This window comes from Stenotrophomonas sp. STEN054 (assembly GCF_056854535.1).
This window is the reverse complement of sequence record NZ_JBXFWG010000010.1, coordinates 1-55,947: the sequence shown is the minus strand read 5'-3', so window position 1 is coordinate 55,947 and position 55,947 is coordinate 1. Positions and strand designations below refer to the sequence as shown.

Sequence of the window (55,947 nt, the reverse complement as noted above, 5' to 3'; positions counted from 1 at the left end):
CCGCAGCTACCAGGTGGCGCCGCAGGTGTGGGACGGCCTGCACTGGCTGCGCGGCACGCTGGGCATCGAGGAGATCGTGGCGCCGTGGCCGGCCATGACCGGCGGTGCCTCGGTGCAGCGGTGGGGCCTGCAGTTCACCCTGTTTCCGTATATCGAGGGGCAGTCCGGTTTCGAAGCGCCGTTGAGTGCGGCGCAATGGCAGCGTCTGGGTGAAATTCTCCGTCGGCTGCACACGGCTCAGCTGCCGGAGGCGCTTGCCGAAGGACTGCCGCGGCAATCGTTGTCCTGTGCGGCACTGGATAAGGTAGGGCACTGGCTGCAGGAACCGGCGACGTTGCCCGCCGCACAGGATCGCTGGGGGCGTGCCTTCCACGCGGTGTGGGTGCGACAGCGCGTGCGCATCACTGCGCTGCACCGGCGTGCGCTGGCGCTGCAGCTGGCGCTGGCGCTGGCGCAGGCCGAGGGTGAGCCGCTGCTGCGTCCCTGCCATACCGATCTGCACGCGGGGAACTTGTTGATGGGTCACGACGGGGCGCTGCACCTGATCGACTGGGACGGTCTGTCACTGGCGCCGCGCGAGCGCGACCTGATGTTCGTCGGGGCAGCGGTGGGTGGTCGCTGGGGGCGCGAGCGCCCGCAGGGGTTTGCCGAGGGGTATGGCGATGACCTGGGCGATGCGCAGTGGATCGCGTGGTATCGGCATGTGCGCGTCCTGGAGGATCTGGTGGCGTTCCAGCAGATGTTGATGGGCGTGGAGGGCGGTTACCGGCCGCCGCAGCAGCGTCGGCAGGCGCTGCATCATCTGGGGGAGTTGTTTGCTCCGGGGAATGTTTTCTGCGCGGCGGAAAGGGCTTACAGCGCGGTATAGGGTTTTCGGCAGGGCTGCGCCCTGCACCTGCCGAGGCCAGAGCAACGTCAACGTCAGAAGCCAGAGCGGCATTCCGTGGATGGCGGGGCACTGTGGGTTTGCGGGGACGGCGTGGATACGTCCATGTAGCCTTGGTCGCCGCTTGCTCGTGTGCGCTGTCCTGCGCACACGGCAAGACCGGGGTTGGGCGTCCTGCCCAACCCGCCCGAGGCATGCCTCGGGCCCATGCAGCTCACACCACGCACACCCACAGTGCCCCGCCACCCACGGAATGCCGCTCTGGCTTTGGCTGTTGCTGTTGCTTGAAGCTTCTGCAGGTGCAGGGCTGTATGCCCTGCCGAACAACCCTTACTCGGCCGGCTTGGCGGCCGCCGTCGCTGCCACGCTCGCGGCCCGCCGTGCCAACACTGCCTCGCGGTGCGCGATATACGCATTCGCCGCCAGGATGATGCCGGCACCGATCAGCGTCCATCGGTCCACGCTTTCGTCAAACAGCAGCCAGCCACACAGCGTCACCAGCGGCAGCTGCAGGAAACTGATCGGGGTCAGGGCCGATACCTCGCCCAGGCGCAAGGCGCGCGTCCACAGCAGCTGGCCGACCGTGCCCATCACGCCCGTCGCCACCAGCCATACCCAGGCCATGCCGGTGGGCCAGACCCACACGAATACCGCCGGGACCAGCGACAGCGGCACCCAGAACACGTAGGTGTAGAGCACTACCGTGTCGGCGCTGTCCACGCGGGTCAGCTGCTTGATCTGGATCGCCACCAGCGAACTGAGCAGGGCCGCGGCCACGGCGATCAGGCTGCCGGCGGAAAAGCCTGCCGTGCCCGGCCGCACGATCACCAGCACGCCGATGAAACCCACCACTACCGCCGCCCAGCGCCGCACGCGCACGGTTTCGCCCAGCCACAGCACTGCGGCAATGGTGACGAACAGCGGTGTGGAGTAGGACAGCGACACCGCCTGCGCGAGGGGCAGGTGGCCGAGGGCCCAGAACGCGCAGAGCATCGAGCCCAGGCCGATCGCGCTGCGCACGAAGTAGCGCGGCAGCTGCAGGGTCTTCAGCGGCGCACGGCCTGGGCGCAGCAGCATCGGCAGTAGTGCCAGCAGGCCGAACACGTTGCGGAAGAACGCGACTTCCTGGGTCGGCGCGTAGCGCGTTGCATAGCGGATGGCGATGGCCATCAGGCCGAACGCCATCGTGCTGGCGAGCATCAGCAGTGCCGCCCGCGCCGGAGTGGCGAGCGCGGGTCGTGCCGTGGCGTTCACCACTGGGCGCCGAGCAGGCGCGGCTCCGGTTCGATCGGTACGCCGAATTTCTCCAGCACTGACGCGGAGATGCGCCGCGCCAGGTCCAGCAGTTCGGCGCCGCTGGCGTTGCCGTGGTTGACCAGCACCAAGGCATGGCTGGGGGCTACGCCGGCGTCGCCTTCACGGAAACCCTTCCAGCCGCAGGACTCGATCATCCACGCCGCCGAGACCTTGCGCCGGTCATCGCGCTCGGCCGGGAACACCGGCAGTTCGGGGAAGTGCTGCAGCAGCACGTCCACCTGTTCCAGCGGCAGCACCGGGTTCTTGAAGAAGCTGCCGGCGTTGCCCAGCACGTCCGGGTCGGGCAGCTTGCGGCGGCGGATGGTGATGACCGCGTTGGCCACGTCCACCGCGCTGGGCAGCTCCACGCCCTGTGCCTGCAGCTCCTCGCGGATGCCGGCGTAGTCCATGCGCAGATCGTGCAGCAGCGGCAGTCTCAGTTCGATGGCGGTGATCAGGTAGCGGTCGGGCTGCTGCTTGAACACGCTGTCGCGGTAACCGAAGCCACACTGTTCGTTGTCCATGCGCACCCAGGCCTGCTCCTGGCAGTCCCAGGCCTCGACGGTCTGGATGAACTCACCCACCTGCGCGCCATAGGCGCCGATGTTCTGGATCGGCGCCGCACCGGCAGTGCCGGGAATCAGCGCGAGGTTCTCCAGGCCGGACAGGCCTTCCTGCAGCGAGAACATCACCAGGCCGTGCCAGGACACGCCGGCGCCGGCGCGGATCACCGCGTGGTCGGCACGGTGTTCGAGGAAGCTGATGTCGCGGTTGCCGAACACCAGCACGGTGCCCGGCAGGTCATCGGCGATGAGCACGTTGCTGCCGCTGCCCAGCACCAGCAGCGGGCCGTTGGCCACGCTGGGCAGGGCCAGCACGTCCGGCAGCAGGGCAGGGTCGTGCAGTTCCAGCAGCTGCGCCGCGTTGGCGCGCACGTGGAAGGTGTTCAGCGCCTGAAGCGGGGCGTTTTCGGTAAGGGTCCAGCGCAGCGGTGCGGCGGAAGTGTCGTGGCCGTCCATGGGCGCGCTCACAGCGGTGCCACCGCGCCACGGCTGGGCGCTTCGCGGCGGCGACGGATCGCCTCCACGCATTCGGCCACCAGCGACGGGCCACGGTAGATCAGGCCGCTGTAGCACTGCACCAGGGCGGCGCCGGCGGCCATCTTGGCCACTGCGTCGGCACCGGAGAGGATGCCACCCACGCCGACCAGGGGCACCGATTCGGGCAGGCGCGCGCGCAGGCGACGCAGCACCAGGGTCGACTGGTCCAGCACCGGCGCACCGGACAGGCCGCCCGCCTCGTTGGCCAGCGGATCGCCAGCGACGCGGCTGCGATCGATGGTGGTGTTGGTGGCGATCACGCCGTCCACCTGCAGTTCGCCCAGCACGCGCGCGGCGGCGTCGATGTCGCGCTCACTCAGGTCAGGCGCCACCTTCACCAGCATCGGCACGCGGCGGCCATGCTGCGCAGCCAGGGCTTCCTGGCGGTCACGCAGCTGGCTGACCAGCTGGCGCAGCGCGGTCTCTTCCTGCAGCTCGCGAAGGCCGGCGGTGTTGGGCGAGGAGATGTTGACGGTGATGTAGTCGGCCAGCGGGTAGACCTTGTCCAGGCAGGCGATGTAGTCATCGACCGCCTGCTCGTTGGGGGTGTCCTTGTTCTTGCCGATGTTGATGCCGAGCAGCCCGCGACGGTTGCGCGCGCGCTCGACGTTGCGCACCAGCGCATCGACACCGGCATTGTTGAAGCCCATGCGGTTGATGATGGCCTGGTGCGCCGGCAGCCGGAACAGGCGCGGCTTCGGGTTGCCCTCCTGCGGCCGCGGGGTGATGGTGCCGATCTCGACGAAGCCGAAGCCCAGTGCGAACAAGGCATCGATGTGCTCGCCGTTCTTGTCCAGACCGGCGGCCAGGCCGACCGGATTGGGGAAGGTCAGCCCGAACACGGTGCTCGGCATCGGCGCGATGCGTGCGGCCAGCAGCGGCGTGGTGCCGGTGCGGTAGGCCGTGTCCAGTGCGGACAGGCCGAGGCCGTGGGCGCGCTCGGCGTCGAGCGAGAACAGGAAGGGGCGGGCAAGCGAATACATGCGTCGGTTCAGTCCAGCGTGCCGAGGAAGGCTCGGGTTCGATATTCAAAGGCGACCTGTCCGTCCACCGCGTGGGCGTTGAACAGGTCCTGCAGCGCCGCCAGCATCGGCGCATGGCGCTCGTGCCCGGGTTGCGGTGCGTAGGAGGAAGACAGCAGGCGCCCGCGCAGGGCGTCGAAGTCCAGGTGCTGCACGTTGGGCAGCTCGATCATGCCGCGCAGGCCGTGGCCGAACCAAGCCTGCATGGTGGCATCGTCCTGGTAGCGCTCGGCCACCGCGGTGTAGTCGGTGCCGTAGTCCAGCAGCAGCTGCTCGTAGCCGACCAGGAACGGGCTGGCATCGAGCAGGCGCGAATTCCAGTAGATCAGGGCCAGTCCGCCCGGGTGCAGGATGCGCTGCCACTCGGCACGCACGGCCACGGTGTCGAACCAGTGGAAGGCCTGCGCGGCGCTGACCAGATCGACGCTGGCATCGGCCAGCCCGGTCGCCTCGGCGTGGCCATCGACGGCGCGGAACAGCGGAAACTGCGGTGCCAGCCACTGCTCGGCGGCCGCGCGCATGGCTGCATTGGGCTCAACCGCCACCAGCGGATGGCCGGCGGCCAGGAACGGGCGGCTGGAAATGCCGGTGCCCGCACCGATGTCGGCGACGAGCGCCGCGGTGGGCACGGCCATCGGCCCATGCAGCCAGTCCATCAGCGCAGCGGGATAGTCCGGGCGGTAGCGCACGTAATCGGCGACCCGGCTGCTGAAGCGTTCAGTGCTGTCCGACGCGCTCATGGCGGTCAGTTCGACAGCGTGGCCAGCCAGGCCAGACCGCCGAAGAACAGGACGATGACCAGCAGGCCCAGGCCCAGCATGATCACGTTCAACCAGCCCAGGATGAGGCCGGTCAGGGCCAGCCCGTCGCCTTCCAGCTCGGCGGGGCGACGGCGGATCTCGCTGCGGGCCATGTGCCCGGTGATGATGGCCACGATACTGGCCACGAAGGGCAGCACGGTCCAGCTGGCGATGCCCAGCACCAGGCTGAGGACGGCCAGGCCGCTTGTCTGTCGGGGTGCCACGCTCATGGGGATCCTCCTTGGCAGTGCGCACATGATAGTGCCTGCGGGCCGGCAAGCCCATGGGCGAGACAGCAGCGGTAGCGCCGGGCCATGCCCGGCGAGCGCGGCGCGCGACCCGGGTTCAGCCCATCAACACCTGGCCACCATCCACGTTGAGCACGTGGCCGGTGATCCAGCGCGCCAGCGGCGAGCACAGGAACAGCGCGGCGTCGGCGATCTCGCGCGGGTGGCCGAAGCGACCAAACGGGATCCGCGCCAGGGTGGCCTGGTACAGCGCGGGATCCTCCACGCGGCGTCGGGCCCACAGCCCATCGGCAAACTCGATCGAGCCCGGCGCGATGGCATTGACCCGGATGCGCTCCTTGGCCAGGGCCAGGGCCTGCGAGGTGGTGTAGTGGGACAGCGCAGCCTTCGCTGCCGCATACGGCGCGCCACCGGGGCGGGGCTGCTGGGCGGCGATCGAGGACAGGTTGAGGATGCAGGCATCATCCGAGGCCCGCAGCCAAGGCAGGGCCAGGCGGGAGGCGCGTACGGCCGCCATCAGGTCGATCTGCAGGCTGGCCGCCCAGCCGTCCTCGTCGTCGGCCATGCCGTAGCCGGTGGCGTTGTTGACCAGTACGTCGATGCCGCCAAGCGCATCGGCGGCGGCCTGCAGCCAGCCGCCGATCTGCTCGATCTCGGCCAGGTCGGCCGCGACAACATGCACGGGCGTGCCCTGTGTCTCGGCGTCGGCCTCCAGTGCCTGCAGCCCGGGCAGGCCGCGGGCGCAGACCGAGACCCGTGCCCCGGCGCCGGCGAAAGCCAGCGCCAGTTCACGGCCGATGCCCTTGCTGCCGCCGGCGATAGCCACGCGGCGGCCGTTGAAGTCAATCACCTGTAGAGCCGAGCCATGCTCGGCTGCACTTCCTGCAGTGTTCATGGCCCGTCCTGCCGAGCATGGCTCGGCACTACAAAAACAGCATTACAGATCGAACTTGATGCCCTGGGCCAGCGGCAGCGAATCCGAGTAGTTGATGGTGTTGGTCTGGCGGCGCATGTAGACCTTCCACGCATCCGAACCCGACTCACGACCACCGCCGGTGTCCTTCTCGCCACCGAAGGCGCCGCCGATCTCCGCACCGGACGTGCCGATGTTGATGTTGGCGATGCCGCAGTCGCTGCCGGCGGCCGACAGGAACCTCTCGGCGGTTTTCAGGTTCTGGGTGAAGATCGAGGACGACAGGCCCTGCGGCACGCCGTTCTGCATGTCGATGGCTTCATCGAGGCTGTCGTACGGCATGACGTACAGGATCGGCGCGAAGGTTTCGTGCTGGACCACCGCGTCGCTGTTCTTCAGGCCCGAGACAATGGCCGGCAGTACGAAGTTGCCTGCACGATCGATGCGGGTGCCGCCGGTTTCGATGGTGCCGCCGGCGGCCTTGGCCTGGGCGATGGCATCGAGGAACTGCTGCACGGCACCGTCGCTGTTCAGCGGGCCCATCAGGTTGGCGGCATCGGTCGGATCACCGATCTTGCCTTCCACCTGCTTGTAGGCCTTGACCAGGGTGGCCAGCACGTCGGCGTAGATCGAGCGGTGCACGATCAGGCGGCGGGTGGTGGTGCAGCGCTGGCCGGCGGTACCGACGGCGCCAAACACGATGCCCGGCACGGCCAGCTTCAGGTCGGCGGTCTCGTCGAGGATGATGGCGTTGTTGCCACCCAGCTCCAGCAGGCAGCGGCCCAGGCGGCGGGCGACCTTCTCATTGACCGTGCGGCCGACCTGGGTCGAGCCGGTGAAGCTGATCAGCGGCACGCGGCGGTCATCGACCATCTTTTCCGACAGAGCGGTGCCGGCGTCGTTGACCAGGAAGAAGATGTCCGGGAAACCGGCTTCGCGCAGCGCTTCATTGCAGATGCGCATGGAGGCGATGGCGGTCAGCGGGGTCTTGTTGGACGGCTTCCAGATGCAGACGTCACCGCAGATGGCGGCCAGGAAGGCATTCCAGCTCCACACCGCGACCGGGAAGTTGAAGGCCGAGATGATGCCGACCAGGCCCAGCGGGTGGTACTGCTCGTACATGCGGTGGCCGGGGCGCTCCGAATGCATGGTGTAGCCGTACAGCATGCGGCTCTGGCCCACGGCGAAATCGGCGATGTCGATCATCTCCTGTACTTCACCGTCGCCTTCGGGCTTGCTCTTGCCCATTTCCAGGGCGACCAGCGAACCCAGGGCGTCCTTGTGCTTGCGCAGCGCTTCGCCGCACAGGCGCACGGCTTCGCCGCGGCGCGGGGCCGGGGTGGTGCGCCAGACCTTGAAGGCTTCCTGGGCACGGGCGATGACCGTTTCGTAGTCAGCCTCGGTGGTGGCGCGGACCTGCGCGATCGGCTCGCCGGTGGTCGGGTTGACCGGGGTGATCAGCTCACCACCGGTAGCGCTCGACCATTCCCCGTTGCCCAGGTAGGTGCCAGCGTTGATCGCGTCCAGACCAAGGGACTTGAGCAGCTCGGAAGACATGCAGACTCCTGTGTTTCGTTACGTAGTTGGTGCCGCCGCGGGCAGGTGGGGGATGCGGCGGACTGAACCGGCGATGGTAGCAGAGGGATGTGGCCGGGCTTGGTGCAGTGCGGGGTGGGCGCCGGATGCTTGACGTGGCCGCGTCACGATTTGCAGTGCACGCGCAGTGAGGAGAAAGTGATGAAAATCAGCACGCTACGGCTCGCCAGGCCCGGCGGGCGCGTCAAAGAAGTGCCATGCGGCGACTATCTTTTGTGACGGACTTCAGACACAATCGAGACAAAGTCAATCAGAACACAATCAAATGCGCGCACCGGCTGGGGAGAACGGTGCTGAAGGGCCGACGGATCGTGTCTCCGTCTGCGGAACCGCTTAAGGAGAAATTTTGTGCTACATGGATCCGTAGAAGATCTTTCCAGCCACCCCGCCCGCGCCCGCCGCCGGGTCGAAGCCCGCGCCGCACTTGAACTGGCGCTGCGACTGGGTGATGCGGCGGTCGTCCCGCTCACCGCGGTTCTGTCCCACCTCGTTTTCTATGGTTCGGGCGTGCCGGATAAGTCGCAGCGGGTAGTGTTCGGCGCTGTCCTGCTCAGTGCGATGGTCTGCTTCATGATCGGGCCGGTGTACCGGGCCTGGCGTGGCCGCGGCCTCGTGGTGGATCTGTGGGTGCTGCTGCTGGCATGGTCCTGCAGTTTCGGGTTGTTCTCCTTCTATGCGGTCCTGGTCGACATGGCCGGGGCCGTTCCCACGCGCTGGCTGCTGACTTGGTATGTGTCTGGTCTGATCGGCATGGTCGGCGTGCGCGTTCTGCTGCGGGTGCAGCTGCACCGCCTGCGTTCGCGCGGCCTGGATCGCGAGCGCGTGCTGCTGGTCGGCCTGCGTTCGTCGGGGCTGAAGCTGCACCGCCTGCTGCGCGGCAAGCCTGAGCTGGGCAAGGAAGTGGTCGGCTACTTCTCCGCCAAGGGCGATCTTGCGATGCGCCGCGGCGGCGATGCACCCCGTTGCCTGGGGGCGCTGGCTGACCTGCCGCGCTACATGGACAAGCATCGTGGCGAATTCGATCAGCTGTGGGTGTCGATGACCCCGGGCGACGCCGGTGACATGAAGGCGATGCTGAAGCAGATCGAGCGCTTCCCGGTACCGGTGCGGCTGATTCCGGATACCACGGGCTGGGGCACCCTGAATCCGGGTGTGCACCAGGTTGGCAACGTGCCGATGATTGGTGTGCGGCAGGGTGTGGCGGATCACAACTTCCGGCTCGTCAAGCGCATTGAGGACATACTGGTGGCGGGCCTGGCGGTGATCGTGCTGGCGCCCGTGTTTGCGGTGCTCGCCGTTGGCGTGAAGCTCAGTTCGCCTGGCCCGGTGCTGTTCCGCCAGCGCCGCCACGGTCTGGGGGGCAAGGAGTTCTCGATGCTGAAGTTCCGCTCGATGCGGGTTCATGCGGAGGGTTCTTCGGACAAGATCACGCAGGCCACCCGCAACGATCCGCGCGTCACCCGTTTTGGCGCCTTCCTGCGCCGCAGCAGCCTGGACGAGCTGCCGCAGTTCTTCAACGTGCTGGGCGGCAGCATGTCGGTGGTTGGGCCGCGGCCGCATGCCGTGCAGCACAACAACCACTATGAGCGCCTGATCGACCGCTACATGCACCGCCATTACGTGAAGCCGGGCATCACCGGTTGGGCACAGGTGCATGGACTGCGGGGCGAGACTCCCGAACTGCGTTCGATGAAGAAACGCGTGCAGTACGACATCGATTACATCCGCCGCTGGAGCCCGACGCTGGATGTGCGCATCATCGTGATGACGGCATTCAAGGTGCTGGGCCAGAAATCGGCATACTAGGCACCGAGGCTGTTGCCGGCGTTGCGTCGGCCCCGCCCGCGTGGAAGCGCCCGGTCTGCAGCAGCGGCCGGGCGCTGCGTTTCATGTACCGAAAAACTGATGGAAGCCGTAGTCCGTGTTCAAGAATATTCTGGTTGTGTGTGTCGGCAACATCTGCCGTAGTCCGTCGGCTGAAGTGATGCTGCGTGAAGCAGTGCAGGGCAAGGGCATCACGGTGTCCTCGGCCGGTCTGGGGGCCCTGGTCAACCATGGTGTCGACGCCACCGCACAGGCGCTGTTGGTCGAGCATGGCCTTGATGGCAGCGGCCATCGTGCGCGGCAGATCGACCGCAGCATCCTGGGTGCTTCGGATCTGGTGCTGGTGATGGAGCGCAAGCACGTCCATCGCATCATCGAGATTGCGCCGGAGGCATCGGGCAAGACCTTCCTGCTGGGGAAATGGCAGTCCGATCGCGAGATTCCTGATCCCTATCGCCAGCAGCGTGCTGCGTTCGAGCACGTCTACACGCTGATGGATGAGGGCGTTAAGAGCTGGGTGCGTTACCTCTAAGCGCCCGCGACCTGCCAGGGACAAGACAGATGAAAGGCCGGGGGCGGTAAGCTCCCGGCCTTTTTTATCAATCGCCGACGGTACGCAGGTTGTCGTAGAAGAAGCGCTCGTCGCGGTCGCCGGTCATGCCGTACAGGCCGTACTTGCGCCCGAGCATCGCGCCGCCGTCGCGGATCAGCGGATTCCAGTTGAACGCGGCACGACCGCGGGTAGAGCGCGGCAGGAAGCCATCGAGCGGAATGCTGAAGTAGATGCCCTTGTCGAAGCTGCCTTCGCCGAAGTCGCGCGCCGAGACATTGGTCTTGGTCGCATAGGCACCCATGGTCACGCCGTTGTCGAACACGCGGGCCAGGTCCAGCGTCGCGCCCTTGTCGCCTGCGAGGTACTGGCCGACCGAAAGCGAGCCGATGATGCGCTCACGGGCATCGAATGCGTAGTAGAACGTGGCATGGCCGGTCGTGATGCGGTAATCGCGCAGGCCGAAGTGCTGGTCGTAGTCGCGCTGCTGCACCCGGTTGAGGTTCGCGCCCACCGCCCAGCGCTCGCCGCTGGGACGGTACAGCAGCTCGCCGCCGACGCCGGCATACATCCACTCGAGGTAGCCCGCATAGGCAATGCCATACAGGTCCGGCGCCAGTCGCCCCGCGATGTTGGCCTGCAGGTTGGGCAGCATGACGTCGGAAGTGGTCAGGTACTGGCGGATGTCCGTACGCACGCGCGGCAGGCGGCTCGGGGCGTTGTACTTGAACTTGTGGTAGTTGTTGGTGACGTCGGCACTGACGGTGCCGGTCAGCCAGATGTTGTCGCGCACGAAGACACTGCCCGTGTAATTGGCGGCCACCTGGTAGAGGATGAATCCGTCGGGACCGCCGAGGTTCTGCCGGTAGCCGATGTTGAAACCCCCGCCGAACGGGCTGCGCTTGGGAGTGTAAAGCGTCTCCCGTGCACGCGAGTCAGGCGCCTGCAATTCCGTGCTCCGGCGCAGGACGTCTTCGCTGACGGTGCCGTCCAGGTAGCCCGCGAACGCTTCCCGGTTGATCGACAGGTCGGCGATCGGCATGCCTACGCGGGTGGTGCGCAGGGTGAACCAGTCGTAGTCGTCGCCGGTTGCATTGGCAAGAATGCGCGTGGCACGCCCCAGGCCCTTGGCGGCGTGCAGATAGCGGGTCTGGTAGCCATCGATGTACAGCTCGTCGCCGCGGCGGGAGATGCGCTCGACACGGAAGCCGGCATTGCGCTGCAGTTCGGCGCTGACCGTTGCCCAGTCGGTGCTGGTGGCAGTTGCGGCACCGGCACCGGCACCGGCACCGGAGGCGTCGCTGCTGGCGACGGCTGCGCGCTGGTCGGCGACGACGGCCGCGGGCAGCATTCGCTGCGGCGGCGGGTCGAACGGCTTCGGCGCCGCAGGTGTATTGCCCGGGTTGCCGCGCAGGGTCAGCGAGAACATCGCTGCGTCACCGCGCTCCCAGGCGGCGGTCAGCTCGACATTACGGCTCGGGACATAGACCAGGCCCACGTTGATGGGCGTGCGCTGGCGCAGGTTGTTGTTGCGGGGCTCGCGACGGTAGTCGTTGCCGTCGTACTCGACCTTGAGCAGCAGCTCGTCCATCGGCGTCTGGTAGGTGATGCCACCGAAGATGCCGACCGGGCCCTTGAACATGTTGCTGAGGCCGAACTTGCCGGCCTGAGAGATGATGCTGGTGCCGATTGGACGCCGATCCTTGAATCGATCATCGATCAGGCCGAGCGGATTGGAGAAGTCGCCACGGTTGCCGATGTAGCCTGTGGCCAGGCCGATCGACGCATCGATGGGACCGAAATTCTTGTTGGCTACCAGGTACTCACTAGAGAAGAAGCCGGTGCCGCCGAGGTCTCGCACGCCGAAGGCCACTTCCGGCAGCATGCGGGACTCTTCCCACAGCCGCAGCTTGAAGTCGATCGACTTGTCCTTGTAGTGCTGATTGCCGGCGTAGCTGCGCCCGTAATACAGGTTGTTGACGTTGATATAGCGGAACGAGGCCTCCAACCATGGGAACGGCTGCATCGTCAGGTTGTAGCGCGCGTACGGCGAGTTGTAGGACGCTGTGAAGCTCAGGTCGCCATCGTCCGCCATTCGCGCGGTCGGTGTCTGCAGCAGGCCGATACCGCCCCACTCGTTGGCGGTGGGCGGCGGCGCTTCCTGGGCATGCAGTGCGCAGGACAGCGACAGGGCGAGCGCGCTCAGCGCGAAACGGGCGGGGCGCGCCAGACGCGCGCGCGTGCAGGGCTGGGTCATCACGGGCTGACAGGCTGGGTGGCGATGAACGCGGCGAAGTCGCTGTTGAACAGCGGATCGAGGCGCTTGAGGAGCGGGGCGCGCAGCGGGACGAACAGCGTGCCGCCGGCGGCAATGGCCTGGGGATCGGCGCGGTTCCACAGAGCGATGCCCAGCCGCTGGACCCGGCCGTCGGGCTGGACCACGAAGATGTCGTTGCGGTCGGCGAGGGCGCTGGGCCGGCAGTCACGCAGGTAGTCGCGTGCATCTCGCTGCGGGACGTGGGGCAGGACGCAGGCTTGCCCGACCGCGCCCATCACGGTGATCGTGCGCGGCTGCTGCGGGAAGCGCAGCGTATCGCCGTTGGCGAGCACCGGATTGTTTGCGGGCTGGACCTGGATCAGGCGCGCGGAACTGGCGATGGGCATGCGCCCGGTGGCCGGATGTGCGTCGAGCCACGCCTGCAGCGTCCGCGCCAAGGCCGAGAGCTGTGTGTCGCTGGCCTCTGCCAGCTGCCCGGCACCGTACTGCAGGCCGGCGCGAAGACGCACCTGGTCTTCCATGGCCTGCGGGCGCTCGAAGCTGGTGCCCAGCAGGTACGCGTCAGCGCGTGGACGGGCCAGCAGCAGGGCATCGGCGAGGCGCGCGTTGACCGGCAGCTCACGCATGCCAGCCGACTCGGCCGCGCCTTCGATGCGCACCTCGGTCGCCTGGACGGCGCTGGCTGCAAACAACGCGGCGATGATCACCGGGCCGGAAAGTCGAAACGTCATGGCTCAGTCCTTGGCCGGGCGATAGGGTTTGAGCTGGGTCAGCTCCGCGACACGGCCGGGCGCCAGATGCTGGCGGCTCTTCCAGATGAAGCCGGTGGCCGGATCGGCCCAATAGACGTTGCGGCCGTGCATGCCGCCCTGCAGTTGTTCGTCGTAACGCTGCAGGGTGCGGCGCGTGCCGAGGATGTTCACCTCCTCCAGTGCGCCACGGCTCAGCGTGCCGGTCACAGCCACGTCGACCTGGTACGCAGGGATCCAGTCATAGCGGCGCTGTACCTTCACCGGCGTGGTCACGCTGCGCAGGTCGTCGAACGGCGACGGGCCGTTGATGCGCGCGCGCCACTGCTGCCCCAGCCCGCTGCCTCCCAGCAGCAGGCCGTGGCGGTCCAGCTCGAACACAGCGTGTGAGCCAGCAAGCCATTGCTGGCGGCCGCCATCGATGTAGCCCAGCACGGCTACGGCGACGATATCGGGCGTATCCACCTGCATCTGTGGGAAACGGTTGCTGGCCACGCCCTCGGCGGTGGCCTGCGCCGGGCGATGGGTGATCAGCCGGAAGGTTTCTGCCGTGGACCGGCTGCCAGTGGTGCAGCCGGTGAACAGCAGGGCGGCGACGACGGCGGGAAGCAACGCGGCAAGCGCGCAGTGTGCCGGCCGCTGGCTGGCCGCGTCCATGCGCGCCATATCAGTTGTCCCTGACTTCGGTTCCGGTACGCGCTGCGTTGTACAGGATGCTGGTAAACGGCAGCAGCTGGTTCACGAAGCGGTTCCAGCGGCTGACGCCGGCGGCACCGACGAACACCACGTCGCCCGGCTGCAGGAGGAACTGGCTGCCGGCGGCGAATGCGGTGGGCGAGCGCGCCTCCAGCTGGTAGACCATGGACGGCTCCTGCAGCAGGTCGGTGCTGCCGCGGATGACGTACACGGCGTTGCCGTTGGCGGTCTGCTGCAGGAGGCCGCGTGCACGGCCCAGTGCCTGGTTCAGCGAGACATCGCCGGTGCGGAAGCTGTAGGCGCCCGGCAGGTTCACCTCGCCCACCACGAAGATCTCCTTGCGATCCAGGTAGGGCACGAAGATGGAGTCTCCATCCTTGAGGAACAGCTGGCGGCCGCCGAACTGGCGGGCCAGGGATTCCAGGTTGATGGTGTAGGTGGTGCCATCACGGCTGAGCTGGATGCCCGACAGGTCGGCCTGGGCACTGTTCAGTCCCGCCTGGCTGATGGCGTCGGCCAGGGTCAGTGGCGAGGTGCCCAGTGCGATGGGCGAGGACCGCTCGGCGGCGCCGGTCACCCAGACGCGCTGGCTGCCGTAGGTCAGCACGGACACGTCCACCTGCGGCGATTCCACGTACTGGGCCAGGCGGCGGCTGATCTCCTCGCGGATTTCCACCGGCGACTTGCCCGAGGCCTTGACCTTGCCGATATAGGGGTAGAACAACGTGCCATCGCTCTGCACCAGGCGGCCTGCGAGGGCGCCTGCCTGCTGTGAGCCTGCCGGCACGGTCAGCTCCGGGTGATCCCAGACGGTGACATAGAGAATGTCGCCGATGCCGACCTTGTAGGGTTCCGGCTGGTAGTCGAACAGTGCGTTCGGCAGCGATTTCTGCCCCCGCGCTGCATTCTCCTGGGCGATCAGCTTCGGAGTGATGGTGACGATTTCCAGCTGGCCATCGCCGCTATGGCGGTCAATGGCAACGTCGCCGCGGCGCAGGTGCTGGCCCGGTGCGAGCGCGCAGCTGGATAGAGCCAGCGCAGTGAGTGCGGCGGCAAGAAGGCGAGGGGTGGTGTTGGTCATGAGGGTGAAATTCTGGCAGGCATAAAAAACCCCCGCCGGGTCGCGCCCGGCGAGGGCCTGTGTGGTACGCAGAGCGCCGATCAGCCGCCGGTGCCGCCCGTACCGCCGGTGCCGCCCGTGCCGCCCGTGCCACCGGTTCCGCCGGTGCCAGGGCCGCCCGGACCCGGGCCGCCGGGATCGGTGCCGCCGCCGCCATCGTTGCTGCCACTGGTGCTGTCACCGCCGACGCTGTACGCAACAGCAGCCGCAGCCACGGTGAGCACGGTCGCACCTACCACGGTAGCGGTCGACACGCCTGCAGCTTCTGCGCCAGCGACTTCCGAGGAGGACTCCGCGCCGGCAACAGCCTGCGCTTCCTGCGCGAAACTCATCATCGGGGAGGCGGAAAAGGCCGCCAGGGCCACAACTGCGATCGTCTTCTTGAACATGGGGAGGCCTGCTCCGTCAGGGAAAATTCCACCTGTATGTTCGGTGTATGAACCTTGACTGTCAAGGTTTGTGGGGCAGCCCATCAATGCTGGTCGCCGACTGTCGAGGTGGAACTGCGGAGGTCGTCACGTTCGAGCGCCCGTTCGCGGCCAGATAGCGCTTTGGCGGTGGCCTTGACGACGTCATGGGTGTGGAGGTCTGCCAGCAGTGCCGGGGCGGCAACAGCTGCCGCGATGGCCAGCAGTACGGCATGGGCGCGCACGGCCGGGTTCTTTCCAGGCAGGTGCAAGCCGCGTAACACCCACAGCGATGCGGCAAAGCCGATCCCGAGCCCGATGATGATCTCGGAAAGGGAATGTGCCCGCAGCGGTACCCTCGACCAGGCGATCGCCATCGCGAGCACGGCGCCGGCCATCGCCCAGGCCCCAGGGTGCCGATTGCGGCCGCTGGCGAGCAGCCAGAAGACCACCGGATAAAGCGTGCTGGACATCGCGGCATGACCGGAAATGCCGGTGAAATCCAGCAACTTCACGCCCAGGCCCCAACCCATGAAGGCGATCTTGCTGGCCAGTGTGACGCTGGCGACAACGGCGATGGCCGCTGCCCATCGCCACAGCAGTGGGCGGAATGTGGCGGGCAGGAACAATGCCAGAATCAAGGCGAGCGGGAGCAGGGCGCGGCTGTCGCCGAGGGCCGACAGGCTCTCCCAGAGAGTCATCATGTGGCGAAGGTCGGATGATGGTGGGGTGGGGGCGGACAGGATAGCGACGTTGGCACCCGTGTCGTCGGTATGTGGCTTGGTCCATTCAGCCAGACGCGGTATCCTTCCCAGCTGCCAATGGCCCCGTAGCTCAGCTGGATAGAGCGTCCCCCTCCTAAGGGGAAGGTCGCCCGTTCGAATCGGGCCGGGGTCACCACGCGCTTGGCGCACTCCTCCGCAGTGCCGCGCTCATTCCCCCGCATTCATCCGCATCGCATTGCCAGAAATGCGTATCACCCTGCAGAACGGCAAGCCCGTTTGCCCTTACGGTGATCCTGCAGCACAGGTTGACCGTCATTTCCACGGCATCAGCCTGGCCGCAACCCTGCCGGCCGGAGTATCCCGTGGACCTGTTGCTCGCCGTTGGTGAGGTAGCTCTGGTGGCCGCCTGCCTGCTGGGGCTGGTCCATGTCGCAGACCGGGCCTGGCGCCGTCGTAAGCGATGATGTGGGTGGGTTGAGCGGCGTCTTCCAGCCGGAATGAATTCGCGCTATCGTCCGCAAATCGTGATGACCATCACACTTGGGGCGCCCATGCAAGCTCGTCGTTTTCGATATGCGTACAGGAAAGTGCGGGAATGGCATGTGGGCTCGGTCCGCGCCGGTTGGTTGGCGCTGCGCTACGGCCTGACCGGTGACACCGGGCGATTCAATTCGCACGGGGGCTGGCGGGTCAGTCGTCTGCGGGTGGACCGCGACGCGGATTCCTGAATGCATCGAGTCGCATGTGGCGGCCATGCACGCGCACTCCACATGCAGAACGCGAAGCTCGTTCCATCCCTGTTATCACGATGGAGCAAGCGATGAACAACCCCGGCACCCGTAAGCCCTCCTGGCGCCAGAGCAAAGGGCTTTGGATTGTCATCGGCGTGGCCTTGGCCATCTTCGTGGTGACGCTGTTCATGCGCTGGTAAAGGCGTCGAGCCGCCGGGCATGGCCCGGCGCTACCAAATGAGGGTGGTTCCGCCAAAAGTAGATCCACGCCATGCGTGGATGAGGGTTTCCACAGTGCGGACCAACGGTCCGCACCTACCAAACGGCGGTGATGACTCAGTCCTGCTTCAACAGCTCCACCAGCTGGCGCAGCCGATAAGGCTTGGGCAGGAACTCAACCTGGTCGGGCAGCGGCGGCAGCTGCGAGCGCGCATACCCTGAAGACAGGATCATCCGAGCATGCGGCTGGTCGCGGGCCACGTGCTCGCTCAGCTCGATGCCGGACATGCCGTTGGGCATGCTGACGTCGCTGAACACCACGTCGAACTGCTGGCCGCCCTGCATCAGGGCGACGGCTTCGTGGCCGTCCGACGTGGTTGCCACATCGATGCCGAAATCGCGCAGCGCCAGGCCGATCATCTCGCGGAGATCGGACTGGTCCTCCACCATCAATACGCGGAGCGGGTCATCAGTCATGGGCAAGGTCCTCCATTGCGGGTAGCAGCAGGCTGACCGTGGTGCCGACACCGGGCGTGGTGGACACATCAACGAACCCGCCGCTCTGGGTAGTGAAACCGAACACCTGGCTGAGGCCCAGGCCGCTGCCTTTGCCGATGTCCTTGGTCGTAAAGAAGGGCTCGGTGGCCCGTTCAGCGATGTCCGGGGCCATGCCGTGGCCCTCGTCGCAGACGCTTAGTGTCACATATCGACGCTGCAGCGCGGTGTCCGCGTCTGGATCCAGCCGATGCTCAAGCGCGGTGGCCACCAGCACGCGACCACCGTCCAGCGTGGCGTCGGCAGCATTGGCGACCAGGTTGGCAAGCGCAGTCTGCAGCTGCAGCGGGTCGGTGCTGAGCAGGGGCAGGCCCGGCGCCAGAGCTGCTTCCACAGTGACCCCGGGCGGGCAGGCGCTGCGCAGGCCGGGCAGCCACTCGCTGATCTGCTGGTTGATGTCCAGTGTCTCGCGGATCAGGGTCTGGCCGGTGCTGAAGGCCAGCAGCTGCCGGGTCAGCAGGGCGCCGCGGTCGGTGGCAGCTTGCGCGGTGGTCAGCAGTTCGGCAGCGCGGGCATCGCTGCCCAGGCGCATCGACAGCAGGTCCAGCGCGTTGCCGACCGTGGTCAGCAGATTGTTGAACTCGTGCGACAGGCCGCGGCTCAGTCGGCCCACGGTCTCGAACTGCTGGGTCTGGCGCAGGGCGCGCTGGGCATCGCGCAGCAGGCGCTGGGCCTGCCAGTGCTCGGTGATGTCGCGGGTGATCTTGACGAAGCCCAGCAGCTCGCCGTTCTCGCGTACCGCCTCGATGACGATGCTGGCCCTGAAGGACGAGCCATCGCGGCGCACCCGCCAGCCTTCACTGGCTACGTGCCCGTTCTGCGCGGCCAGGTGCAGCAGGCGCTGCGGCTCGCCGGCCTCGCGTTCATCGGCCAGGTAAAAGCGGCCGAAGTGGGTGCCGATGACTTCGTCGGCACAATAGCCCTTGATGCGTTCGGCGCCCGGGTTCCAGCTGCAGACGATGCCTTGGGGGTCGAGCAGGTACAGGGCATGGTCGCGAACGCTGTCGATCAGCAATCGCAATTGTCGGGACGTGTCCGTCAGCACGGAAGGCGTAGAGGCAAGAGCGTCCACCTGGAAATCAGTAATACCCCTGTAGGGGCTGAGACCGTAGGCAGGCCAGTGTGAAGAGTGTGTGCACACATCGCGTGTGCCAATGGTCGTATGCGGCTGAATGCGACACGGGGTAGCATAACCGCCTCTTTCTGCCCGGGAACCTTCCTGATGCGTGCTGGTGCAACAACGCGCGACCGCTGGATCTGGACGACGGCAGCGCTGCTGCTGGCGGCGACCGTTGCCCTGGAACTTGTCGTGCCGCTGGGCTATGCGGTGTGGCTGACCTATTTCATGGCCGTTGGCGTCACCATTTTCCAGCGGAGCGCGCGGGTTCCTTTCGTCGTAGCGCTGGTGGCGTGCGTCCTGTTGGCGGTGGGCTACAACGTGGCGCCTGCCAGTTCCAACTCGTCCTTCTCCTTCATCAACCGCACCATCGGTGGCGTGGCCTTCCTGATGATTGCCGGCATCGTATCGCGCGCGGTACATGCCCGACGCGAGGCACTGCGTGCGCTGTGGCTGCAGGAAGCGGAGAACGCCGTGTCGGCATGCCTGCGTGGCGACCTGGGGCCAGAGCAGATTGCCGATGCGTCGATGGCGTGTCTGGCCACGCAGCTGCGCGCGGATGTGGGTGCCTTGTACCGCATCGAAGGCGGTCGTCTGCATCTGACGGGCGGCGTTGCCGTGCCCAGTGGTGTCCCCGCGTCGGTGACACTGCAGGAAGGCCTTCTGGGCCAGACGGCGCGTGACCAGCAGATCCGTCATCTGCCGGGTGACGATGAGCGGGCTCTGCAGTTGCAGTCCAGCTTCGGGCTGGTGCAGGTGCGTGAACGCATTCTTGCGCCCATCAGCAGCGATGGCACGGTGGTGGGCGTGGTTGAGCTGGGCCGCTCCCAGGCCGCTGGGCAGCAGGGGCTGGATGCCGAGTTGCTGCAGCGCTGCGGCGACACGCTGGGCATGGCGTTGCGCGCTTCGATGCTGCGCGCGCAGCTGGTCGTGCTGCTGGAGGAATCGCAGCGGCAGGGCGAAGAGTTGCAGGCCCAGCAGGAAGAACTGCGCGTAGCCAACGAAGAGCTCGAGGAGCAGAGCCGCAGCCTGATGCAGTCGCAGGCCAACCTGGAGCAGCAGCAGGTCGAGCTGGAACAGAGCAACGTGCAGCTGGAAGAGCGCACTCACGAGCTGGAAGCGCAGAAGCAGGCGCTGCTGGTGGCGCAGGGGCAGCTGGTGCGCAACAGCAACGAGCTGGCGGCAACCTCGCGGTACAAGTCCGAGTTCCTGGCCAACATGTCGCACGAGCTGCGCACGCCGCTGAACAGCTCGCTGATCCTTGCCAAGCTGCTGGCCGACAACAAGGACGGCACGCTGACCGAGGAACAGGTCAAGTACGCCCGCGCGATCCTGTCGTCCAACAACGACCTGCTGGCGCTGATCAACGACATCCTCGATCTGTCGCGCATCGAAGCCGGGCATGTGGAGCTGGCCGACGAAGTGGTGGTGGTCGACAGCGTGCTGAAGCGCCTTCGTGAGACGTTCGAGCCGATGGCCCGGCAGAAGGGCCTTGCCCTGCAGATCGAGGCCGATGCGCTTGCGCCGACCCAGCTGGTGGCTGATAACCAGCGCATGCAGCAGATCCTGAAGAACCTGCTGGCCAATGCCGTGAAGTTCACCGAGCACGGCAAGGTCAGCCTGCACGTGCGTGCGGGTGGCAATGGTCGCATCCGCTTCGAAGTCTGCGATTCGGGCATCGGCATCGCCCGTGACCAGCTGCAGGTGATCTTCGAGGCGTTCCGCCAGGCCGATGGCAGCACCCGCCGCCGCTACGGTGGCACCGGCCTGGGCCTGTCGATCTCGCGCGACCTGGCCGTGCGCATGGGCGGCGATATCCAGGTGGACAGCGAGCCGGGTCGCGGCAGCTGCTTCATCCTGGAACTGCCGCTGCAGGGCGCACCGGCCAGCGACGTGCCGGCCGAGCCGGCCGCGATGGCGCCGGCGCCGATGGCGTCAGTGCAGAATGTGGCCGCTGCCGCACCATTGGCGATGGCTGCCGCACCCCCCGTGGTCGGCACCGCCGTTGCCGATGATCGCAGCCGCCGCCAGCGTGCCGGGCGCCTCATCCTCGCAGTGGAAGACGATGCCAGCTTCGCTGAGGCACTGGTGTCGCTGGCCCATGAACTTGATTTCGACTGCGTGGTAGCGACGACCGCCGAAGAGGCGCTGACCCTGGCCAGCGAGCTGCGGCCGAACGGCATCCTGCTCGATATCGGCCTGCCGGACGTGTCGGGCCTGAGCGTGCTCGAACGCCTCAAGCGCAACCCGGAAACCCGCCATATCCCCGTGCACGTGGTCTCGGGCATGGACCGCAGCCAGGTGGCACGCGAGCTGGGCGCGATCGGCTATGCGGTGAAGCCGGCGACCCGTGAACGTCTGGTCGCAGCCATCGAGCAGCTGGAGCAGACCAGCCAGCGTGATGTGCGCCGCCTGCTGATCGTCGAGGACGACAGCGACCTGCGCCGCAACCTGGAGCTGCTGCTGGGCCGCGACCAGCTGCAGATCGTGGCGGTGGGTACCCTGGCCGCTGCTGTGGAGCAGCTGAGCACGGTGACCTTCGACTGCATGGTGATGGACCTGTCGCTGCCCGACGGCAGTGGCTACGATCTGCTGGAACACATGGCCGGCAACGATGAGGTCGGCTTCCCGCCGGTGATCGTCTACACCGGCCGCGCGCTCAGCCGCGAGGAAGAGCAGCGCCTGCGCCGTTATTCCAAGAGCATCATCATCAAGGGCGCCCGCTCGCCCGAGCGCCTGCTCGATGAGGTTACCCTGTTCCTGCACAGTGTCGAGGCCAGCCTGCCCAGCGACCAGCAGCGCCTGCTGCGCGAGGCCCGCCGCCGCGACACCGTACTCGATGGCCGCACCGTGCTGCTGGCCGAGGACGATGTGCGCAACATCTTCGCCCTGTCCAGCGTGCTCGAGCCGCTGGGCGTCACGCTGGAGATCGCACGCAATGGCCAGGAAGCAGTGGATCGCCTGGCCCAGCGCGAGGTCGACCTGGTGCTGATGGACATCATGATGCCGGAGAAGGATGGCCTGACCGCGATGCGTGAGATCCGTGCGCAGCGTCACCTGCAGGACCTGCCGATCATCGCGCTGACCGCCAAGGCCATGCCCGATGACCGCGAACGCTGCCTGCAGGCCGGTGCCAACGACTACATCGCCAAGCCCATCGATGTCGACAAGCTGGTCTCGCTGTGCCGGGTCTGGTGCTCGCGCCAATGAACGAACAGGCGTTGTTCGACCTGGAGTTGAAGGTGCTGCTGGAAGCGCTGTACCAGCGCTACCATTACGACTTCCGCAGCTACGCGGTGTCCTCGCTGCGGCGGCGCATCCGCCAGGCCATGCAGCGCTATGACTGCGAGCGCCTGGTCGACCTGCAGCACCGGTTGCTGCACGAGCCGGATCTGTTCGCCCAGGCGATGCAGTTCTTCACCGTGCAGGTCTCGGAAATGTTCCGTGACCCGGCCTATTTCAAGCAGCTGCGCGAGCAGGTGGTGCCGGTGCTGCGCACCTATCCGTCGGTGAAGCTGTGGGTGGCTGGCTGCAGTACCGGTGAAGAGGTGTGGTCGCTGGCCATCCTGCTGCACGAGGAAGGGCTGCTGGAGCGCAGCATTGTCTACGCGACCGATATCAACCCGGCCGCGCTGGCCACCGCAGAAGCGGGTGCCTACAGCATCGACCGCCTGGCCCAGTTCAGCCGCAATTACCTGGCTGCCGGCGGTACCGGTTCGCTGTCCGATTACTACGCCACCGCCTACGACGGTGCGGTGTTTGATCGCCAGCTGCGCCGCAACGTAGTGTTTGCCGACCACAGTCTGGCCACCGACACGGTGTTCTCTGAAGTGCATCTGGTCTCGTGCCGCAACGTGCTGATCTATTTCAACCGCGACCTGCAGGACCGTGCCGTGGGCCTGTTCCGTGAGGCGCTGGTGCACCGCGGCTTCCTGGGTCTGGGCAGCAAGGAATCACTGCAGTTCGGCCAGCACCACGACGCGTTCGAAACCTGTTCGCGCGAACATCGGCTGTACCGGAAGGTCGTCTGATGGGAGCTGCGCGCCCGCATCTGCTGGTCATCGGCGCTTCGGCCGGTGGCGTGGCCGCGCTGCAGGTGCTGCTCGGCGCGCTGCCGGCGGGCCTGCCGGTGCCGGTGCTGGTGGTGCTGCATCTGCCGCGCGACCGCAGCAGCCGTATCGCCGAAGTGCTCTCGCCGTACTGCGCGCTGCAGCTGCGCGAGGCCGAGGACAAGCAGCCGCTGCAGGCGGGGACGGTGACTTTCGCGGCACCCGATTACCACCTGCTGGTGGAAGATGCGAAGACCATCGCGCTGTCGATGGACGAGCCGGTGCTGTTCTCGCGCCCGGCCATTGACCCGTTGTTTGAATCTGCCGCGGCCATATTCGGTCCGCAGCTGCTGGCGGTGCTGCTGACCGGCGCCAGCAGTGACGGCAGCGAAGGTGTGGCCGCAGTGCGTGCCGCCGGTGGCCGCGCCTGGTTGCAATGCCCCGAGGAGGCCGAGGCATCGATGATGCCAGCTTCCGCCCTGCAGCACGCCGGCGCTGATGCCGTGCTGCCTCTTGAACTGATGTGCCGCCGCTTGAAGGAGTTGTTCGCATGAACCTGCTGCCACCGGACCCTGCGCAGTCGCAGACCCCGGTCAACCTGCTGATCGTCGATGACGTGCCGCAGAACCTGGTGGCCATGCAGGCGCTGCTGCGCCGCGAGGGCGTCAATCTGCTGTTGGCCGACTCGGGCGCGCAGGCGCTGGAGCTGCTGCTTGAGCATGAAGTGGCGCTGGCTCTGCTGGACGTGCACATGCCGGAGATCGATGGCTTCACCCTGGCCGAGCTGATGCGCGGTTCGCAGCGCAGCCGGGATGTGCCGATCATCTTCCTGACCGCCTCGCCGGATGACCCGGTGCGCGCGTTCAAGGGCTACGAAAGCGGCGCGGTCGATTTCCTGCACAAGCCGGTGGCGCCGCAGGTGATCCTGAGCAAGGTCAATGTGTTCATCGAGCTGTACCAGCAGCGCCAGCTGCTGAAGGCGCGCAACGAGGCGCTGGAGCGCGCGTTGAAGTTGAACGAGACCATGGCGGCCGTGCTCACCCATGATCTGCGCACGCCGCTGTCGGCCATCCTGCTGTGCGCCGACAAGCTGTCTCTGGAACTGCCGCCGGGCAATACCAGTGCGCAGCAGACCCTGCAGCACCTGGAAGCGAGCACCGTGCGTATGGCGCGCATGGTCGAGCAGCTGCTGGATTTCTCGCGCATCCGCAGCGGCGGACTGCGCCTGGAGGCCAATGCCTGCGACATGGAAGAACTGGCGCGTGCGGTGATCGCCGAAGCCGCCAGCGCGCACGGCAGCGATCGCATCGCCTTGGAAGCCAGTGGTGATGCCACGCTGCACGGCGACATGGATCGCCTGGGGCAGGTGGTGGCCAACCTGGTGGGCAACGCGATCACCCATGGGGGCAAGGACGTGGTGCGGGTTGCCGTTGATGGCAGCGATTCGCGCGTGGTGACCCTGCGCGTGCGCAATGTCGGGCACATCGAGGAGGCACTGCTGCCGCGCCTGTTCGAGCCGTTCAAGGCCAGCTTCCACCAGAGCAAGGGTCTGGGCCTTGGCCTGTACATCGTCGATCAGTTCGTGGCCGCCCACGGGGGACGGCTGAGTGCGCGCAACGAGCAGGGGCAGGTGGTGTTCGAGGCGGTGCTGCCACGCCGCGGCGACGCGCGCATCGGCCGTTAACTGAATTCTTCAGGAAGCGCGCGGGTGAACTGAGACGGGCTCGTCCGTAGCTGCTACCGTGGCCGCTCACGTTGCCAAGGAAGATTCATGCCACTACGCGCCATTGCCTACGTCAGCCAGGCCCGGCCGGACCTTTCCGCCGAACGCCTGCAGACGTTGGTGGACGATGCCATCCGGTTCAACCGGATGGCTGGGGTGACGGGCGTGTTGTTGCACGATGAGCAGCGTTTCCTGCAGTACATCGAAGGGCCGCCCGATGGCATCGGTTCGGTGTACGAGCGCATTCTGCAGGCCGGCAGCCATGTGGACATCGTCGAACTGGCGCGCGGGCGGTTGGGCCAGCGCCAGTTTCCGTACTGGTCGATGCGCGCGTTGCCGGTCGATGCGCTGAAGCTGCGCCAGCTCACCAGCAGTGACTGGTCCGGTTTCTCGCGCACGGTGGAGGGCGATGATGCCGAACCCACCGCAGTGGATCTTCTGAGCGCCCTCGTGCGCCCGATGCTCAGCGCCGGGTAAAGTCGAGCTTCACCCCGCTGTCACCGTTGCCGGGTTCCCATCGGGCTTCCTGGGGAAGGGAGCACGGCATGAATCGGATGAAGTGGCAGGGCAGGGCGGCGCTGGCGCTGGCGCTGGCAGCGGCGGTCGCGCCGGCATGGGCCTGCACGCGCGCGGTCTACCTGGGTGACAACGGAGATGTGATCACCGCCCGGTCGATGGACTGGAAGGTCGACGTTGCCACCAACCTGTATGTCCTGCCGCGCGGCATCGAACGTACCGGCCAGGCCGGACCGAAGTCGGCGAAGTGGACCGCGCGCTACGGCAGCGTGGTGGCCACCGGCTACGACGTGTCCACCACCGACGGCATGAACGAGAAGGGCCTGGTGGCCAACCTGCTGTGGCTGGTCGAATCGGAGTATCCGCAGCAGCGTGGTACCAAGCCGGGGCTGGCCATCTCGCTGTGGGCGCAGTACGTGCTGGACAATTTCGGCAGCGTGGCCGAGGCCGTGGCTGCACTGGAGCGCGAGCCGTTCGCCATCGTCACCGACAAGGTGCCCGGTGAGGACCGCCAGGCGACCCTGCATCTTTCGCTGTCCGACGCCACCGGCGACAGCGCCATCATCGAGTACATCGGCGGCCGCCAGGTCATCCATCACGACCGCCGCTACCAGGTGATGACCAATTCGCCGATCTTCGATCAGCAGCTGGCGCTCAATGCGTACTGGAAGAGCATCGGGGGCACGGTGATGCTGCCGGGCACCAACCGCTCGGCCGATCGCTTCGCGCGCGCCTCGTTCTACATCAATGCCATTCCCAAGGCCGAAGACCCGGTGGAGGCGCTGGCCAGTGTGTTCAGCGTCATCCGCAACGTGTCGGTGCCGTTTGGCATCACTACGCCGGGCGAGCCGAACATCTCGTCCACGCGCTGGCGCACGGTGGCCGATCACAAGCGTCGGCTGTACTTCTTCGAATCGGCACTGACGCCCAATACGTTCTGGGTCGATCTGAACAAGGTCGATTTCGGCGGGCAGGTGCTCAAGCTCGACCTGGGCCGGGACCAGCGCAACACCTTCTCCGGTGATGCGCTGTCCCAGTTCGTGCCGAGCAAGCCGTTCGCGTTTCTCGGTACCGACGGCTAGGGCGCGCGATTGTCGTCCTTCGGATAGACCGCGAGGATGTCGCAGCCTGGGCGGGCGAAGCTGGGGGTGTAGGTGCGGCCGTCCCCCTCGATGCCGGAGGGCATCAGCACGATGCGGTCGCGGGCGTTGCCGCAGATCAGGCCGTTCTGCAGGCCAGACTGGAAATCCACGTCGGTGGCGCCGGCCAGGATCGAACAGCTGCTGGCCAGTTCCACGTGGTAATAGCGATGGCCACCATTGCGGCGTGGGTTGGTTTCCACCACCACACCTTCCGGGCTTTCACTCCAGCCGCGTACGTTGCGGGTGGCGAAGCACACGGCGGACGAGGTCTGGAAGGTGTGCGGGGTGTCGCCGCTGCGGCCTCCCCGTTTCTTCGCGCTCACGGTCACGCCAGGCAGGGTGGCCGCGTACTGGCGGCTGCTTTCGCGGGCGATGGTGGCGAAACTGCGGCCGTCGATCGGCGTGACCGCGCTGACCGCGCAGCTTCGGCCGTCAACCACCACCCGTTCGCCTGGCTGACCACAGGCCCAGCCCTGCGGGGCCTCCAGCGTGAGGGTGTCGGCTTCGTTGACGCCTGGGCAGGCGGCGGCGAAATCAAGGCGGAACGCGCGGCCCTGGCCATCGGCGACGGCGATGGCGCCGGGCGTGTCCTGCTCCACCTGCTGCACATCGCGCGCGTCCAGGCAGTCCGGCGCCGGCGGCGTACGCGCTTCCTGCGCGTGAAGCGGGGTCACGACGGCGCTGGCGAGGGCCAGGGCGAGCAGCAGCGGTCGGATATTCATCGTGCAATCCTTGCGGGGTGAACATCGTCCGAACATAGCATGCGGTTTTGCCCGCCTTGATGACTGCATTGCAGGCCGGACTGTGCACGCGCACACTGCCGCGATGGGCGCCATCTTCCACCTGCGGCACTACGGCCAGTCAACGGGCCTGGACCGCCACGACTACGCACAGTGGGTGCTGCCGCTGCAGGGCGAGCTGCAGTTCGAGCTGGAAGGGCGCGGCGGCCGCCTGGATCTGTTGCAGGGGGCGTTCGTTGCCGCCGGCGAGGCGCATGACCAGGTGGCACATGGGCCGAACGGTTTCGTGATCGTCGATTGCGGCCCGGGCGTGCTCGATGACCTGACCCAGGAACACCTCAGTCGCCAGCGCTGGCTGCACCTGCCGCTGTCACTGCGCCAGCGCCTGGCTCAGGCGCGGGCAGGTGGCTGCATGCCGGAACTGCTGCCTGACCTGCTGCGGGCGTTTGCCCCTGCGGGCAGTGGCGCGCGGCTGCAGGCCCTGTGTGCGGCCGTGCAGGCCGAACCTGGACAGGCGTGGCCGGTGGCGCGCATGGCGGCCCATGTGGGCGTCAGCGAAAGCCGACTGCATGCCTTGTTCCAGGGCGAATTCGGGGTCAGTCCGCAGGCGTGGCTCAGCGCCGGCCGGCTGCGCTGGGCCAAGCATGCGCTGCTGACCACTGCAGTGCCGATCAGCGATATCGCGCTGGCGGCGGGGTACTCCGAGCAGAGCGCACTGACCCGTGCGCTGCGCCGCGAGACGGGCCTGACCCCGAGCGCCTGGCGGCGCGGTAAAGGGTCACTGTAGAGCCGAGCCCATGCTCGGCTGATTTTTGCCGTCGTGGTGACATGCAGCCGAGCATGGGCTCGGCTCTACACGTATGAAGTGCCGGGGGCAGGGCAGTAGCCTCGGTCAAGACGCCGCGCCCATCGCCGCCTACACTGCGCGGCCTGTTCTCTCCCCCCGAAGCACCTGATATGCGCAACAACCCGATGGCTCTGGGCATCGCCAATGGCGTTGCCGCTGGCGCGCTGTGGGGCGTGGTCTTTCTCGCGCCTGCCGTGCTGCATTCCTTCAACGCATTGCAGCTGTCCGCCGGCCGCTACCTGGTCTACGGCCTGACCGCGCTGATCCTGCTGCTGCCGCGCTGGAAGCGCCTGACGCCGCAGCTCGGGCGTGCGGAGTGGATGGGCCTGCTGTGGCTCAGCCTGGCCGGCAACCTGGTGTATTTCCTGCTGCTGGCGACGGCTGTGCAGTGGGCCGGTGGCGCGGCGGCCTCGCTCATCGTCGGCCTGATCCCGGTGGTGGTGACTCTGGTCGGCGTGCGCGAGAAGGGCGCGGTACCGTTGAAGCAACTGTTGCCCGCGCTGGGGCTGTGCGTGCTGGGCGTGGCCCTGGTTGGCTGGGAATCGCTGATGTCCGAGCACCTGGGCACGCCGTGGCGGCAGCGCCTGATCGGCCTGCTGTGTGCCTTTGGCGCGCTGTTCTCGTGGGCGCTGTACTCGGTGGGCAACAGCCGCTGGCTGGCCCGGCGTGCCGATCTGTCCAGCCATGACTGGTCGCTGCTGACCGGCGTGACCACCGGCGGCCTGTCGCTGCTGCTGGTGCCGATGGCCTTCATCGGCCAGACCGCCGGCCACACCCCCGCGCAGTGGAGCCTGTTCTGGGTGATCAGCGCCGGCGTCGCGGTCATCGCCTCGATCATCGGCAACGCGTTCTGGAATCGTGCCAGCCGCCTGCTGCCGTTGACCCTGACCGGGCAGATGATCGTGTTCGAAACGCTGTTCGCGCTGCTCTACGCCTTCACCTGGCAATGGCGTTGGCCGACCCTGCTGGAGGCGCTGGCGATCGTGTTCCTTGTGACAGGCGTGCTGCTGTGTGCCCACGCGCACCGCGCTCCGCGTGCAATCGCCGAACATGCCGGCTGATTGCTGGCCTCAAGCGCTCCGATGTCCGCTTTGTCTCAATTGCAACCAAATGGCTGCACGTTGGGCGATGATCGAAACAAACGATTTTTGCATCGCAGCACTTGACAGGCCCCCGGCGCACGGTGTTTTCTGTCCCCCATGGTCTTCGATGCCGCCCTCGCCAGCCTGATTGCTCCCGCTACCGCGGGCGGCTCGACTGCGCCTGTCGCCATCACCACCATTATTACCACCACCGCCACCACTGCCCTGGTGCGGCCCGTCGTCTTCGTGTAACTCCCGAAAACAACGGCCCCGCACCATCCAGGTGGCGGGGAAACCCACCACCTGCATGTGACGGGGCCTCCTACCGAGGTCTGCATGTCTTCCCACGCCCCCGCCCATCCCGCTGCACCGGCCGACCTGGCCGCACCGTCCACCGTCGTGCACAAGTTCGGCGGCACCTCGGTGGCCAACGCTGAAAGATACCGCCATGTGGCCGGCCTGCTGCGGGCCCGTCCCGAGCCGCTTCAGGTCACTGTCGTGTCGGCGATGAAGGGCGTGACAGATGCGCTGATCGAGCTGGCCCAGCTGGCGGCACGCGGCGATGCAGGCTGGCGCGAGGCCTGGCATGCCCTGCGTGCGCGCCATCGCGGCGCGGCCGTGGCCCTGCTCGGCGAGCAGGTGGGCGAGACCGTGGAATGGATCGACGTGCGCTTCGATCACCTGGCCGAAGTGCTCGGCGCGCTGGCGGTGATCGGTGAGCTGCCGCGCGAGGTGCTGGACCGCGTGCAGGGGCTGGGCGAAGTGTTTTCGGCGCAGCTGCTGGGCATGCACCTGCAGGCACTCGGCGAGGAGTGCGCGGTGCTGGATGCGCGTGATGTGCTGGTGGTCGGCCATGGCGAACTGGGCGTGGACGTGGACTGGGAGGCCAGCGCCGACCGCCTGGCGAAATGGCGCCTGCAGCACCCGCAGTCGCGCGTGGTCGCCACCGGTTTCGTCGCCCGCGATCGCGAGGACCGCATCACCACGCTGGGTCGCAACGGCAGCGACTACTCCGGGGCGATCTTCGCAGCGCTGTTCAACGCCGATGAACTGCATATCTGGACCGACGTCGATGGCGTGCTGTCGGCCGATCCGCGGCTGGTGCCGGAGGCCGTGCAGCTGGAGGCGCTCAGCTACGACGAAGCCTGTGAGCTGGCGTATTTCGGCGCCAAGGTCGTGCATCCGCAGACGATGTCGCCGGCCATCCGCCTGGGCCTGCCGATCTTCATCCGCAACACGTTCCATCCGGTGCACCCGGGCACGCGCATCAGTGCCGAACGCTCGCCGCGCGGGCCGGTGAAGGGCCTGACCCTGAGCCCCGACCTGGCCCTGCTGAATCTGGAAGGCACGGGCCTGATGGGTGTGCCGGGCACCGCCGAACGCGTGTTCTCGGCCCTGCGCCAGGCGCAGGTGTCGGTGGTGATGATCTCGCAGGGGTCTTCCGAACACTCGATCTGCTGCGTGGTGAAGGCCGGCGAGGCTGCGCGTGGTCGCGAGGCCCTGCTGCATGCCTTCGCCCACGAACTGGCGGTGGGCCAGGTGCAGCGCGTGCAGGTCGGCGAGGGCGTCAGCGTGCTGGCCGCGGTGGGTGACGGCATGGCCGGCCAGCCGGGCGTGGCCGCACGCCTGTTCGAGGCGCTGGGCCGTGCCCAGGTGAACATCCTGGCGATCGCGCAGGGCTCGTCCGAGCGCAACATCTCGGTGGCTGTGGCCAGCGCCGACGCAACGCGCGCCCTGCGTGCCGCACATGCCGGCTTCTGGCTCTCGCCGCAGACTTTCGCGGTGGGCGTGATCGGGCCGGGCAATGTCGGCGCGGCGTTGCTGGACCAGCTGCTGGCCGCGCGCCCGCAGCTGCTGGCCAAGGCCAACGTCGACCTGCGCCTGCGTGCGCTGGCCTCGCGCTCGCGCATGCGCCTGGAAGCCGATGTCCTGCACGCCGACTGGCGGCAGGCGCTGCACGACGATGGCCAGGCCAGCAACCTGGACGCCTTCACCGAACATCTGCTGGCCGCACACCTGCCGCATGCGGTGGTGATCGACTGCAGTGGCAGCGCCGAAGTGGCTGAGCGCTACGAGGGCTGGCTGGCCGCCGGCATCCATGTGGTCACCCCGAACAAACAGGCGGGTTCGGGGCCGCTGTCGCGCTATCAGCGCATCCATGCCGCTGCCGCCGCCAGTGGCGCGCGGTTCCGTTACGAGGCCACGGTGGGCGCCGGTCTGCCGGTGATCACCACGCTGCGCGACCTGGTCGATACCGGCGATGAAGTGCTGGCGGTGGAGGGCATCTTCTCCGGCACGCTGGCCTGGCTGTTCAACCGTTTCGATGGCAGCCAGCCGTTCTCCGAGCTGGTGGCGCAGGCGCGTTCGATGGGCTACACCGAGCCGGACCCGCGCGATGATCTGTCCGGCGTGGACGTGGCGCGCAAGCTGGTGATCCTCGCCCGTGAGGCCGGTCACGCGCTCAGCCTGGAACAGGTGCATGTGGAAAGCCTGGTGCCGGCGCTGCTGCGCGATGGCAGCGTGGACGGCTTCATGGCCCGCCTGGGCGAATCCGATGCCAGCCTGCTGCAGCGCCTGGAAGAGGCCCGGGCGCGCGGCGCGGTGCTGCGCTATGTCGCCCGGTTGGATGCCGATGGTGCATCGGTGGGCCTGCAGGAACTGCCGGGCGACCACGCCTTCGCCAACCTGCGCTTGACCGACAACGTGGTGCAGTTCCGCACGCGCCGCTACTGCGACAACCCGCTGGTGGTGCAGGGCCCGGGTGCCGGGCCGGAAGTCACCGCTGCCGGCGTGTTCGCCGACCTGCTGCGCGTGGCCGCCGGCGAAGGAGCGCGGCTGTGATTGCACGCGCATTCGCGCCCGCGTCCGTGGCCAACGTGGCCGTGGGCTTCGACATTCTTGGCCATGCCATTGCCGGCATCGGCGATACCGTGACCGTGCGACGCGTCGACGAGCCGACCGTGCGCATCGACGCCATCCGCGGCAGCGCCGTCGAGCTGCCACTGGATGCGCCGGGCAACACGGCCGGGGCAGCGCTGATCTCGCTGCGCGAGGGCCTGGGCCTTCCGTATGGCTTCGCCGTCGAGATCGACAAGGGCATTCCGTTCGGTTCGGGCATGGGCGGTTCGGCCGCCTCGTGCGTGGCCGCGCTGGTGGCCGCCAATGCGCTGCTCGATGCACCGCTGCCGCGCGAAGCGTTGTATCCGCACGCGCTGGATGGTGAGGCAGTGGCCAGTGGCGGGCGCCACGGCGACAATGTTGGGCCGCTGCTGTTGGGTGGACTGGCGCTGTGCACGGCTGATCGCCTGCTGCCGATCCCGGTGCCGGCCAGCTGGCACAGCCTGCTGGTGCATCCGCACGCGGTGCTGGAGACCCGGCGCGCGCGTGCGGCACTGCAGGGCAGCTATGCGCTGGGCGAATTCGTCGCGCAGAGCGCCAACCTTGCCCTGGTGCTCAGCGGCTGCCATCGCAGTGATGCGGCCCTGGTACGTGCCGGCCTGCGCGACGTGCTGGTGGAGCCGCGCCGCGCCGCGCTGATCGCCGGCTTTGACGCTGCACGCGATGCCGCGCTGGCAGCCAACGCGATGGGTGCGGGCATTTCCGGTGCCGGCCCGAGTGTGTTTGCCTGGTTTGAAGATGCAGACCAGGCCCATGCCGCTGCGGCGCCCGTGCGCGCGGCGTTTGCCGCCGCGGGTTTCGACAGCGAAGCCTGGGTCTCGCCGCTGGACGCTGCTGGAGCGCGACTGTGCTGAATCCTTCCCCCTTGCTGGATACCTCGCTCATGCAATTCGTTTCGACCCGAGGCCATGCGCCCGCCGTTGGCCTGAGTGCCGCCATCGCTGCCGGCCTGGCGCCGGACGGCGGCCTGTATGTGCCCGACGGGGTGCCCGCGCCGCGCGAACTGCAGGCCGGTGCCACACTCGCCGAGACCGCTGCCGATCTGCTGGCGCCTTTCTTCGAGGGTGATCCGCTGCAGGACGCACTGCCGGAGATCTGCCGCGAGGCTTTCGATTTCCCGGTGCCGCTGCGTCCGCTGGGCCGCGACGGCGATCATGTGCTGGAGCTGTTCCATGGCCCGACCGCCGCGTTCAAGGACATCGGCGCGCGCTTCCTCGCCGGCACGCTGTCGCGCCTGCAGGCGGGCAAGGATCGCGACCTGACGATTGTCGTGGCGACTTCCGGCGATACCGGTGCCGCGGTGGCAGCGGCCTTCCATCGCCAGCCCGGCGTGCGCGTGGTGGTGCTGTATCCCGATGGCCGAGTTTCGCCGCGGCAGGCACACCAGCTGGGCTGCTTCGGCGACAATATCCAGGCGTTGCGCGTGGCCGGCTCGTTCGATGACTGCCAGGCGATGGTCAAGCAGGCACTGGCCGACACCAATCTGCAGGCGCAGGTGCCGCTGAGTTCAGCCAACAGCATCAGCCTGGGCCGGCTGCTCCCGCAGATGAGCTACTACGCGCATGCGGCGCTGACCCATCACGCGCGCACGCGGCGCCGCCTCAACCTTGTGGTGCCGACAGGCAACCTGGGCAATGCGATGGCGGCCGTGCTGGCGCGTGCGCTGGGTGTGCCGACTGGCCAGATCGTATTGGCCACCAATGCCAATGCGGTGCTGCCGGCCTACTTCAACGGCGGCGACTACCAGCCGCAGGCCAGTGTGGCCACCGTGGCCAACGCGATGGATGTGGGCGCGCCGAGCAACTTCGAGCGCCTGCGCTGGCTGTATGCCGATGACGATGGCGAACTGCGTGCCGCCTTCCGTGCGTTCGCGGTGGATGACGTGGCCATCCGCGCGACCATCGCCACTGCGCATGCCAGCAGCGGCGAGCTGTTCTGTCCGCACACCGCCACCGCGGTGAAAGTGCTGCAGGACCTGCGTGCGCGCGGCGCCAAGGGCGACTGGGCGGTGGTGTCGACCGCGCACCCGGCCAAGTTCGAGGCGGTAGTGGAACCGTTGACCGGTGAAACCGTGGCGGTGCCGCCGGCACTGGACGCGCTGCTGCAGCGGCCGGCGCATGCCGAGCCGCTGGCCGCCGATTACGCGGCGTTGCGCGAGGTGTTGCTGCGTCGGTAGCGCCGGGCCATGCCCGGCAGTGCAGCGGCAAAACGGTAGCGCCGGGTCATACCCGGCGAGCGCAGCGGAGTCAGGCCAGCCCTTCGCCGGCCAGCGTGCGCAGCCCATCCTCGTCGAGGAGCTCCACCACGTTCAGATGGGGCAGGGCGATCAGGCCCTGCTGGCGCAGCTTGGTGAAGGTGCGGCTGACGGTTTCCATGGTCAGGCCGAGGTGATCGGCGATGTCGCCGCGGCCCATCGGCAGCGACACGCGCAGGCCATCGCCGCCCAGCCTGGCCTCGCGTGCGGCCAGGCGCAGCAGGAAGTCAGCCAGCTTTTCGGCCGGTTGCAGGCGGGCCAGCGCCAGCGCGGCGTCCTGGGCGGCATCCAGTTCCTGGCAGGCGCGCTGCAGCAGCTTGCGTTCAAGGTGCGGGAAGCGGCCACGCAGCGCCTTCATCTGCGGCAGGGCTACGCGGCAGACGCGGCTGTCAGCGATGGCTTCGATATCGTGGCGGTGGTGGTCGCTGCCACTCAGGCCGAGGTAATCACCCGGCAGCACGAACCCGTTGATCTGGCGACGGCCGTCGGCCAGCGTGCGCACCAAGCGCAACGCACCCGCAGTCAATGTAAAGACATGCTGGCGCTCTTCGCCGGTGCGGGCCAGGGTGCTGCCCAGGCCCACCTGCTGCGATACGGTCACCTGTTCGAGCGCCTGCACTTCATCGGGCGACAGCGCCGAGCAGACCGCCAGGTGGCGGACCGAGCAGTGCAGGCAGTCCAGCGTGGTGCAGGACGGCGCGGCGTCGTCGTGGGCGGCGGACGGAGCGCCTGAAGGCCGGGACATGGTGCGGAGGCGTATCACGGGCGGGGGAGGGCTTTATGATACTTCATGCGGCCTTATGGCCCCTGATCGGCGGCTGAGCCATGCGGGGCGGTAGAATGTCGCCCCCTCCCACGTTCCCGTTCCTGCAGGAGTTCCGCCCGTGATCAAGCCCCGTACCCCGCCCGGCACCCTTGAACTGTTGCCGCGCGAGCAGATTGCGTTCCAGCGCATGCTGGACGTCATCCGCCGCAACTACGAGCGCTTCGGGTTCCTGCCGGTGGAAACGCCGGTGTTCGAGCTGTCCGACGTCCTGCTGACCAAGTCCGGTGGCGAGACCGAGCGCCAGGTGTACTTCGTGCAGTCCACCGGCGCGCTGGCCAATGCCGCCGAATCGGGCGACCGCTCGCTGCCGGAGATGGCACTGCGTTTCGACCTGACCGTGCCGCTGGCCCGCTACGTGGCCGAGCACGAGCACGAGCTGACCTTCCCGTTCCGCCGCTACCAGATGCAGCGCGTGTACCGAGGTGAGCGTGCCCAGCGTGGCCGCTTCCGCGAGTTCTACCAGTGCGACATCGACGTGATCGGCAAGGACAGCCTGAGCGTGCGCTATGACGCCGAAGTGCTGGCCGTCATCCACGCCGTGTTCTCCGAGCTGCGCATCGGTGATTTCAGCATCCAGCTGAACAACCGCAAGCTGATGCGCGGTTTCTTCGAAAGCCTGGGCGTGGCCGAAGGCGAGCGCCAGCTGGCCGTGCTGCGCGAAGTGGACAAGCTGGACAAGCGCGGCGCCGATTACGTGCGCGAAACGCTGGTAGGCGAGGGCTTTGGCATCCCGGCCGAGCAGGTCGAGAAGATCCTGGCCTTCGTCGCCGTGCGCTCGAAGGGCCATGAAGACGCGCTGGCCCAGCTGGCCGCCCTTGAGTCCGGTGGCGCCTTGTCGGAAACCCTGCGCAACGGCGTGGCCGAGCTGCGTGAAGTGCTGCAGCTGGTGCAGGCGCTGGGCGTACCGGAGACCGCCTACTGCCTGAACTTCTCCATCGCCCGAGGCCTGGATTACTACACCGGCACCGTCTATGAGACCACGCTGACCGACCACCCGCAGATCGGTTCGATCTGCTCGGGCGGCCGTTACGAAGACCTGGCCAGCCACTACAGCAAGTCCAAGCTGCCGGGCGTGGGTATCTCCATCGGCCTGTCGCGCCTGTTCTGGCAGCTGCGCGAAGCCGGCCTGATCGACGGCATCGAAGCCAGCAGCGTGCAGGCGCTGGTGGCACTGATGGACGAGCAGGGCATGGCGCAGTCGCTGGACATCGCCCGCCGCCTGCGCAGCGGTGGCATCAACACCGAAGTGCAGATGGAGCCGAAGAAGATCGGCAAGCAGTTCCAGTACGCCGCCAAGGCAGGCATTCGCTTCGTGGTGCTGGCGGGGGAGGACGAGCTCGCCCGGGGCGTCGTCGCAGTGAAGGACCTGGTGCGCGAGCAGCAGTTCGAAGTCTCCCGCGACGAACTGGCCAGCACCCTGCAGGTCGAGCTGGAACAGTCGAAGGTGATGTAACTGCCCAAGGCAGCCCCCAGAGGTTGAACGAAACGCCCACCACCCGGTGGGCGTTTCGTTTCCGGACCGCGCTCCGGGGTCAGAGCCGTTTCCACCGGAAAACGGACCCGACCCCGCGCCTACCAACGGTCGGCACCCACCAACACAAGCAGGTCCCAACAGCCCGCAGGACACTGTCGAGGGCGGGATGGGTCCGGTGGCAGGGGTGTGAGCGGCATGGATGCCGCGACCAAGCTCCCATGGACGGGTTTACCGCGACCCCTGCCACCGGGCCCACCCCGCCAACCCTCAGTAACCCGGCGTTTGCCGTTGCCGTCGGCGGGTGCAGGGCAGCAGCCCTGCCACGCCCCCAATCCCCAAAATTTGACGCGTTGCGCAAGAATGCGCTAATGTACTAGCGCGCTATTACATTGATGCAAGAAATCCACCCCGTGAAAGCCCGCCCCGACATCGCCGCCAAAGACCCCCAGGCCGACCTCGACTCCCTGGCCCAGGCCTTTGCCGCCCTGCGCGAACCCGACCAGGTGCTCGCCTTCCTGCGCGACCTCTGCACCCCGGCCGAGCTCGAAGCCATGGCCGACCGCTGGAAAGTCGTCCCCCTGCTGCAGCAGGGCGTGCCTTACCGCGAGATCCACGAACGCACCGGCGTCAGCGTGACCACCACCGGACGGGTGGCACGCACCCTCGAGCATGGCCATCGAGGCTATGCCGCCGCCGTCGACCGCCTCGCTTCGCGCTGATCCGCGCCCCGTTCCGAACTTAGAGACCTCCCCCATGAGTGCAACCCAGGCAGCGCCGGCACGTGACCGGCTGCGTATCGCCATCCAGAAGAGTGGCCGTCTGGCCGAACCCGCCCGCAACCTGCTCAGCGCCTGCGGGCTGAGCTGGCGCGAAAGCCGCGACAAGCTGTTCTGCTACGGCGAATCGCTGCCGGTGGACCTGCTGCTGGTGCGCGACGACGACATTCCCGGCCTCATCGCCGACGGCGTCTGCGACCTCGGCATCGTCGGCCGCAACGAGCTGGACGAACAGGCCGCCGCACGCCGCCAGATCGGCCTGCCCGACGCCTACCAGGCTCTGCGCGGGCTGGGCTTCGGTCAGTGCCGTCTGATGCTGGCCGTGCCCGAGGAATGGCAGTGGGAAGGCCCGGCGCAGTTGGCTGGCACCCGCATCGCCACCAGCTACCCGGCCATCCTCAAGCAGTGGCTGGCCGAGCAGGGCGTGGATGCGCAGGTGGTCGAACTTTCCGGCTCGGTGGAGATCGCCCCGCGCCTGGGCACCGCCGAACTGATCTGCGACCTGGTCTCCAGCGGCGCCACCCTGCGCGCCAACCAGCTCACCCCGGTGCACAACCTGCTGGACAGCGAAGCCGTGCTGGCCGGTGCGGTCCGCGTGCCGGACGATGCCCGCGCCGGGCTGCGCAGCATGCTGCTGCGGCGCCTGGACGGCGTGGTGCAGAAGCAGGATCGCAAGCTGCTGATGTTCCGCGCGAGCGAGGACCGCGTGGACGTGCTGGCGCAGCTGCTGGCCGATGCCGAACCGCTGGTGCGTTTGCCTGCAGATGGCGGTGCACTGCGCCTGCAGACCATGTGCCCGGGTCCGCTGACCTGGCAGCGCATGGAAGAACTGGAGCGCGCCGGCGCACAGGGCCTGATGGTACTGAGCGTGGAGCGGTCGCTGGCATGAATCGTCTGATCTGGTCACAACTCGATGAAGCCGCCCGCAGCGCGGCGCTGACCCGCCCGGTGCAGACCGTGGCGCAGCAGACCCGTGATGCCGTGGCCGCGCTGATCGCGCAGGTACGGACGCAGGGCGACGAGGCGCTGCGCGCCATCACCGCCCGTTTTGATCGCGTCGAACTGGCATCGTTTGAAGTGAGCGAGGCCGAGTTCGCTGCAGCCGAAGCCGCCGTGCCTGCCGAACTACGCCAGGCCATGGTCGAAGCCGCCGCGCGCATCACGCGCTTCCACGAAGCCGGCATGGGCAAGGGCTATGCGGTGGAAACCGCACCCGGCGTGGTCTGCGAACGCATGCTGCGGCCGATCGGCCGCGTCGGCCTGTACGTGCCGGCCGGCAGCGCACCGCTGCCGTCCACCGCGCTGATGCTGGGTGTGCCGGCGCAGCTGGCCGGTTGCCCGCAGGTCGTGCTGTGCACGCCGCCGCGCGCCGATGGCACTGCCGATCCGGCGGTGCTGGTGGCCGCGCGCCTGACCGGCGTGCAGCGCGCGTTCAAGCTGGGCGGTGCCCAGGCCATCGCCGCGATGGCCTATGGAACTGACAGCGTTCCGGCCTGCGACAAGCTGTTCGGGCCGGGCAACAGCTTCGTCACCGAAGCCAAGCAGCAGGTCGCACAGGATGGCGCCGCCGCCATCGACATGCCGGCCGGCCCTTCGGAAGTGCTGGTCATCGCCGATGCCGGCGCCAATCCGGCGTTCGTGGCCGCTGATCTGCTGTCGCAGGCCGAGCACGGCCCGGATTCGCAGGTGCTTCTGCTGACCGACGCTGGGGCGATGCTGGCGGCGGTCGAAGCGGAAGTGGAGCGCCAGGTAGCGCTGCTGCCGCGCCAGGAGATCGCACGCCAGGCCCTGTCGGCTTCGCGCCTGATCCAGGTCGATACGCTGGCGGAGGCCTTCGCGATCAGCAACCGCTACGCACCCGAGCACCTGATCCTCGCCCTGCGCGAACCGCGTGACTGGCTGGACCAGGTGCAGGCCGCCGGCTCGGTGTTCCTCGGCGATTACACCCCCGAAGCACTGGGCGACTACTGCAGCGGCACCAACCATGTGCTGCCCACCGCCGGTGCCGCGCGCGCCTACAGCGGCGTCAGCGTCGCCAGCTTCCAGAACCTGATCAGCGTGCAGAGCGCCAGCGCCGCCGGCCTGGCCGCGATCGGTGGCTGCGCGCGCATCATCGCCAGCGCCGAAGGGCTGGATGCGCACGAGCGTGCCGTGGCCCTGCGCATGGAGGCCGCCGCATGAGCGCCGCCATCGATGACGTGCTGGCGCTGGTGCGCCCGGACCTGCAGGCCTTCGCCGGCTACAGCTCGGCGCGTAGTGCGGCCGTGCAGGGCGAGGTGTGGTTGAACGCCAATGAATCGGCCTGGTCCAATCCAGCCGACAGTGCCGGCAGCAGCCGACGCTACCCCGAGCCGCAGCCGCTGGCGCTGCGCGAAGGCCTGGCGGCGCTGTATGGCGTGCAGCCGCAGCAGCTGCTGGTCGGGCGGGGCAGCGACGAGGCCATCGACCTGCTGGTGCGCGCCCTGTGCGTGCCCGGCCGCGACGGTGTGCTGGTGACCTCGCCGGTGTTCGGCATGTACGCAGTCTGCGCGCGCCTGCAGGGTGCGCCCTTGATCGACGTGCCGCTCGTTGAGGGCGGCGACGGCCTGCGCGCCGACATCGAGGCGGTCATCGGCACGGCACAGGCGCAGAGCGCCAAGCTGGTGTTCCTGTGTGCGCCGTCCAACCCCGCCGGCAGCGATATCAGCCTGGCCGATATCGAACGCGTGGCCACCGCGCTGCGCGGGCAGGCCCTGGTGGTGGTCGACGAGGCCTACGTCGAGTACGCGCAGCGTGCGTCGGCGACCACGCTGCTGGCCGCGCACGCCAACGTCGCCGTGCTGCGCACGCTGTCGAAAGCGCATGCACTGGCTGCGGCACGCATCGGCAGCCTGATTGCCGCGCCGGAACTGATCGCCGTGCTGCGTCGCTGCCAGGCGCCGTACCCGGTGCCGACGCCCTGTGCCGAGCTGGCCGTGCAGGCCCTGCAGCCGGCCGCGTTGGCCCGTACCGCCGAGCGCGTGGCCACGGTCGTCGCCGAGCGCGACCGTCTTTTTGGCGTGTTGCCGGGCCTGCCCGGCGTGCGCCGCGTGTACCGCTCGTCCGGCAATTACCTGCTGGTCCGCTTCGCCGATGCGCAGGCCGCGTTCGACACGCTGCTGGCGGCCGGCGTGGTGGTGCGTGACCAGCGCGCCGCACCGCAGCTGAGCGATGCCCTGCGCATCAGCATCGGCAGCCCCGAAGAAAACGACCGCGTGCTCGCGGCCCTGTCGGCCCGGAGGGCTGCTGCATGACCCCCATTCTGTTCATCGACCGCGACGGCACCCTCATCGAAGAGCCGTCCGACTTCCAGATCGACGCCTACGAGAAGCTGCGCTTCGTGCCGCAGGTGATCCCGGCGCTGCTGAAGCTGCGCGACGCCGGCTACCAGTTCGTCATCGTCACCAACCAGGACGGCCTGGGCAGCGAAAGCTACCCGCGCGCCAGCTTCGATGGCCCCAACGACCTGATGCTGCAGATCTTCGAAAGCCAGGGCATCAGCTTCCGTGACGTGCTGGTGGACTGCAGCTGGCCGCAGGACAACGCGCCCACACGCAAGCCGGGCATCGGCCTGATGACCGCCTACCTGCAGGACCGCAGCATCGACTGGAAGCGTTCGGGCATGGTCGGTGACCGCATCACCGACCTGCAGTTCGCCGACAACCTCAACATCCGTGGCTTCCAGCTGCGGACCGAACAGTTCGGTGGCGAGTGGGACTGGGCGGGCATCGCCCACGCCCTGGCCGATGCACCGCGCACCGCCGTGGTCCAGCGCAACACCAAGGAAACGAAGATCCGCGTCGAACTGGACCTGGATCGCGCCGGCGACGCGCACATTTCCACCGGCCTGCCGTTCTTCGACCACATGCTGGAGCAGATCGGCAAGCACGGCGGCTTCGCCCTGGATATCCGGGCCGAAGGTGACCTGCACATCGACGAACACCACACCATCGAAGACACCGGGCTGGCCCTGGGCCAGGCGCTGCGCGATGCGCTGGGTGACAAGCGCGGCATCGGCCGCTACGGCTTCACCCTGCCGATGGACGAGACCCTTGCCAGCGCTGCGCTGGATTTCAGCGGGCGCCCGTATTTCGTGTTTGAAGGCGAGTTCAAGCGCGAGCGCGTGGGCGACATGCCGACCGAACTGGTGCCGCACTTCTTCCGTTCGCTGTGCGATGCCAGCGGCCTGAACCTCAACCTGCAGGTGCGCGGCGACAACGACCACCACAAGGTGGAAGCCTGTTTCAAGGCGCTGGCGCGTGCACTGCGCCCGGCGCTGGCCCGCCAGGGCACCGCGCTGCCGACCACCAAGGGGGCGCTGTGAGCGAGGTTGCACTGATCGATGCCGGCGGTGCCAACCTCGGTTCGGTGCGCTACGCGCTGGAGCGGCTGGGCGCCAACGTGCGCCTGGTGCGCGATGCCGAGGGCCTGGTCGGCGCGCAGCGGGTGATCCTGCCCGGCGTCGGAGCCGCGGCACCGGGCATGCAGCGCCTGCATGCGCAGGGCCTGGTTGAACCGTTGCGCCGGCTGGAGGTGCCGCTGATGGGCATCTGCCTGGGCATGCAGCTGCTGTTCGAGCGTTCCGAAGAAACCGGGGTGGAAGCGCTGGGCCTGATTCCCGGCACGGTGCGCAAGCTGGTGCCGGCGTGTGGCATCCGCGTGCCGCACATGGGCTGGAACCGATTGCTGGCGCTGCGCCCGTCGCTGCTGCTGCAAGGCGTGCCGGACCGTTCCAGCGCCTATTTCGTGCACAGCTACGCCGCGCCGCTGAATGCCCACACCGTCGCCGCCTGCGACCACGGCGGCCTGTTCACCGCCATGATCGAGCAGGGCCGCTATTTCGGCGCCCAGTTCCACCCCGAGCGTTCCGGCGATACCGGTTCGCTGATGCTGCGCAATTTCCTTGAGGGCACTGCTGCATGAGTTTCACCGTCTACCCCGCACTGGATATCCGCGAAGGCCGCGTGGTGCGCCTGCGCCAGGGCGACTACGCGCAGGAAACCTCCTACGGCGACGATCCGCTGCCGCGCGCGCAGGCGTTTGCCGCGCAGGGCGCGCAGTGGATGCACCTGGTCGACCTGGACGCTGCTCGCGCCGGCGGCTACACGCTGGCCCCGCTGCTGGCGTCGATCCGCCAGAACACCTCGCTGCAGGTGCAGACAGGCGGCGGCGTACGTGGCCGTGATGACGTGGCGCGCATCCTCGATGCCGGTGCCAACCGCGTGGTGGTCGGCTCGCTGGCCGTGCGCCGCCCCGACGAAGTGCTGGGCTGGCTGGATGAGTTCGGCGCCGAATGCATCACCATTGCCCTCGATACCCGCCAGGACGCGCAGGGCCAGTGGCAGCTGCCGGTGCACGGCTGGACCGAGAATGCCGGGGTGACCCTGGACGACCTGGCCCAGCGCTACGCGCGCGCCGGCATGCGCCACCTGCTGTGCACCGACATCGCCCGCGACGGCATGCTGGCGGGCCCCAACATCAGCCTCTACACCCACCTGTCGGCGCTGCTGCCGGGCGTGGCGGTGCAGGCGTCCGGTGGCATCCGCGACGTGGCCGACGTGGCCGAAGCACGCGCCGCCGGCTGCGGCGGCGCCATCCTCGGCAAGGCGCTGCTGGAACAGCGCATGGATTTGGGCGAGGCACTGGCATGTTGAGCCGGCGTATCATTCCCTGCCTGGACGTGCGCGATGGCCGCGTGGTCAAGGGCGTGCGCTTCCGCGACCACGTCGACATGGGCGACATCGCCGAGCTGGCCCAGCGCTACCGCGACCAGGGCGCCGACGAGCTGGTGTTCTATGACATCGGCGCCAGCCCAGAGGCACGCTCGGTGGACGTGGCCTGGATCGAGCGCATCGCGCGCCTGATCGACATCCCGTTCTGCGTGGCCGGTGGCATCGACAGCGTGGACACCGCGCGGCGGGTGCTGTTTGCCGGTGCGGACAAGGTGTCGATCAACTCGCCCGCGCTGGGCCGTCCCGAACTGATCAGCGAACTGGCCGAGGAGTTCGGCGTGCAGTGCGTGGTGGTTGGCGTCGATTCGGTGCGCGAGGACGATGGCCAGTGGCGGGTGCGCCGCTTCACCGGTGACCCCAGCAAGACCCAGGCCGTGCCGCTGCGCACGCTGGACTGGATCGTCGAGGCACAGCGCCGCGGCGCTGGTGAGATCGTGCTGAACTGCATGGACAGCGATGGCGTGCGCCGTGGCTACGATGTGGAACAGCTGCGCCAGGCCCGTGCGCTGTGCAACGTGCCACTCATCGCGTCTGGCGGTGCCGGTGCGATGGAGCATTTTGCACAGGCCTTCGACCAGGCCGACGTGGACGGCGCGCTGGCTGCCAGCGTGTTCCACAGCGGTGCCATCGCCATTGCAGATTTGAAGCGCTACCTGCGCGAACAGCAGATCGAGGTCCGAGATGTCTATTGAAGTACGCCCGTCGCCGCAGGCGCTGGAATCGCTGGACTGGGCCAAGGGCGATGGCCTGCTGCCGGCGGTGGTGCAGGATGCCGACACCCTGCAGGTGCTGATGCTGGGCTACGTCAACGCCGAATCGCTGCAGATCACCCAGGTGACCGGGCACATGACCTTCTACAGCCGCAGCAAGCAGCGCCTGTGGACCAAGGGCGAGCAGTCCGGCCACGTGCTGGCGGTGCAGTCGATCAGTGTGGACTGCGATGCCGACACTGTGCTGGTGCTGGCACGCCCGGCCGGCCCGACCTGCCATACCGGTGCTGAAAGCTGCTTCGATGGCGCGCCGAAGGACTTCCTCGGTGGTCTGGGCCAGCTGGTGGCCGTGCGCGAAGCGCAGCGTCCGCCGGGCAGCTATACCACCTCGCTGTTCGAAGGTGGCGTTCGCCGTATTGCGCAGAAGGTGGGCGAGGAGGGTGTGGAAACCGCGCTGGCCGCGGTGGCGCAGGACGACGAGGCCCTGCTGGGCGAATCGGCCGACCTGCTGTACCACCTGCTGGTGCTGTTGCGCGCGCGCGGGCTCTCGCTGCAGGACGCCCGCGATGTGCTGGAAATGCGCCATCGTTGAACAAGGTGTGCGGACCAACGGTCCGCACCTACAATATGGCGTCTTCTTTTCCCGGACCGCCCCCATGAAACTGCCCGCCGCCTGGCTGTGCTGCCTGTTGCTGACTTCGCCGGCGTGGGCCGCCGACACGGTGGTCAGTGGCAAGGTCTATCTCGAACGTGACGGCAGGCCCGGTCGCGGCGCGACCGATCCGGGCCTGGCCGGTGTGCAGGTCTCCAATGGCGAAGCCGTCGTCAAGACCGCCGCTGACGGCAGCTACAGCCTGCCGGTGCGCGACGGGCAGACCGTGTTCGTCATCAAGCCCGATGCCTACAGCTTCCCGAAGGCGGCCGACGGCCTGCCGACGTTCTGGCGCCACTACCGCCCGAACGGTTCGCCGGCGCTGAAGTACGGCGGCATCGCCGCCACCGCCGCGGCCGACCGTGGCTGGGATTTCGCCCTGCAGTCCGACCGCCATGACAGCCGCCGCGGCTTCCAGATGCTGGTCTTCACCGATTCGCAGACCGCCACCCTGAAGGACATCGGCTACTACCAGCAGTCCATCGTGGCGCCGCTGGTGGGCCAGACCAAGGCACGCCTGGGCACCACCCTCGGCGACATCGTCAACGACGACCTGGGCCTGTACCCGGCCATCAACAAGGTGACCACCGAACTGGGCGTGCCGTGGTTCCATGTACCAGGCAACCACGACCTGGATGTCGATGCCGCCAACGATGATCACTCGCTGGACAGCTGGCGCAACATCTACGGCCCGGACACCTACGCGGTGGAAGAGGGCGGTGCCAGCTTCGTTTTCCTCGATGACGTGGTCTATGACCCCAACGCCAGGCCGAAGTACGTCGGTGGCCTGCGCGAGGACCAGTTCGCCTTCCTGGCCGGCTACCTGAAGGGCCTGCGCAAGGACCGCCTGCTGGTGCTGGGCATGCACATCCCGCTGTTCGACGCCGCGCCGGGTCGCGAGACCTTCCGCCACGCCGACCGCCAGCGCCTGTTCGACCTGCTCAAGGATTTCCGCAACGTGCTGGTGCTGAGCGGCCACAGCCACACCCAGCAGCACGTCTACCACGGCAAGGCCGAGGGCTGGCAGGGTGAGAAGCCGCTGCACGAGTACAACGTCGGTGCCAACTGCGGCGCGTTCTGGTCGGGCGTCAAGAATGCCGCGGGCGTGCCGGACAGCACCATGAGCGATGGCACGCCGAAGGGCTACGCGGTGCTGGACGTCGCCGGCAATGGCAGCTACCGCCTGCAGTACCGCGTGGCCGGTGCCCCAGCCAGTGACCAGATCGGTCTGCATGCGCCGAAGGTGCTGCGCCAGGGTGCCTACCCGGCATGGGGCGTGTACGCCAACGTGTACATGGGCGAGGACACCAGCGTGGTCGAGTTCCGTGTCGACGGCGGTGCCTGGCAGCCGATGAAGCAGGTCAGCCAGCCCGACCCGCGCCTGCTGGTGGAGAACGTGGCCGATGACACGGCCGACGCCCTGCGCGGCTATGATCGTTCGCCGGAAGCCACCGCATCGCCGCACCTGTGGCGTGGCGCGCTGCCGACCAACCTCGAGGTGGGCAGCCACAAGGTCGAGGTGCGCTCGACCCAGCCCGATGGCGCGGTGTTCACCGCCGCCACCCGCTACAGCCTGCAGACGGCCCAGCCCTGATCCAGGCCGGTCCGGGTGCAGGTTCGCTGCACCCGGTCCCGCAGCGTTGGCAAAGCACGTTCAATGCCTGAGAATCGACACGATTCAATCGATTCAAGCAGGCCAGTGTGAACGTTGCAGCAGCGTCCCCGGTACTTTCCGATCTGGCCAGCCCTTCCGCTGCCAGCGGTGCCCCCCACGGCCATGATCCGCGCAGCCTGGTGGTGGCCGACGTCGGCGGCACCTTCGCCCGCCTGGCACTGGCCGAGACCACGCCGGGGCAGACCCCGCGACTGGGCAGCTACCGCACCTACGCCTGCGCCGATCACCCGAGCCTGGCCGCGATCCTCGCCGACTTCACTGCCAGCCTCGGCCTGCCGGTCAGCACGGCCGTGGTGGCCATTGCCGGCCTGCTCGATGGCGATGTGCTGATCAACGCCAACCTGCCGTGGACGGTCTCGCTGTCGACCACCCGCGCGCAGTCCGGGCTGCAGGAACTGCAGCTGATCAACGATTTCGAAGCGGTGGCGCTGGCCATTCCCTACCTGCAGGCCGACACGCTGGTGCCGTTGAACGGCGATGCCGATCCGGCGCAGGCCTTCCCGGCGCTGGTGCTGGGCGCCGGCACCGGCCTGGGCGCCGCGCTGCGCTTTGCCGATGGCGACCGCCCTGTGCTGGCCAGCGAACTCGGCCACGCCGCGCTGGGCGCAGGCAATGCGCTGGAGCTGCAGGTGCTGGGCCAGCTGCTGCAGCGCTGGCCGCACGTGGACAACGAACGCGTGCTGTCCGGCAGTGGCCTGATGAACCTTTACCCGTGCCTGTGCGAGCTGCGCGGCGCGACTCCGCAGTGGCACAGCACCGAGGCGCTGATCGGCGCGGCGCGCAGTGGCGAGGATCCGCTGGCGGTGGAAACCCTGCAGGTGTTCTGCGCGTGGCTGGGCAGCCTGGCTGGCGACGCGGCGATCGCCGTGGGCGCGCGCTCGGTCTATCTGGCCGGTGGCATCTCCGCGCACGTGCAGGATTTCCTCGCCGATGGCCGCTTCCGCGAGCGCTTCCTCAACAAGGGCGTGCTGACCGACGTGCTGCGCCAGGTGCCGGTGTGGCGCGTCGAACACGGCCAGCTGGGCGTCCTCGGCGCGGCTGTCTGGCACGCGGCACGCACGCCGGCTTAAGAACACAGCAAGGGCTGCCGGCAGCCTGCCGACGGCCGAACGGACGACGGAGGCGGACATGGTGGATCGCAGGCAGTTCCTTCAGGCCGGAGCACTGGCCGCAGGCATGGCGGCATTGCCGGGCGTGCAGGCGCGCGCGCAGGGCGGGGCAAAGGTCGTTTCAACCTGGGATTTCGGCGTGCCGGCCAACCAGGCGGCATGGAAGGTACTGGCCAACGGTGGCAGCGCGCTGGATGCGGTTGAAGCCGGTGCGCGCTGGGCCGAGAGCGAGCTGTGCAATCCCACCGTCGGCCACTGCGGCAACCCGGATCGCGACGGTGTGCTGAGCCTGGATGCCAGCATCATGGACGGCGATGGCCGCTGCGGTGCGGTTGCCGCACTGGTGGACATCCTGCACCCGGTGTCGGTGGCCCGCAAAGTGATGGAGAACAGCCCGCACGTGCTGCTGGTAGGCGAGGGCGCGCAGCAGTTCGCGGTGCAGCAGGGCTTCGAGCGCCAGCACCTGCTGACGCCGCAGGCCGAGGCGGCCTGGCGCGAGTGGCTGAAGACCGAGAAGTACCAGCCGCAGATCAACGCCGAGCGCCGCGGCATCCCCGGCAACAGCGACAACCACGACACCATCGGCATGCTGGCACTGGACGCCAAGGGCAACCTCGCCGGCGCCTGCACCACCAGTGGCATGGCCTGGAAGCTGCGCGGCCGCGTGGGCGACAGCCCGATCATCGGTGCCGGCCTGTACGTGGACAACGAGGTCGGCGCGGCCACGGCCTCGGGCGTGGGCGAGGAAATGATCCGCAACGCGGCCTCGTTCCTGGTGGTCGAGCTGATGCGCCAGGGGCGCACGCCGGCCCAGGCCTGCCGAGAGGCCATCGACCGGGTAGTGCGCAAGCGCCCCGAGGCAAGCAGGACACTACAGGTCTGCTTCCTGGCGATGAACAAACAGGGCGAGGTCGGTGCGTACGCGCTGCATCGCGGCTTCGTCTACGCGGTGTGCGATGTGCAGCGCCAGGACGACCTGCGCGATTCGCCTTCGATCTACACGAGCACCCAGGCGTGAGCGTGCGCCTGGGGTTGGAGATCGCCAGCAACTCGGTGGCCTCGGCGCTTGCCGCGCAGGCCGGTGGTGCCGACCGCATCGAACTGTTCGACAACCTCGCCGAGGGCGGGACCACGCCGTCCTTCGCCAGCATCGCCATTGCCCGCGAGCGGCTGACCATTCCGCTGTTCGTGCTGGTGCGCCCGCGTGCCGGCGATTTCCACTACGACGCACTGGAAACCGAGCTGATGCTGCGTGACATCGCGCAGTGCCGTGCACTGGGCTGCGACGGCGTGGTGGTGGGCGCGCTGGATGCGCAGGGTGACATCGACCTGCCGCTGTGCCGCGAGCTGGTGCAGGCCGCAGGGCCGCTGCAGGTCACCTTCCATCGCGCGTTCGACGCAACCCGCGATCTGTCCGCGGCACTGGAGCAGGTGATCGGCCTCGGCTGCCAGCGTGTGCTGACGTCGGGCGGCCAGGTCAGCGCGGAGGCCGGCAGCAAGGTGCTGGCTGCGCTGGTCAGCCAGGCGGCGGGGCGCATCAGCGTGATGGCCGGTGCCGGCCTGGGCCCGGCCAACATCGCCGGCGTCGCCCGCCAGACCGGCTGTGTCGAACTGCACGCGTCCGCGAAGGGCCTGCGCCGTTCGGACATGCAGTTCCAGAACCCGGCACTGCGCGGCCTGGACCCGGACTGGAGCCAGACCAGCACCGCCACCGTGGCGGCATTGCGCAAGGCACTGGACGGCGCGCGCTGACCCGCTTTTTGCGTAGAGTCGAGCCCACGCTCGGCTGCTCTTTGCGGCAAGCAACGGCAGCCGAGCATCGGCTCGGCTCTACAACGTCGCATGCCGCCGCACTCCCTACAGCATTCCGCGCACGCATGTCGTGATCGTGCCACCTCGTTCTGCTGTCACCACACATCCGTGCATCGCAAATCATTGATTCTTCGATAGACACGCGGTTGTTTACGACGGCGCGGCGCGCATTGCTGCGCCGCGGGATGCCAAGCCTTGTTCAGCCATGCTTTAGTTTGGATCGATCCACAGGGGAGGGCGCGGATCCGGTATGGATCGGTGCAAGCGCCCTGGATTGTCGTCAGTAGTGCCGCTGTTCATTGCATCCGCGCGCCCACACCAACGAAGAGCAACCGCCCATGGCTCAGTTCGTCCGTACCCGTCGTCATCTGTTGTCCCAGGCCCTGCTGCTGGCCCTGCTGCCGCTGGCGGCCAGTGCACAGGAGCCCGACCGTGATTCCGCCACCAAGGATCTGGACGCGGTCACCGTCACCGGCTCACGCATCAAACGCGCCAGTGTCGAAGGCCCCGCCCCGGTCAACGTGATCTCCGCCCAGCAGATCCAGAAGGAAGGCTTCGTCACCGTCTACGACGCGTTGAAGACGCTGACCGAAGCGACCGGCACTGTCGAAGCAGCGTCGCAGTGGGGCTCGCATACGCCCAATGCCAGCGGCCTGAACCTGCGCGGCATGGGCCCGAACCGGACCCTGCTGCTGGTCAACGGTCGGCGCGTGGCCGACTATCCGCTGCCCTATGGTGGCGAAACCAATTTCTCCAACTACAGCAACATTCCCGCTGCCGCGGTGGAGCGCATCGAGGTGCTGACCGGTGGCGCTTCGGCCATCTATGGTTCGGATGCGATCGCCGGCGTGGTCAACGTCATCCTCAAGAACCACTACGACGGTGATGAAGTGCGCGTGCGCGGCGGTACGTCCACCGAAGGCGGCCGTGACACCTGGGATCTGTCCTGGGCCGGCGGCAAGACTGGTGACCACTGGAGCGTGACCTACGCGCTGCAGTACACCAAGCGCGATCCGCTGTTCGGCCGCGACCGGCCGCAGATGGACGATGCCGACGATGCGCCGTATCCGTCCTGGAACATGGAGCAGCGCAAGCTCGGCTTCCGTCCCACCGCAGGCCTGGCCCTGATCGATCCAAGCACCGGCGAGCGCCTGGCGCCACCCACCGGCACCTGCGAGAAGTTCGACGGCGAGTACTACACCGCCGATCGCCTGGTCTACAACTACAACGCCAATACCGTGACGAACACGGGGCGCCTGTGCGGCATGAGCGCCGACTACGCCAACTGGCTGCTGACCGGTGGCTCGGAGAATCTCTCTGGCAACCTGTATGCCACGTTTGATTTCGGCAACGACCTGCAGGCATGGAGCAACCTGGCCGTGTACCGTTCCGAAGCGCTGTGGGGCACCAATCCACCGAGCGTCACCCTTGTCGATGATGCCAACGGCTACTACTGGGATGCCAACCGTGATCGGCCGATTCTGGGCGTGCGCCAGTTCACACCCAACGAAGTTGGCGGCCTGGACACCCTGCGCAATACCAACCGCGAATTGTCCTGGGATGCCAGCGCCGGCCTGCGCGGTCGTTTGGCTGACCGCTTCGACTGGAGCGCCTCGGTGGGGCGTTCCTACTACCGGGTGGAAGAGCGGCAGAACGTGGTGGACGAGCAGAAGTCGTACGACTTTTTCCTCGGCCCACGCCTGGGCACGACGGCGGACGGAGAAGCGATCCATGCCTTGAATGAATCGCGCTGGTGGAACCCGATCACCCCCGACGAGTATTGGCAAATGGGCACGGTGGCGCGTAATCGTGCCTCGTCCTGGGTCAACCAGGCTTCGGCGGATATCACCGGCGAACTGTTCCAGGCCTGGGCCGGACCGGTATCGTTCGCGGCGGTCGCGGAAGTTGCGCGGCAGGGTTATCACCTCAGCCCCGACCCACGCGCTGGCATCGACTTCGACCTGCAGAACGTCGATCGTGGCGGTGGCGAGCGCACGCGCTATTCGGCAGGTGTGGAGTTCAAGATTCCACTGGCCGACAGCCTGATCGCCACCGCCGCCGCGCGCTACGACCGCTATGGCAGCTACAAGGCCGACGACAGCGCCGACGCGTTGGGCATCGGCAGCCAGAAGGAAACCACCTGGAATGCGGGTCTGGAATGGCGGCCGTTCGAGTCGCTGCTGGTACGCGGCTCCTACGCCACCAGCTTCCATGCCCCGGACATGCACTATCTGCTGGGTCAGCCCAGCAGTTCGCAAGTGCTGACCTACGACCGCCTGCGCTGTATTGAAAGTGGTGCCTACCTGGTCAATGAGTGCGGCGCGGGCAATCCCGATGTCTGGTACGCATTCGATGTGAACCGCCGCGGCACACCGTTGCTGCGTTCTGAAACGGGTGATTCCTGGACCGTCGGCTTTGTCTGGGACGTGTTGCCCACCCTGTCGGTCAGTGCCGACTACTGGGCGATCAAGCTGCAGGACATGATTGTCGACGTGGGCGCCGACGAAGTGCTGGCCAGTGAGGCCGGTTGCCTGACCGGCAAGAACATCGACGGCACGCCGTGGTCGAACCCGGCCGGTGGCGAGTACTGCGCCGGCATCCTTGCGCGAGTGAACCGCGACAGCACTGGGCGCCTGGTTTCCATCGAGCGCGGGCCCTTCAACCTGGCCAGCCGTGAGGTCCGAGGCATTGACCTGACCGCGCGCTACCGGCTGGAAACCGCCGCGTGGGGGAGCTTCCAGCTTGGGGTGAACTACACCAACCAGCTCTCGACCAAGGAGCAGCGTTACGCCAACGATCCCAATCCCGAGCGTCGCGACCGCGACCTGCGCAGCAAGCTGCGCGCCAGCCTGGGTTGGCAGCATGGCAACTGGAACGCCAATGTCTACGCAGACCGTGTGGGTTCGGTGCCGGGCGTGCGTTACCACTGGGGCACCGACCGCCTGGACAATCCCGGTGGCTGCCTGCCGTTCGCCGATGGCTATGTGCCGAGCGACAGCCCGGCGTTGAACTGCCTGGAGCCGTTGACCCGGCCCGACGGCTCGGCCAACCCCAATCCCAATGCAGGCCAGCAGACCTCGCGCTACTACGGGCGGGTGGGACCGTTCATCACCTGGAACTTCAATCTGGGTTACCAGGTGACCGAGCACATGAAGATCAACGCGTACGTCAACAACGCCTTCAATGCCGCCAGCTGGAACCACAAGGATCCGTACAAGGTGGACTACGACTTCGCGCCAACCCGCCTGCTGGGTGCGGTGGGGCGTGAGTTCGCGCTGGAGTATGTATTCACGTTCTGAGTGCAGCGGCCGCCTCGTGTAGAGCCGAGCCCACGCTCGGCTGCTCTTTGCGCGGAACAACGTCCATCGATAGCGCCGGGCATGGCCCGGCGCTGCCGGTGGCAAAAAAACGGCAGCCACCTGTAAAAGCGTGGCTGCCGTGGAGGACCGTGGTACGGGGTCGGATCCCTTCGCAGAAGGGCTCCGACCCCCGCGCCGGCTTAGAACTTGTAGGTCGCGCCGAAGTAGATCTGGCGGCCCGAGTACAGGTTCGAGATCAGGCGCGACTGGGTGTCGTTGCCCAGGTAGATGCGCTGTTCGGACTTGGTGGCGTTGAGCACGGAGGCGGTGAAGGTCAGCGCTTCGGTGAAGTTGTACGCCACGTTCAGATCCAGCTGGTCGTACGGTTCGGTGTACTGGGTCATGCCGTTGACCAGGCCGCCGACCACTTCACCACGACGGTTGTACGAGGCACGGGCCAGGAACCGGTCGGTTTCGTAGAACACCGTCAGGTTGGCCTGGTTCTTTGCGCTGCCTACCAGCGGCGAGGCGCCGAGATTTTCGCCGTTGAGCTCGATCGAGGCCAGGTTGGTGTCGTTGTAGGTGTAGTTGGCCTGCACGCCCAGGCCGAAGTCGAAGGTGTACTGGCCGTAGACTTCCACGCCCTGCGACACCGCGTCACGGCCATTGGCCTGGGTGCTGTAGTCCTGCACCGTCACCATCTCGCCGCCGACTTCCATCTGCACGTCACGCACGATCGGCACGGTGAAGTTGCTGATGTCCTTGCGGAACACGCCGACGCCCGCAACCGCGCCCGGCATGAAGTACCACTCTACGCCGAGGTCGTACTGGGTGGCTTCAAAGGCTTCCAGGTTCTTGTTGCTGCCCTTGCCGGCCCAGCCTTCGGTCGGTGCACCACCCGCCACGCGGCGGTCGTTGACGTACTCGGGGCTGTAGTAGCTCAGGCTGCCGGGTGCGGCGATGCTGGTGTAGCTCGGGCGAGCCACTACCTTCGATGCCGCGCCACGCAGGACCAGCGTGTCGGTGATGTCCCAGGCGATGTTGAAGCTCGGCAGCACGTCGGTGTAGGTACGGTCCGAACCGATCAGCTCGTATGTCTTCTCGCGGGCCAGGTTGTCGGGCAGGCGCACGAAGCCGCTTTCGCAGCCGTAGGTCGGGTAGGCCGCTGCCGCCGGATCATCGCAGGACATCGGAGCGCCGGAGGCGTTGTCCAGGAAGTAGTCGTTGAAGCGTTCGATCGAATCGCTGGACTGGGCGAACTGCTCGGTGCGCACCACACGCACGCCGACGTTGCCGCGCAGGCGCTCGGTACGGAAGTTGGCCTGGAAGTAGCCCGAGTAGATCTTCTCGTTGACGTTGTAGACGAAGTCGTCTTCGACGCGGTTGTGCGACTGGCCGTAGGTGCTGTTCAGGTAATCGATGTAGGCCGGGTAGTTGATACCCGGGAACACATTGGCATTGAAGCCGCCGGCGATGCCGGTGATCGGGTTGGACAGGAAGAAGCCCGGCTGGGCGATACCGGCCGTGTTGTCGCAGCCTGCCTGGTAACGGCTGTCGTAGTCAGCCGGATCGGCGCCCTGGCACACCCAGTAGGTGTTGCCGGTGTTGCGGTGGACCTTGCCGTCACGGTACTTGGCGCCGAACTGGATCGAATCCAGCCAGCCGCTTTCGAACATCTTGGTGACGTCGGCCTGGAAGTGGTTCTGCTTGACCTCGGTCTGCATCCACGAGGAATCGGTGGAGCCGGTGTCGACCTCGGCGATGCCATTCATCAGCACCTCCTGCAGGTTCGGCGAGACGGTCAGCGTCGGGGTGCCGGTCAGGTGCCACGCGGTGTACTGGTTGCCGGATTCCCACACGCCATTGACGCGGCGACGCGGCTTGGCCGACATGCGGAAGTTCATCGACGGGCCGCCTTCGGACCAGGTGCGGCCGCCGCTGAAGGAGGCCTTCCACAGCGGGCTGATGTCCCAGTCGATGGTCAGGTCGGCGGTCTGCGACAGCGCCTTTTCACGGCTGTAGCTGCCGGTCAGCTGCGGGGTCGGAATGGTGCAGTCATCCGGACCCCAGCCACCCGGGGCCAGGCCGGCGGCCGCGGCTTCGTCTTCACTGCAGTAATAGGCCTTGCCCGGCAGTTTCTCGAACTGCGCGCCGGTCACCACGGTGCCGCTGGGGTCGAAGGTCAGGCCGTTGAGCAGGCGGCCGCCAGCCCAGTTGCCGTCGCCGTTGTAGCGCGCCATGTTCCACTCGGGCACCTTGAGCATGTTCTGCACATAGTTGCCGTCCAGCTCGAAGCGGAAGTAGTTGGCGGTCAGGGTCAGGTTGTCGACCGGCTTGAACTGGAACGTCAGCTGGCCGCCCTTGCGCTCGCGCTCCTCTTCCTTCACGGCGAAATTCACCGAGGTGGGCATGAAGAAGTCGCTGTAGTTGTGCCCGAACTGGTCGTTGAAGCCGGAGTTGCCCCACCAGTAGTTGATGCCGCCCTGGGTGAGGGCGTTGCCGTTGACATCACGGGCGTCGACGTCGGTGCCGTACCACTGGTAGTTTTCGGTGCTCACTTCCATGGTGCGGCTCGTGCGCTTCTGCTGGGTCACGCCGACCAGCACGCCGAAGCGCTCGTCCTTGCTGTGCCACGAGTACAGCGCCGACGCCTGCGGGTCGACGTCCTGGTGGGTGTCGGAAGACACGCCTTCCAGGGTCACGTAGCCGGAGTTGGATTCCATCTCCAGCGGACGGCGGGTGTGCAGGATCACCGTGCCGCCGATGCCACCTTCGTCGATGCGTGCTTCCGGCGACTTGAACAGCTCGGCGCTGGACAGCATGTTCGACGGCAGCAGGGTGTAGTTGAACGAACGGCTGGCCTCGTCATTGGTTTCGGAGGTGGCGATGTAGTTGCCGTTCAACTGGGTCAGGGTCAGGTCCGGATCGAGGCCGCGCACGCTGACGCTCTTGCCTTCGCCGCCATCGCGGGTGATGACCACGCCGGGCACGCGCTGCAGCGAGTCGGCGACGTTCTTGTCGGGGAACTTGCCGACATCCTCGGCGGTGATCACTTCGACCACGGCGTTGGCGTCGCGCTTCTGCTGCAGGCTCTTTTCGATCGCGTAGCGGTAGCCGGTGACCTGGACGCTGTCCAGGGTGGTGGCATCGGTACCGCCGGTGGTCGGCTGCGCGGCGGCCTGCTGGGCAGCGGCGCCGGTCGGCGCGACGGCTGCGGCCAGTGCCAGCGCGACGGCGAGCGACAAGGTGTCGCGACCGTGCTTACGAGTTGAATGCTTCATTGCCATCTCTCCCTCTCTCCTGGATTGATCCGGTGACTGACGCGGAACTTGAATCGATCTAATTTGTGGTGCCGATTTTTGCTAAGCCGCGCGGCTGCCTGGGGCAACGCGCTGGTGCTCGGGTACGTGTGGTTCCGGTCCCCAACGCCGGGCCATCCCTGGATTCGCTTGGATCGATCTAAGCGATGGCGGGGCGATTTTTAGCATGGCTCGAGGGGTTGCGCATGCTGCTGCGCAATATTGCAGTGACGTGTCTACCGAATGATGATTCGCTGAAATGCGCTGGAATCGTTTACATGCGCAAAGGGGAGGGTGGTTCGGCAGGGCTTGCAGCCCTGCACCTGCTCAAGGCAACGGCAACTCCAAAAGCCGGAGCGGCATTCCGTGGGATGGCGGGGCACTGTGGGTTTGCGGGGACGGCGCAAGTACGTCCATGTAGCCTTGGTCGCCGCATCCATGCGGCTCACACCCCGCAAACCCACAGTGCCCCGCCTTCGACA

General features: G+C 67.4%; 51 protein-coding genes and 1 tRNA gene (1 of these 52 only partly in view). 34 read left to right on the top strand and 18 right to left on the bottom strand.

Features of this window, described 5'->3' with window-relative positions; all coding sequences use genetic code 11:
• Positions 1–868, top strand: the 3' portion of a protein-coding gene (locus tag AC1VXD_RS05940; protein ID WP_482991281.1) for a phosphotransferase. The gene continues 152 nt to the left of window position 1, outside the view; the window shows 868 of its 1,020 coding nt (coding positions 153–1,020); the start codon falls outside the window, past its left edge; the stop codon is at positions 866–868.
• Between the two features lie 348 nt (positions 869–1,216).
• On the opposite strand, the gene AC1VXD_RS05935 is transcribed toward AC1VXD_RS05940, so the two are convergent.
• The 7 genes from AC1VXD_RS05935 to amaB form a co-directional block, all read right to left on the bottom strand.
• Complete coding sequence (locus tag AC1VXD_RS05935) at positions 1,217–2,086, bottom strand: DMT family transporter (protein WP_482991320.1); 870 nt, start codon at positions 2,084–2,086, stop codon at positions 1,217–1,219.
• A 50-nt stretch (positions 2,087–2,136) separates the two neighbouring features.
• The gene (gene murB / locus AC1VXD_RS05930; RefSeq protein ID WP_482991280.1) at positions 2,137–3,201 is read right to left on the bottom strand and encodes a UDP-N-acetylmuramate dehydrogenase; all 1,065 of its coding nucleotides are present in this window, start codon (positions 3,199–3,201) and stop codon (positions 2,137–2,139) included.
• An 8-nt stretch (positions 3,202–3,209) separates the two neighbouring features.
• Positions 3,210–4,265, bottom strand: a complete 1,056-nt coding sequence (locus AC1VXD_RS05925; protein WP_482991279.1) for a quinone-dependent dihydroorotate dehydrogenase — start codon at positions 4,263–4,265, stop codon at positions 3,210–3,212.
• Positions 4,266–4,273: 8 nt separating this feature from the next.
• Positions 4,274–5,044 (bottom strand): class I SAM-dependent methyltransferase, encoded by a 771-nt coding sequence (locus tag AC1VXD_RS05920; protein ID WP_482991278.1) that lies wholly within the window; start codon positions 5,042–5,044, stop codon positions 4,274–4,276.
• Between the two features lie 5 nt (positions 5,045–5,049).
• Positions 5,050–5,334: a DUF4190 domain-containing protein gene (locus AC1VXD_RS05915; protein ID WP_150454371.1), complete on the bottom strand. Its 285-nt coding sequence runs from the start codon at positions 5,332–5,334 to the stop codon at positions 5,050–5,052.
• Positions 5,335–5,449: 115 nt separating this feature from the next.
• The gene (locus AC1VXD_RS05910; RefSeq protein WP_482991277.1) at positions 5,450–6,247 is read right to left on the bottom strand and encodes an SDR family NAD(P)-dependent oxidoreductase; all 798 of its coding nucleotides are present in this window, start codon (positions 6,245–6,247) and stop codon (positions 5,450–5,452) included.
• Positions 6,248–6,289: 42 nt separating this feature from the next.
• A complete protein-coding gene (amaB, locus tag AC1VXD_RS05905) occupies positions 6,290–7,822 on the bottom strand; it encodes an L-piperidine-6-carboxylate dehydrogenase (protein ID WP_482991276.1) in 1,533 nt (510 codons plus the stop codon).
• 387 nt (positions 7,823–8,209) lie between these two features.
• Here amaB and AC1VXD_RS05900 point away from each other — a divergent pair, with 387 nt between their 5' ends.
• The gene (locus AC1VXD_RS05900) at positions 8,210–9,667 is read left to right on the top strand and encodes an undecaprenyl-phosphate glucose phosphotransferase (protein ID WP_482991275.1); all 1,458 of its coding nucleotides are present in this window, start codon (positions 8,210–8,212) and stop codon (positions 9,665–9,667) included.
• A gap of 115 nt (positions 9,668–9,782) precedes the next feature.
• Entirely contained in the window at positions 9,783–10,217 is a 435-nt protein-coding gene (locus AC1VXD_RS05895) for a low molecular weight protein-tyrosine-phosphatase (RefSeq protein WP_482991274.1), read from the top strand.
• A 67-nt stretch (positions 10,218–10,284) separates the two neighbouring features.
• Here AC1VXD_RS05895 and AC1VXD_RS05890 read toward each other — a convergent pair whose 3' ends face one another.
• From AC1VXD_RS05890 to AC1VXD_RS05865, 6 genes are all read right to left on the bottom strand, one after another.
• Positions 10,285–12,492, bottom strand: a complete 2,208-nt coding sequence (locus AC1VXD_RS05890) for a YjbH domain-containing protein (protein WP_482991273.1) — start codon at positions 12,490–12,492, stop codon at positions 10,285–10,287.
• Positions 12,492–13,244, bottom strand: a complete 753-nt coding sequence (locus tag AC1VXD_RS05885; protein ID WP_482991272.1) for a capsule biosynthesis GfcC family protein — start codon at positions 13,242–13,244, stop codon at positions 12,492–12,494. The genes AC1VXD_RS05890 and AC1VXD_RS05885 overlap by 1 nt, the downstream gene beginning before the upstream one ends.
• Before the next feature lie 3 nt (positions 13,245–13,247).
• Positions 13,248–13,919, bottom strand: a complete 672-nt coding sequence (locus AC1VXD_RS05880) for a YjbF family lipoprotein (protein WP_482991271.1) — start codon at positions 13,917–13,919, stop codon at positions 13,248–13,250.
• Between the two features lie 10 nt (positions 13,920–13,929).
• Positions 13,930–15,039: a polysaccharide biosynthesis/export family protein gene (locus AC1VXD_RS05875; RefSeq protein ID WP_482991270.1), complete on the bottom strand. Its 1,110-nt coding sequence runs from the start codon at positions 15,037–15,039 to the stop codon at positions 13,930–13,932.
• Positions 15,040–15,119: 80 nt separating this feature from the next.
• Positions 15,120–15,467: a hypothetical protein gene (locus AC1VXD_RS05870; protein ID WP_482991269.1), complete on the bottom strand. Its 348-nt coding sequence runs from the start codon at positions 15,465–15,467 to the stop codon at positions 15,120–15,122.
• A gap of 83 nt (positions 15,468–15,550) precedes the next feature.
• Positions 15,551–16,189, bottom strand: a complete 639-nt coding sequence (locus tag AC1VXD_RS05865) for a phosphatase PAP2 family protein (RefSeq protein WP_482991268.1) — start codon at positions 16,187–16,189, stop codon at positions 15,551–15,553.
• Between the two features lie 119 nt (positions 16,190–16,308).
• On the opposite strand from AC1VXD_RS05865, the gene AC1VXD_RS05860 reads away from it, so the two are divergent.
• The 3 genes from AC1VXD_RS05860 (at position 16,309) to AC1VXD_RS05850 (ending at position 17,141) form a co-directional block, all read left to right on the top strand.
• A tRNA-Arg gene (locus tag AC1VXD_RS05860) sits at positions 16,309–16,385 on the top strand.
• A gap of 322 nt (positions 16,386–16,707) precedes the next feature.
• Entirely contained in the window at positions 16,708–16,938 is a 231-nt protein-coding gene (locus AC1VXD_RS05855; RefSeq protein ID WP_482991267.1) for a hypothetical protein, read from the top strand.
• Positions 16,939–17,030: 92 nt separating this feature from the next.
• Positions 17,031–17,141: a DUF3827 domain-containing protein gene (locus AC1VXD_RS05850; protein WP_234455939.1), complete on the top strand. Its 111-nt coding sequence runs from the start codon at positions 17,031–17,033 to the stop codon at positions 17,139–17,141.
• 136 nt (positions 17,142–17,277) lie between these two features.
• On the opposite strand, the gene AC1VXD_RS05845 is transcribed toward AC1VXD_RS05850, so the two are convergent.
• Positions 17,278–17,637 (bottom strand): response regulator, encoded by a 360-nt coding sequence (locus AC1VXD_RS05845; RefSeq protein ID WP_482991266.1) that lies wholly within the window; start codon positions 17,635–17,637, stop codon positions 17,278–17,280.
• Positions 17,630–18,787 carry a two-component system sensor histidine kinase NtrB gene (locus AC1VXD_RS05840; RefSeq protein ID WP_482991265.1) on the bottom strand — a complete coding sequence of 386 codons (1,158 nt, stop codon included), beginning with the start codon at positions 18,785–18,787 and terminating at the stop codon, positions 17,630–17,632. The genes AC1VXD_RS05845 and AC1VXD_RS05840 overlap by 8 nt, the downstream gene beginning before the upstream one ends.
• Positions 18,788–18,937: 150 nt before the next feature.
• On the opposite strand from AC1VXD_RS05840, the gene AC1VXD_RS05835 reads away from it, so the two are divergent.
• From AC1VXD_RS05835 to AC1VXD_RS05810, 6 genes are all read left to right on the top strand, one after another.
• A complete protein-coding gene (locus AC1VXD_RS05835; protein ID WP_482991264.1) occupies positions 18,938–22,042 on the top strand; it encodes a response regulator in 3,105 nt (1,034 codons plus the stop codon).
• Positions 22,039–22,863, top strand: coding sequence for a CheR family methyltransferase (locus AC1VXD_RS05830; RefSeq protein ID WP_482991263.1), 825 nt, complete (start codon positions 22,039–22,041; stop codon positions 22,861–22,863). The genes AC1VXD_RS05835 and AC1VXD_RS05830 overlap by 4 nt, the downstream gene beginning before the upstream one ends.
• Complete coding sequence (locus AC1VXD_RS05825; RefSeq protein ID WP_482991262.1) at positions 22,863–23,435, top strand: chemotaxis protein CheB; 573 nt, start codon at positions 22,863–22,865, stop codon at positions 23,433–23,435. Before AC1VXD_RS05830 ends, AC1VXD_RS05825 begins: the two co-directional genes overlap by 1 nt.
• A complete protein-coding gene (locus AC1VXD_RS05820; protein ID WP_482991261.1) occupies positions 23,432–24,565 on the top strand; it encodes a hybrid sensor histidine kinase/response regulator in 1,134 nt (377 codons plus the stop codon). Before AC1VXD_RS05825 ends, AC1VXD_RS05820 begins: the two co-directional genes overlap by 4 nt.
• A gap of 87 nt (positions 24,566–24,652) precedes the next feature.
• Positions 24,653–25,081: a BLUF domain-containing protein gene (locus AC1VXD_RS05815; protein WP_482991260.1), complete on the top strand. Its 429-nt coding sequence runs from the start codon at positions 24,653–24,655 to the stop codon at positions 25,079–25,081.
• Between the two features lie 68 nt (positions 25,082–25,149).
• A complete protein-coding gene (locus tag AC1VXD_RS05810; protein ID WP_482991259.1) occupies positions 25,150–26,202 on the top strand; it encodes a linear amide C-N hydrolase in 1,053 nt (350 codons plus the stop codon).
• Here AC1VXD_RS05810 and AC1VXD_RS05805 read toward each other — a convergent pair.
• Positions 26,199–26,984 carry a DUF6491 family protein gene (locus AC1VXD_RS05805; protein WP_482991258.1) on the bottom strand — a complete coding sequence of 262 codons (786 nt, stop codon included), beginning with the start codon at positions 26,982–26,984 and terminating at the stop codon, positions 26,199–26,201. The two genes, AC1VXD_RS05810 and AC1VXD_RS05805, sit on opposite strands and share 4 nt — an antisense overlap.
• Positions 26,985–27,087: 103 nt before the next feature.
• Between AC1VXD_RS05805 and AC1VXD_RS05800 the strand changes: the two genes are divergently transcribed.
• From AC1VXD_RS05800 to thrC, 6 genes are all read left to right on the top strand, one after another.
• Entirely contained in the window at positions 27,088–27,789 is a 702-nt protein-coding gene (locus AC1VXD_RS05800; RefSeq protein ID WP_482991319.1) for a helix-turn-helix domain-containing protein, read from the top strand.
• Between the two features lie 170 nt (positions 27,790–27,959).
• Positions 27,960–28,910, top strand: coding sequence for a DMT family transporter (locus AC1VXD_RS05795; RefSeq protein ID WP_482991257.1), 951 nt, complete (start codon positions 27,960–27,962; stop codon positions 28,908–28,910).
• A 138-nt stretch (positions 28,911–29,048) separates the two neighbouring features.
• Complete coding sequence (locus AC1VXD_RS05790) at positions 29,049–29,183, top strand: hypothetical protein (RefSeq protein ID WP_256643655.1); 135 nt, start codon at positions 29,049–29,051, stop codon at positions 29,181–29,183.
• Between the two features lie 84 nt (positions 29,184–29,267).
• Positions 29,268–31,772: a bifunctional aspartate kinase/homoserine dehydrogenase I gene (gene thrA, locus AC1VXD_RS05785; RefSeq protein ID WP_482991256.1), complete on the top strand. Its 2,505-nt coding sequence runs from the start codon at positions 29,268–29,270 to the stop codon at positions 31,770–31,772.
• The gene (locus AC1VXD_RS05780; protein ID WP_482991255.1) at positions 31,769–32,683 is read left to right on the top strand and encodes a homoserine kinase; all 915 of its coding nucleotides are present in this window, start codon (positions 31,769–31,771) and stop codon (positions 32,681–32,683) included. The genes thrA and AC1VXD_RS05780 overlap by 4 nt, the downstream gene beginning before the upstream one ends.
• A 29-nt stretch (positions 32,684–32,712) precedes the next feature.
• Complete coding sequence (thrC, locus tag AC1VXD_RS05775; protein WP_482991254.1) at positions 32,713–34,005, top strand: threonine synthase; 1,293 nt, start codon at positions 32,713–32,715, stop codon at positions 34,003–34,005.
• 70 nt (positions 34,006–34,075) lie between these two features.
• Here thrC and AC1VXD_RS05770 read toward each other — a convergent pair whose 3' ends face one another.
• A complete protein-coding gene (locus AC1VXD_RS05770) occupies positions 34,076–34,828 on the bottom strand; it encodes a Crp/Fnr family transcriptional regulator (protein WP_482991253.1) in 753 nt (250 codons plus the stop codon).
• A 139-nt stretch (positions 34,829–34,967) separates the two neighbouring features.
• On the opposite strand from AC1VXD_RS05770, the gene hisS reads away from it, so the two are divergent.
• The 15 genes from hisS (at position 34,968) to AC1VXD_RS05695 (ending at position 52,166) form a co-directional block, all read left to right on the top strand.
• Positions 34,968–36,362 (top strand): histidine--tRNA ligase, encoded by a 1,395-nt coding sequence (hisS, locus tag AC1VXD_RS05765; RefSeq protein WP_482991252.1) that lies wholly within the window; start codon positions 34,968–34,970, stop codon positions 36,360–36,362.
• A gap of 431 nt (positions 36,363–36,793) precedes the next feature.
• Entirely contained in the window at positions 36,794–37,102 is a 309-nt protein-coding gene (locus tag AC1VXD_RS05760) for a YerC/YecD family TrpR-related protein (protein ID WP_108768699.1), read from the top strand.
• A 34-nt stretch (positions 37,103–37,136) separates the two neighbouring features.
• Positions 37,137–38,048, top strand: a complete 912-nt coding sequence (hisG, locus tag AC1VXD_RS05755; RefSeq protein WP_482991251.1) for an ATP phosphoribosyltransferase — start codon at positions 37,137–37,139, stop codon at positions 38,046–38,048.
• Positions 38,045–39,340: a histidinol dehydrogenase gene (hisD, locus tag AC1VXD_RS05750; protein WP_482991250.1), complete on the top strand. Its 1,296-nt coding sequence runs from the start codon at positions 38,045–38,047 to the stop codon at positions 39,338–39,340. Before hisG ends, hisD begins: the two co-directional genes overlap by 4 nt.
• Positions 39,337–40,431, top strand: a complete 1,095-nt coding sequence (gene hisC / locus AC1VXD_RS05745) for a histidinol-phosphate transaminase (RefSeq protein WP_482991249.1) — start codon at positions 39,337–39,339, stop codon at positions 40,429–40,431. The genes hisD and hisC overlap by 4 nt, the downstream gene beginning before the upstream one ends.
• On the top strand, positions 40,428–41,501 hold the full coding sequence (hisB, locus tag AC1VXD_RS05740) for a bifunctional histidinol-phosphatase/imidazoleglycerol-phosphate dehydratase HisB (RefSeq protein ID WP_482991248.1): 1,074 nt from the start codon (positions 40,428–40,430) through the stop codon (positions 41,499–41,501). The genes hisC and hisB overlap by 4 nt, the downstream gene beginning before the upstream one ends.
• Complete coding sequence (gene hisH / locus AC1VXD_RS05735) at positions 41,498–42,100, top strand: imidazole glycerol phosphate synthase subunit HisH (protein ID WP_482991247.1); 603 nt, start codon at positions 41,498–41,500, stop codon at positions 42,098–42,100. The genes hisB and hisH overlap by 4 nt, the downstream gene beginning before the upstream one ends.
• Positions 42,097–42,831 carry a 1-(5-phosphoribosyl)-5-[(5-phosphoribosylamino)methylideneamino]imidazole-4-carboxamide isomerase gene (gene hisA, locus AC1VXD_RS05730; RefSeq protein ID WP_482991246.1) on the top strand — a complete coding sequence of 245 codons (735 nt, stop codon included), beginning with the start codon at positions 42,097–42,099 and terminating at the stop codon, positions 42,829–42,831. Before hisH ends, hisA begins: the two co-directional genes overlap by 4 nt.
• Positions 42,825–43,601 carry an imidazole glycerol phosphate synthase subunit HisF gene (gene hisF, locus AC1VXD_RS05725; RefSeq protein ID WP_482991245.1) on the top strand — a complete coding sequence of 259 codons (777 nt, stop codon included), beginning with the start codon at positions 42,825–42,827 and terminating at the stop codon, positions 43,599–43,601. The genes hisA and hisF overlap by 7 nt, the downstream gene beginning before the upstream one ends.
• A complete protein-coding gene (gene hisIE, locus AC1VXD_RS05720) occupies positions 43,591–44,211 on the top strand; it encodes a bifunctional phosphoribosyl-AMP cyclohydrolase/phosphoribosyl-ATP diphosphatase HisIE (protein ID WP_482991244.1) in 621 nt (206 codons plus the stop codon). Before hisF ends, hisIE begins: the two co-directional genes overlap by 11 nt.
• A 64-nt stretch (positions 44,212–44,275) precedes the next feature.
• Positions 44,276–45,865: a calcineurin-like phosphoesterase C-terminal domain-containing protein gene (locus AC1VXD_RS05715; protein ID WP_482991243.1), complete on the top strand. Its 1,590-nt coding sequence runs from the start codon at positions 44,276–44,278 to the stop codon at positions 45,863–45,865.
• 107 nt (positions 45,866–45,972) lie between these two features.
• Positions 45,973–47,016 (top strand): glucokinase, encoded by a 1,044-nt coding sequence (locus AC1VXD_RS05710; RefSeq protein WP_482991242.1) that lies wholly within the window; start codon positions 45,973–45,975, stop codon positions 47,014–47,016.
• Positions 47,017–47,074: 58 nt separating this feature from the next.
• On the top strand, positions 47,075–48,073 hold the full coding sequence (locus AC1VXD_RS05705) for a glycosylasparaginase (protein ID WP_482991241.1): 999 nt from the start codon (positions 47,075–47,077) through the stop codon (positions 48,071–48,073).
• Positions 48,070–48,807: a copper homeostasis protein CutC gene (locus tag AC1VXD_RS05700; RefSeq protein WP_482991240.1), complete on the top strand. Its 738-nt coding sequence runs from the start codon at positions 48,070–48,072 to the stop codon at positions 48,805–48,807. The genes AC1VXD_RS05705 and AC1VXD_RS05700 overlap by 4 nt, the downstream gene beginning before the upstream one ends.
• Before the next feature lie 398 nt (positions 48,808–49,205).
• Positions 49,206–52,166 (top strand): TonB-dependent receptor plug domain-containing protein, encoded by a 2,961-nt coding sequence (locus AC1VXD_RS05695; protein ID WP_482991239.1) that lies wholly within the window; start codon positions 49,206–49,208, stop codon positions 52,164–52,166.
• A 200-nt stretch (positions 52,167–52,366) separates the two neighbouring features.
• Here AC1VXD_RS05695 and AC1VXD_RS05690 read toward each other — a convergent pair whose 3' ends face one another.
• Positions 52,367–55,453, bottom strand: a complete 3,087-nt coding sequence (locus AC1VXD_RS05690) for a TonB-dependent receptor (RefSeq protein ID WP_482991238.1) — start codon at positions 55,451–55,453, stop codon at positions 52,367–52,369.
• Between the two features lie 218 nt (positions 55,454–55,671).
• Between AC1VXD_RS05690 and AC1VXD_RS05685 the strand changes: the two genes are divergently transcribed.
• A partial coding sequence (locus AC1VXD_RS05685) for a hypothetical protein (protein ID WP_482991237.1) occupies positions 55,672–55,947 on the top strand: 276 nt, incomplete at its 3' end.

What these genes read in the sequence shown, in the direction of transcription:
- AC1VXD_RS05935 (WP_482991320.1), bottom strand. Translation starts at nt 2,086, where the DNA reads ATGCTCGCCAGCACGATGGCGTTCGGCCTGATGGCCATCGCCATCCGC.
- murB (WP_482991280.1), bottom strand. Translation starts at nt 3,201, where the DNA reads ATGGACGGCCACGACACTTCCGCCGCACCGCTGCGCTGGACCCTTACC.
- AC1VXD_RS05925 (WP_482991279.1), bottom strand. Translation starts at nt 4,265, where the DNA reads ATGTATTCGCTTGCCCGCCCCTTCCTGTTCTCGCTCGACGCCGAGCGC.
- AC1VXD_RS05920 (WP_482991278.1), bottom strand. Translation starts at nt 5,044, where the DNA reads ATGAGCGCGTCGGACAGCACTGAACGCTTCAGCAGCCGGGTCGCCGAT.
- AC1VXD_RS05915 (WP_150454371.1), bottom strand. Translation starts at nt 5,334, where the DNA reads ATGAGCGTGGCACCCCGACAGACAAGCGGCCTGGCCGTCCTCAGCCTG.
- AC1VXD_RS05910 (WP_482991277.1), bottom strand. Translation starts at nt 6,247, where the DNA reads ATGAACACTGCAGGAAGTGCAGCCGAGCATGGCTCGGCTCTACAGGTG.
- amaB (WP_482991276.1), bottom strand. Translation starts at nt 7,822, where the DNA reads ATGTCTTCCGAGCTGCTCAAGTCCCTTGGTCTGGACGCGATCAACGCT.
- AC1VXD_RS05890 (WP_482991273.1), bottom strand. Translation starts at nt 12,492, where the DNA reads ATGACCCAGCCCTGCACGCGCGCGCGTCTGGCGCGCCCCGCCCGTTTC.
- AC1VXD_RS05885 (WP_482991272.1), bottom strand. Translation starts at nt 13,244, where the DNA reads ATGACGTTTCGACTTTCCGGCCCGGTGATCATCGCCGCGTTGTTTGCA.
- AC1VXD_RS05880 (WP_482991271.1), bottom strand. Translation starts at nt 13,919, where the DNA reads ATGGACGCGGCCAGCCAGCGGCCGGCACACTGCGCGCTTGCCGCGTTG.
- AC1VXD_RS05875 (WP_482991270.1), bottom strand. Translation starts at nt 15,039, where the DNA reads ATGACCAACACCACCCCTCGCCTTCTTGCCGCCGCACTCACTGCGCTG.
- AC1VXD_RS05870 (WP_482991269.1), bottom strand. Translation starts at nt 15,467, where the DNA reads ATGTTCAAGAAGACGATCGCAGTTGTGGCCCTGGCGGCCTTTTCCGCC.
- AC1VXD_RS05865 (WP_482991268.1), bottom strand. Translation starts at nt 16,189, where the DNA reads ATGATGACTCTCTGGGAGAGCCTGTCGGCCCTCGGCGACAGCCGCGCC.
- AC1VXD_RS05855 (WP_482991267.1), top strand. Translation starts at nt 16,708, where the DNA reads ATGAATTCGCGCTATCGTCCGCAAATCGTGATGACCATCACACTTGGG.
- AC1VXD_RS05850 (WP_234455939.1), top strand. Translation starts at nt 17,031, where the DNA reads ATGAACAACCCCGGCACCCGTAAGCCCTCCTGGCGCCAGAGCAAAGGG.
- AC1VXD_RS05845 (WP_482991266.1), bottom strand. Translation starts at nt 17,637, where the DNA reads ATGACTGATGACCCGCTCCGCGTATTGATGGTGGAGGACCAGTCCGAT.
- AC1VXD_RS05835 (WP_482991264.1), top strand. Translation starts at nt 18,938, where the DNA reads ATGCGTGCTGGTGCAACAACGCGCGACCGCTGGATCTGGACGACGGCA.
- AC1VXD_RS05830 (WP_482991263.1), top strand. Translation starts at nt 22,039, where the DNA reads ATGAACGAACAGGCGTTGTTCGACCTGGAGTTGAAGGTGCTGCTGGAA.
- AC1VXD_RS05825 (WP_482991262.1), top strand. Translation starts at nt 22,863, where the DNA reads ATGGGAGCTGCGCGCCCGCATCTGCTGGTCATCGGCGCTTCGGCCGGT.
- AC1VXD_RS05820 (WP_482991261.1), top strand. Translation starts at nt 23,432, where the DNA reads ATGAACCTGCTGCCACCGGACCCTGCGCAGTCGCAGACCCCGGTCAAC.
- AC1VXD_RS05815 (WP_482991260.1), top strand. Translation starts at nt 24,653, where the DNA reads ATGCCACTACGCGCCATTGCCTACGTCAGCCAGGCCCGGCCGGACCTT.
- AC1VXD_RS05810 (WP_482991259.1), top strand. Translation starts at nt 25,150, where the DNA reads ATGAATCGGATGAAGTGGCAGGGCAGGGCGGCGCTGGCGCTGGCGCTG.
- AC1VXD_RS05805 (WP_482991258.1), bottom strand. Translation starts at nt 26,984, where the DNA reads ATGAATATCCGACCGCTGCTGCTCGCCCTGGCCCTCGCCAGCGCCGTC.
- AC1VXD_RS05800 (WP_482991319.1), top strand. Translation starts at nt 27,088, where the DNA reads ATGGGCGCCATCTTCCACCTGCGGCACTACGGCCAGTCAACGGGCCTG.
- AC1VXD_RS05795 (WP_482991257.1), top strand. Translation starts at nt 27,960, where the DNA reads ATGCGCAACAACCCGATGGCTCTGGGCATCGCCAATGGCGTTGCCGCT.
- AC1VXD_RS05790 (WP_256643655.1), top strand. Translation starts at nt 29,049, where the DNA reads ATGGTCTTCGATGCCGCCCTCGCCAGCCTGATTGCTCCCGCTACCGCG.
- thrA (WP_482991256.1), top strand. Translation starts at nt 29,268, where the DNA reads ATGTCTTCCCACGCCCCCGCCCATCCCGCTGCACCGGCCGACCTGGCC.
- thrC (WP_482991254.1), top strand. Translation starts at nt 32,713, where the DNA reads ATGCAATTCGTTTCGACCCGAGGCCATGCGCCCGCCGTTGGCCTGAGT.
- AC1VXD_RS05770 (WP_482991253.1), bottom strand. Translation starts at nt 34,828, where the DNA reads ATGTCCCGGCCTTCAGGCGCTCCGTCCGCCGCCCACGACGACGCCGCG.
- hisG (WP_482991251.1), top strand. Translation starts at nt 37,137, where the DNA reads ATGAGTGCAACCCAGGCAGCGCCGGCACGTGACCGGCTGCGTATCGCC.
- hisD (WP_482991250.1), top strand. Translation starts at nt 38,045, where the DNA reads ATGAATCGTCTGATCTGGTCACAACTCGATGAAGCCGCCCGCAGCGCG.
- hisC (WP_482991249.1), top strand. Translation starts at nt 39,337, where the DNA reads ATGAGCGCCGCCATCGATGACGTGCTGGCGCTGGTGCGCCCGGACCTG.
- hisB (WP_482991248.1), top strand. Translation starts at nt 40,428, where the DNA reads ATGACCCCCATTCTGTTCATCGACCGCGACGGCACCCTCATCGAAGAG.
- hisA (WP_482991246.1), top strand. Translation starts at nt 42,097, where the DNA reads ATGAGTTTCACCGTCTACCCCGCACTGGATATCCGCGAAGGCCGCGTG.
- hisF (WP_482991245.1), top strand. Translation starts at nt 42,825, where the DNA reads ATGTTGAGCCGGCGTATCATTCCCTGCCTGGACGTGCGCGATGGCCGC.
- hisIE (WP_482991244.1), top strand. Translation starts at nt 43,591, where the DNA reads ATGTCTATTGAAGTACGCCCGTCGCCGCAGGCGCTGGAATCGCTGGAC.
- AC1VXD_RS05715 (WP_482991243.1), top strand. Translation starts at nt 44,276, where the DNA reads ATGAAACTGCCCGCCGCCTGGCTGTGCTGCCTGTTGCTGACTTCGCCG.
- AC1VXD_RS05705 (WP_482991241.1), top strand. Translation starts at nt 47,075, where the DNA reads ATGGTGGATCGCAGGCAGTTCCTTCAGGCCGGAGCACTGGCCGCAGGC.
- AC1VXD_RS05695 (WP_482991239.1), top strand. Translation starts at nt 49,206, where the DNA reads ATGGCTCAGTTCGTCCGTACCCGTCGTCATCTGTTGTCCCAGGCCCTG.
- AC1VXD_RS05690 (WP_482991238.1), bottom strand. Translation starts at nt 55,453, where the DNA reads ATGGCAATGAAGCATTCAACTCGTAAGCACGGTCGCGACACCTTGTCG.